This is a genomic window from Corynebacterium sp. CCUG 61414, from assembly GCF_024453945.1.
GTDB lineage: Bacteria > Actinomycetota > Actinomycetes > Mycobacteriales > Mycobacteriaceae > Corynebacterium > Corynebacterium pseudogenitalium.
The window spans coordinates 56103-106047 of sequence record NZ_JAGPYU010000006.1; the positions used below are offsets into that span (position 1 = coordinate 56103).

At 61.0% G+C, this 49945-nt stretch carries 49 protein-coding genes and 1 tRNA gene (1 of these 50 running past the window's edge); 22 read left to right on the plus strand and 28 right to left on the minus strand.

Annotated features, from left to right (window positions below; translation table 11 throughout):
• Positions 1–126, plus strand: partial view of a TetR/AcrR family transcriptional regulator gene (locus tag KBX14_RS06290; RefSeq protein ID WP_256042107.1) — the 3' portion only. The gene continues 498 nt to the left of window position 1, outside the view; only the last 126 of its 624 coding nucleotides appear in the window; the start codon falls outside the window, past its left edge; its stop codon occupies positions 124–126.
• A gap of 161 nt (positions 127–287) precedes the next feature.
• On the opposite strand, the gene KBX14_RS06295 is transcribed toward KBX14_RS06290, so the two are convergent.
• Positions 288–677, minus strand: a complete 390-nt coding sequence (locus KBX14_RS06295; protein ID WP_004601215.1) for a heavy metal-responsive transcriptional regulator — start codon at positions 675–677, stop codon at positions 288–290.
• 108 nt (positions 678–785) lie between these two features.
• Between KBX14_RS06295 and merA the strand changes: the two genes are divergently transcribed.
• The gene (gene merA / locus KBX14_RS06300) at positions 786–2210 is read left to right on the plus strand and encodes a mercury(II) reductase (RefSeq protein ID WP_256042108.1); all 1425 of its coding nucleotides are present in this window, start codon (positions 786–788) and stop codon (positions 2208–2210) included.
• A gap of 34 nt (positions 2211–2244) precedes the next feature.
• Positions 2245–2898, plus strand: a complete 654-nt coding sequence (merB, locus tag KBX14_RS06305; protein WP_070362923.1) for an organomercurial lyase MerB — start codon at positions 2245–2247, stop codon at positions 2896–2898.
• A gap of 210 nt (positions 2899–3108) precedes the next feature.
• Here merB and KBX14_RS06310 read toward each other — a convergent pair whose 3' ends face one another.
• A complete protein-coding gene (locus KBX14_RS06310; protein ID WP_256042109.1) occupies positions 3109–3270 on the minus strand; it encodes a hypothetical protein in 162 nt (53 codons plus the stop codon).
• An 8-nt stretch (positions 3271–3278) separates the two neighbouring features.
• On the opposite strand from KBX14_RS06310, the gene KBX14_RS06315 reads away from it, so the two are divergent.
• From KBX14_RS06315 to KBX14_RS06330, 4 genes are all read left to right on the plus strand, one after another.
• Positions 3279–3842: a mercury transporter gene (locus KBX14_RS06315; protein ID WP_070762601.1), complete on the plus strand. Its 564-nt coding sequence runs from the start codon at positions 3279–3281 to the stop codon at positions 3840–3842.
• The gene (locus tag KBX14_RS06320) at positions 3839–4795 is read left to right on the plus strand and encodes a cytochrome c biogenesis CcdA family protein (RefSeq protein ID WP_071572892.1); all 957 of its coding nucleotides are present in this window, start codon (positions 3839–3841) and stop codon (positions 4793–4795) included. The genes KBX14_RS06315 and KBX14_RS06320 overlap by 4 nt, the downstream gene beginning before the upstream one ends.
• Positions 4796–5355: 560 nt before the next feature.
• Positions 5356–6114 carry a relaxase/mobilization nuclease domain-containing protein gene (locus KBX14_RS06325; protein ID WP_256042110.1) on the plus strand — a complete coding sequence of 253 codons (759 nt, stop codon included), beginning with the start codon at positions 5356–5358 and terminating at the stop codon, positions 6112–6114.
• A gap of 209 nt (positions 6115–6323) precedes the next feature.
• Entirely contained in the window at positions 6324–7349 is a 1026-nt protein-coding gene (locus KBX14_RS06330) for a hypothetical protein (RefSeq protein ID WP_256042111.1), read from the plus strand.
• 169 nt (positions 7350–7518) lie between these two features.
• Here KBX14_RS06330 and KBX14_RS06335 read toward each other — a convergent pair whose 3' ends face one another.
• Positions 7519–9078 carry a SulP family inorganic anion transporter gene (locus tag KBX14_RS06335; protein ID WP_034664651.1) on the minus strand — a complete coding sequence of 520 codons (1560 nt, stop codon included), beginning with the start codon at positions 9076–9078 and terminating at the stop codon, positions 7519–7521.
• A 169-nt stretch (positions 9079–9247) separates the two neighbouring features.
• Between KBX14_RS06335 and KBX14_RS06340 the strand changes: the two genes are divergently transcribed.
• The 6 genes from KBX14_RS06340 to KBX14_RS06360 all read left to right on the plus strand — a co-directional run bounded on the left by KBX14_RS06340 (position 9248) and on the right by KBX14_RS06360 (position 13274).
• Entirely contained in the window at positions 9248–9652 is a 405-nt protein-coding gene (locus tag KBX14_RS06340; protein ID WP_256042112.1) for a MerR family transcriptional regulator, read from the plus strand.
• 664 nt (positions 9653–10316) lie between these two features.
• On the plus strand, positions 10317–11024 hold the full coding sequence (locus KBX14_RS11320) for a tyrosine-type recombinase/integrase (RefSeq protein ID WP_370687072.1): 708 nt from the start codon (positions 10317–10319) through the stop codon (positions 11022–11024).
• Positions 11025–11033: 9 nt separating this feature from the next.
• Positions 11034–11291 (plus strand): hypothetical protein, encoded by a 258-nt coding sequence (locus tag KBX14_RS06345; protein WP_256042113.1) that lies wholly within the window; start codon positions 11034–11036, stop codon positions 11289–11291.
• A gap of 11 nt (positions 11292–11302) precedes the next feature.
• Entirely contained in the window at positions 11303–11893 is a 591-nt protein-coding gene (locus KBX14_RS06350; protein WP_256042114.1) for a ParA family protein, read from the plus strand.
• Positions 11894–11896: 3 nt separating this feature from the next.
• Positions 11897–12121, plus strand: a complete 225-nt coding sequence (locus tag KBX14_RS06355) for a hypothetical protein (RefSeq protein ID WP_256042115.1) — start codon at positions 11897–11899, stop codon at positions 12119–12121.
• A 448-nt stretch (positions 12122–12569) separates the two neighbouring features.
• The gene (locus KBX14_RS06360; protein WP_256042116.1) at positions 12570–13274 is read left to right on the plus strand and encodes a hypothetical protein; all 705 of its coding nucleotides are present in this window, start codon (positions 12570–12572) and stop codon (positions 13272–13274) included.
• A 202-nt stretch (positions 13275–13476) separates the two neighbouring features.
• Here KBX14_RS06360 and KBX14_RS06365 read toward each other — a convergent pair whose 3' ends face one another.
• Positions 13477–13956, minus strand: a complete 480-nt coding sequence (locus KBX14_RS06365; protein ID WP_256042117.1) for a hypothetical protein — start codon at positions 13954–13956, stop codon at positions 13477–13479.
• A gap of 666 nt (positions 13957–14622) precedes the next feature.
• Here KBX14_RS06365 and KBX14_RS06370 point away from each other — a divergent pair.
• The gene (locus tag KBX14_RS06370) at positions 14623–15789 is read left to right on the plus strand and encodes a hypothetical protein (RefSeq protein WP_256042118.1); all 1167 of its coding nucleotides are present in this window, start codon (positions 14623–14625) and stop codon (positions 15787–15789) included.
• Positions 15790–16012: 223 nt separating this feature from the next.
• On the opposite strand, the gene KBX14_RS06375 is transcribed toward KBX14_RS06370, so the two are convergent.
• The 12 genes from KBX14_RS06375 to KBX14_RS06440 all read right to left on the minus strand — a co-directional run bounded on the left by KBX14_RS06375 (position 16013) and on the right by KBX14_RS06440 (position 27325).
• Positions 16013–16594, minus strand: a complete 582-nt coding sequence (locus KBX14_RS06375; protein WP_022862715.1) for an NADPH-dependent FMN reductase — start codon at positions 16592–16594, stop codon at positions 16013–16015.
• A 40-nt stretch (positions 16595–16634) separates the two neighbouring features.
• Positions 16635–16907, minus strand: a complete 273-nt coding sequence (locus KBX14_RS06380; protein ID WP_133065267.1) for a hypothetical protein — start codon at positions 16905–16907, stop codon at positions 16635–16637.
• Positions 16888–17913, minus strand: a complete 1026-nt coding sequence (gene nrdF, locus KBX14_RS06385; RefSeq protein WP_034666259.1) for a class 1b ribonucleoside-diphosphate reductase subunit beta — start codon at positions 17911–17913, stop codon at positions 16888–16890. The genes KBX14_RS06380 and nrdF overlap by 20 nt, the downstream gene beginning before the upstream one ends.
• A gap of 51 nt (positions 17914–17964) precedes the next feature.
• On the minus strand, positions 17965–20160 hold the full coding sequence (nrdE, locus tag KBX14_RS06390; RefSeq protein WP_070362917.1) for a class 1b ribonucleoside-diphosphate reductase subunit alpha: 2196 nt from the start codon (positions 20158–20160) through the stop codon (positions 17965–17967).
• 67 nt (positions 20161–20227) lie between these two features.
• A complete protein-coding gene (gene nrdI, locus KBX14_RS06395) occupies positions 20228–20677 on the minus strand; it encodes a class Ib ribonucleoside-diphosphate reductase assembly flavoprotein NrdI (protein ID WP_052093126.1) in 450 nt (149 codons plus the stop codon).
• A 116-nt stretch (positions 20678–20793) separates the two neighbouring features.
• On the minus strand, positions 20794–21474 hold the full coding sequence (locus tag KBX14_RS11220; RefSeq protein WP_022862719.1) for a metal-dependent transcriptional regulator: 681 nt from the start codon (positions 21472–21474) through the stop codon (positions 20794–20796).
• A 369-nt stretch (positions 21475–21843) separates the two neighbouring features.
• Positions 21844–22263, minus strand: coding sequence for a single-stranded DNA-binding protein (locus KBX14_RS06415; protein ID WP_070362918.1), 420 nt, complete (start codon positions 22261–22263; stop codon positions 21844–21846).
• An 85-nt stretch (positions 22264–22348) separates the two neighbouring features.
• Positions 22349–22492: a hypothetical protein gene (locus tag KBX14_RS06420; RefSeq protein WP_165482993.1), complete on the minus strand. Its 144-nt coding sequence runs from the start codon at positions 22490–22492 to the stop codon at positions 22349–22351.
• 165 nt (positions 22493–22657) lie between these two features.
• Positions 22658–23680 carry a DUF4192 domain-containing protein gene (locus KBX14_RS06425; RefSeq protein ID WP_256042119.1) on the minus strand — a complete coding sequence of 341 codons (1023 nt, stop codon included), beginning with the start codon at positions 23678–23680 and terminating at the stop codon, positions 22658–22660.
• Positions 23681–23850: 170 nt separating this feature from the next.
• Positions 23851–23970, minus strand: a complete 120-nt coding sequence (locus tag KBX14_RS06430) for a helix-turn-helix domain-containing protein (protein WP_083583987.1) — start codon at positions 23968–23970, stop codon at positions 23851–23853.
• 252 nt (positions 23971–24222) lie between these two features.
• Positions 24223–24296, minus strand: a tRNA-Met gene (locus tag KBX14_RS06435).
• A 134-nt stretch (positions 24297–24430) separates the two neighbouring features.
• On the minus strand, positions 24431–27325 hold the full coding sequence (locus KBX14_RS06440) for a UPF0182 family protein (protein ID WP_370687073.1): 2895 nt from the start codon (positions 27323–27325) through the stop codon (positions 24431–24433).
• Positions 27326–27500: 175 nt separating this feature from the next.
• On the opposite strand from KBX14_RS06440, the gene KBX14_RS06445 reads away from it, so the two are divergent.
• On the plus strand, positions 27501–27998 hold the full coding sequence (locus tag KBX14_RS06445) for a PPA1309 family protein (RefSeq protein ID WP_256042134.1): 498 nt from the start codon (positions 27501–27503) through the stop codon (positions 27996–27998).
• Positions 27999–28017: 19 nt separating this feature from the next.
• Positions 28018–28686 carry a hypothetical protein gene (locus KBX14_RS06450; protein ID WP_256042121.1) on the plus strand — a complete coding sequence of 223 codons (669 nt, stop codon included), beginning with the start codon at positions 28018–28020 and terminating at the stop codon, positions 28684–28686.
• On the opposite strand, the gene KBX14_RS06455 is transcribed toward KBX14_RS06450, so the two are convergent.
• Entirely contained in the window at positions 28683–29771 is a 1089-nt protein-coding gene (locus tag KBX14_RS06455; protein WP_256042135.1) for a PDZ domain-containing protein, read from the minus strand. The genes KBX14_RS06450 and KBX14_RS06455 overlap by 4 nt on opposite strands.
• Positions 29772–29864: 93 nt before the next feature.
• Between KBX14_RS06455 and KBX14_RS06460 the strand changes: the two genes are divergently transcribed.
• The gene (locus KBX14_RS06460) at positions 29865–31226 is read left to right on the plus strand and encodes a zinc-dependent metalloprotease (RefSeq protein WP_256042122.1); all 1362 of its coding nucleotides are present in this window, start codon (positions 29865–29867) and stop codon (positions 31224–31226) included.
• Here the strand turns inward: KBX14_RS06460 and KBX14_RS06465 are convergent.
• Positions 31223–31732 carry a M48 family metallopeptidase gene (locus KBX14_RS06465; protein ID WP_256042123.1) on the minus strand — a complete coding sequence of 170 codons (510 nt, stop codon included), beginning with the start codon at positions 31730–31732 and terminating at the stop codon, positions 31223–31225. The genes KBX14_RS06460 and KBX14_RS06465 overlap by 4 nt on opposite strands.
• Before the next feature lie 55 nt (positions 31733–31787).
• On the opposite strand from KBX14_RS06465, the gene KBX14_RS06470 reads away from it, so the two are divergent.
• Positions 31788–32627 (plus strand): hypothetical protein, encoded by an 840-nt coding sequence (locus KBX14_RS06470; protein ID WP_256042124.1) that lies wholly within the window; start codon positions 31788–31790, stop codon positions 32625–32627.
• A 13-nt stretch (positions 32628–32640) separates the two neighbouring features.
• Here KBX14_RS06470 and KBX14_RS06475 read toward each other — a convergent pair whose 3' ends face one another.
• From KBX14_RS06475 to KBX14_RS06510, 8 genes are read right to left on the minus strand one after another with little or no spacing between them, the layout of a single operon-like run.
• The gene (locus tag KBX14_RS06475; protein WP_256042125.1) at positions 32641–34689 is read right to left on the minus strand and encodes an ATP-dependent DNA helicase UvrD2; all 2049 of its coding nucleotides are present in this window, start codon (positions 34687–34689) and stop codon (positions 32641–32643) included.
• Positions 34690–35451, minus strand: coding sequence for an NAD(+) diphosphatase (locus tag KBX14_RS06480; RefSeq protein ID WP_256042126.1), 762 nt, complete (start codon positions 35449–35451; stop codon positions 34690–34692).
• A gap of 7 nt (positions 35452–35458) precedes the next feature.
• Positions 35459–36556, minus strand: a complete 1098-nt coding sequence (locus KBX14_RS06485; protein ID WP_176754828.1) for a TrkA family potassium uptake protein — start codon at positions 36554–36556, stop codon at positions 35459–35461.
• 10 nt (positions 36557–36566) lie between these two features.
• The gene (locus KBX14_RS06490) at positions 36567–39866 is read right to left on the minus strand and encodes an ATP-dependent helicase (protein ID WP_256042127.1); all 3300 of its coding nucleotides are present in this window, start codon (positions 39864–39866) and stop codon (positions 36567–36569) included.
• The gene (locus tag KBX14_RS06495) at positions 39859–42921 is read right to left on the minus strand and encodes an ATP-dependent DNA helicase (protein WP_256042128.1); all 3063 of its coding nucleotides are present in this window, start codon (positions 42919–42921) and stop codon (positions 39859–39861) included. Before KBX14_RS06495 ends, KBX14_RS06490 begins: the two co-directional genes overlap by 8 nt.
• A gap of 18 nt (positions 42922–42939) precedes the next feature.
• Complete coding sequence (locus KBX14_RS06500; protein WP_256042129.1) at positions 42940–43683, minus strand: hypothetical protein; 744 nt, start codon at positions 43681–43683, stop codon at positions 42940–42942.
• Positions 43684–43737: 54 nt separating this feature from the next.
• Complete coding sequence (locus KBX14_RS06505) at positions 43738–44688, minus strand: DUF3152 domain-containing protein (RefSeq protein ID WP_083329465.1); 951 nt, start codon at positions 44686–44688, stop codon at positions 43738–43740.
• Between the two features lie 20 nt (positions 44689–44708).
• Complete coding sequence (locus KBX14_RS06510; RefSeq protein WP_240492734.1) at positions 44709–44963, minus strand: DUF3107 domain-containing protein; 255 nt, start codon at positions 44961–44963, stop codon at positions 44709–44711.
• A gap of 58 nt (positions 44964–45021) precedes the next feature.
• Here KBX14_RS06510 and KBX14_RS06515 point away from each other — a divergent pair, with 58 nt between their 5' ends.
• Entirely contained in the window at positions 45022–46347 is a 1326-nt protein-coding gene (locus tag KBX14_RS06515) for a DEAD/DEAH box helicase (protein ID WP_256042130.1), read from the plus strand.
• Positions 46344–47555 (plus strand): hypothetical protein, encoded by a 1212-nt coding sequence (locus KBX14_RS06520; RefSeq protein ID WP_256042131.1) that lies wholly within the window; start codon positions 46344–46346, stop codon positions 47553–47555. The genes KBX14_RS06515 and KBX14_RS06520 overlap by 4 nt, the downstream gene beginning before the upstream one ends.
• A gap of 56 nt (positions 47556–47611) precedes the next feature.
• On the opposite strand, the gene KBX14_RS06525 is transcribed toward KBX14_RS06520, so the two are convergent.
• The gene (locus KBX14_RS06525) at positions 47612–48067 is read right to left on the minus strand and encodes a hypothetical protein (protein ID WP_256042132.1); all 456 of its coding nucleotides are present in this window, start codon (positions 48065–48067) and stop codon (positions 47612–47614) included.
• Between the two features lie 464 nt (positions 48068–48531).
• On the opposite strand from KBX14_RS06525, the gene KBX14_RS06530 reads away from it, so the two are divergent.
• Positions 48532–48795: a WhiB family transcriptional regulator gene (locus KBX14_RS06530; RefSeq protein WP_070362936.1), complete on the plus strand. Its 264-nt coding sequence runs from the start codon at positions 48532–48534 to the stop codon at positions 48793–48795.
• Between the two features lie 131 nt (positions 48796–48926).
• A complete protein-coding gene (locus KBX14_RS11325; protein WP_100227335.1) occupies positions 48927–49001 on the plus strand; it encodes a 50S ribosomal protein bL37 in 75 nt (24 codons plus the stop codon).
• A 431-nt stretch (positions 49002–49432) separates the two neighbouring features.
• Here KBX14_RS11325 and KBX14_RS06535 read toward each other — a convergent pair.
• On the minus strand, positions 49433–49945 hold a 513-nt coding region (locus KBX14_RS06535), incomplete at its 5' end, for a hypothetical protein (protein WP_256042133.1).

A 49945-nucleotide genomic window follows, 5' to 3' on the forward strand; every position in this document is an offset into this window, starting at 1 on the left:
TTCCACTTGCTGCACCGTCCGGTGGAGGACGATCCGCAGTGGGCCCTCGACATCATTCGCGCTGAATTAACAGCCATCCCCAAAAGTGTGTCCGGTCGGCGTGTCGTCGGACGGTCTTTTTGTTAGCGTCCGACCCAACCTTTTCTGATTCCTATGTGGACCTGGCCCCCGACTACTACGTCAGTCAATTTGTCGATTTTGCTGATGAGCTCTTCCTCAATTTTGTAGATCTGGCGGTATCTTTTTGCGAGAGCCTTTTGGCGGTCCAGGAGGTGTGCCCAATTGGATTACAAGTACCTACACACTTGATCGGTGCTGCACGTTTCAGGGTCCGGGTGTGCGGCGTCCTGTCTGAGGTCCGCGATAGTGTCGCGCAGCACGGAGAGCTGCGCGATCTGCTGCTCGATCTCAGCGAGGCGCACGTCAAGCAGGTCGCGCACGTGCTCGCAGGGCGCCTGGCCGCCGTCGCGGATGTCGAGGATCTGGCGGATCTGGGCGAGGGTCAGCCCGGCGGCCTGGCCCCGGTGGATGAACCCGACCCGACCCACGGCATCCTCGGCGTAGTCCCGATAGCCGGAGGCCAATCGCTCGGCCGGAGGGAGCAGCCCCGACTCCTCGTAGAACCGCAGGGTCTTGGTCGTGGTTCCGGTTGCTTCCGCAAGCTGTCCGATCCTCATGTTCGCCGATTCCCCTTCCAATGGCCACCACACTTGACCTTCCATTGTACTGGAAGGTTCACAATGGTTCCATAGGAACTTTTGAACCACAGGGAAGAGACATCTGGAATGACAAACGAAAAGTTCGATCTGGCGATTATTGGTTCCGGCGGCGGAGCGTTTGCGGCCGCGATCCGGGCCACCGAGCTGGGCAAGCACGTCGTGATGGTGGAGCGCGGCACCGTGGGCGGGACATGCGTGAACACGGGCTGCGTCCCGTCGAAGGCGCTCCTGGCTGCCGCGGAGGCCCGCCATGTGGCGTTGGATTCGGCCCGCTTCCCTGGGGTGGCGGCCTCGGCGGGCCCGGTGGACATGCCGGCCCTGATTCAGGGCAAGGCCGCGCTGGTTGAAAGCATGCGCACGGAGAAGTACGTCGATCTGGCCGCGGACTACGGGTGGACGATGATCTCGGGGGACGCGTCGTTCACCGGAACCCAGGACGCACCGCTGCTCCGGGTGATCTCCCCGGATGGTGCAGTGAGAACGATCGAGGCCGGGCACTACCTCGTGGCCACTGGCTCCGCACCCTACGTGCCCCCCGTTCCCGGACTGGCCGAGGCCGGGTACCTGACCTCGACGACGGCGATGGAACTGGACGAGGTGCCCGAATCAATGCTGATCCTGGGCGGAGGCTATGTTGCCCTGGAGATGGCACAGCTTTTCTCCCGGCTGGGCTCCCGGGTGACCATGCTGGTCCGTTCCCGGTTGGCCTCGCAGGAGGAACCGGAGGCGTCCAAGGCGTTAGCGGGGGTGTTCGCCGACGAGGGGATCCGGGTGGTCCGGCGGGCCATGGCCGACTCCGTGGCCTCCGGCCCGGACGGGGTCTCGGTGACGGCAAACGTGGCCGGGGGCGAGGAGGTGTTCCGCGCTTCCCACATCCTCGTGGCACTGGGCCGCCGCCCGGTGACCGAGGGACTGGACCTTGACGCCGTCGGGGTGAAGACCGGCGCATCCGGCGAGATCGTGGTCGATTCCCGCCTGGCCACGTCCAACCCGCGGGTTTGGGCCGCCGGGGACGCGACCGGCCATCGGGAGTTCGTTTACGTCGCAGCGGCCCACGGCGCCCTGGCCGTGGACAATGCGTTCACCGATGCCCTGGCCGAGGTCGACTACCGGCACCTGCCCCGGGTCACCTTCACCAGTCCCGCCATCGGGGCGGTCGGGATGACGGAAAAGGAAGCTGTCGCCGCCGGGATCAGCTGCGAGTGCCGGGTCCTCCCCCTGGAGTACGTGCCGCGAGCCGTGGTCAACCGCGACATCCGCGGCTTCATCAAGGTTGTCGCGGACCGCGACACCGGACGGATCCTGGGCCTCTCTGCGGTGGCCAAGGACGCCGGGGAAATCGCCGCCGCCGGCGTCTACATCCTCGAAGCGGGCATGACCACCGCGCAGGTCGCCGCCGCCTGGAGCCCCTACCTGACGATGGCCGAGGGCATCAGGATCGCCGCCAAGGCCTTCAACACCGACGTCTCCAAGCTCTCCTGCTGCGCCTGAGCTGCAGCCCCCACTACCGAAGCAAAGGAATGCCATGACCGCCACCGACCAGGCCCTCACCTATCTGTTGTCCCCCGCGCGCTCCGGAATAGACCCGGAATTGTTCGTGCCGCTGCTGCGGCTCCTGGCCGAGGGCGAGCCCGTCACGGTCGCCGAACTGGCCACCGCCAGTGGCCGGAGCGAAGACACGGTCCGGCAGGGACTGGCCGCCGTCCCGGACACCGAGTACGACGACGAGGGCCGCATCATCGGCCTGGCCCTGACGATGCGGCCCACCCCGCATCGCTTCACCCTGGCCGGGGAACAGCTCTACACCTGGTGCGCCCTGGACACTCTCTTCTTCCCGGCCCTGATCGGGAAGGCCGCAACCATTGAGTCGACCTCCCCGGGTAGCGGGACCCTCATCCGGGTGATGACGGGCGCGGACGGCACGGTGACCTCCGTACAGCCGGCCACCGCCGTCGTGTCCATCATCAGCCACCCGGGCACGGGGCCGGTGCGGTCATCGTTCTGCAACCAGGTCCACTACTTCGCCTCCCGCGAGGACGCCCAGCCGTGGTTGGATTCCCATCCCGACGGCGAAGTCCTGGACATCGAGGCGGCACACCGGGCCGGTGCCGCCATGGCCGCCGCCCTCCTCGCCGCGGCCGCCACGCGGGCCCCCGCGGCGCAGGACTCCTGCTGCTGAGCTTTAAAAGGACATGACATGACCCAGCACCCAGAACAGCCAGACACCGGCCATCAACCCGTCCGGCAGACCGGTCGCCCCGGGCGATACCACACACTGGCCGCAGGAATCGGCATAGCAGCGGCCATGATCCTGTGCTGCGCAGGACCCATCCTCATCGCCGCCGGAGCCCTCGGCGCGATCGCCGGATTCTTCTCAAATCCCCTCGTGTTACTCGCGGCCGCCACGGTGCTCCTGGCCGGGATCATCGCCGTCACCAGGCAGCGAAAACGCCGCAGGACCGACGACTGCTGCCCTCCCGCACCCCCCGAGCACCACCGCACCGACCACGGCACCGCCTGAGTCCCCATACCCATTTCTGGAAGGAACCACTAGACACCATGACATACCCGAGATCCCGCCGTTCTCTGTCCGTTCCCCGGCCCAGGCACCTCGCCTCCGCCCTGTTTCTGACAGCGGTCATGGCACTGACAACCGCCTGCGCCAGCTCACCGAGCGGCCCGTCGGCCGCGCCAGGCGGTTCGTCGCCCGACGCGGCCGGTGCCGTTGCTGTTACGGTCTCCGACATTGACGGCACTACCCGGACCATCCCGGACGGTAAGCCCGCAGCACTGTTCTTCTTCTCTGTCGGATGCGGTGAGTGTGTGGAAGGGGCCGATTCCCTGAACAAGGCCTCCACGGCCCTGGGAAGCTCGGCCGACTACCTCCTGGTGGACGTGGACCCCCGAGAACCGAAGGAGACCATCAACGGATTCCGCGATTACATCAAGGCCCCTGAGCTCCCTGCCGTCATCGACACCGGGGCCACACTGACCACCCGGTACAAGGTCACCTCCATAAGCACCCTGGTGGTGGTCGACGCGAAGGGTGACGTTACCTTCCGGGCCACCGACCCGTCTGCGGAAAAGATCCAAGAAGAACTCACCAAGGCCGGCGCCCAATGACAGCCCTGCTTGCCCTGGCCTTCGCCGCTGGAATGATTGCCCCGGTCAATCCCTGCGGTTTCGCCCTCCTGCCCGCCTGGATAGCCCAGACCATCGGGGACGCCCGGACGCGCCCGCTCGCGCTGCGTCTGGCCCACGGGCTCCGGGCCGGGCTCGCGCTCAGCTTCGGCTTCGCCGGGACCCTGGCAGCCTTCGGGCTGATCGTCAGCGCGGGCGCCAGGACCCTGATCAGCGCAGCGCCCTGGCTGGGAATGGCCACCGGGGTGATCCTTCTCCTGCTGGGCCTGGCCATGCTCACCGGACTCACACCACGGCTCCGTCTGCCGGCCTGGGCCACGAAACCCCGCACACAAGAAGCCGCAGGGGCAGGTCACAAAACCGGGCGCATGGTGGCCTTCGGGGTCGGATACGCCGCAGCATCCCTCGGCTGCACCCTCGGGGTGCTCCTGGCCGTGATCGCCCAAGCCCAGGCCGTCGCCAGCTACGCCGGGCTGCTCGCGGTCTTCGCCGCCTACGCCGCAGGCTCGGCCACTGTCCTGATGCTCGTTTCGGCAGGCACGGCCATCGCCGGGGCCGCCCTCGGGCGAAGAATCACCGGCCTGGCCAAGCACAGCAACCGCATCGCCGCCTTCATCCTCACCATAACCGGCGCCTACCTCAGCTGGTATTGGTATCCCGCCGCCACCGGCGGAACCGCGCAGGCCAACAGCCTCGCCGTATGGTCAGCCGCCGCCAGCGCCTGGATCAGCGACAACAGCACCCTGATCGCAGCCCTCGCCGCAGCCGTGGTGCTCGCATCGGCATTGGCCGCCCTCAACCGGCGCAGGAGACTGCGCATCAGACAGGGAACGCCGCCCACAGGCGAGGGCCCCGGGCAAAGCGGGGAACCCGACTGCTGCACACCAACTCCGGACAACAACTCGACCGAGGACCGGCCAGGCACGATCCCGTAGCTGGCCGAGGACTCCCAAAAAGCAAGGGGGAGAGGGAACCTTGCCCATCTTCTGGCAAACGAGGCGCCCGTCTATCAGGACAGGTTGGTACAGCGGCATCAGGCCGGAAGTCAATTCGTGCAGAGGACTTCGGGCAATCCGTCAGGAGCCCTCTGTGCCGCCCCATTACGAGATAAATAGGCAGACCCCCGAACTGCCGGCTCCCGTGGCGTTCCTTCGTTGCCGCCGTCCTCGCAATCAGTAAGCAATGCACCGAAAACCTGCGCCGCGTCGTTGGAGCGTCGCAGTTCCGTTTGGTGCAGGATTTTGCCCCCCAGTGCACCAGCTAGTGCACCAAATGGCGATCCGATCACAAAATGAAGAAGACCCCTACCAGCATCTGCACTGGTAGGGGTCTCATCTTAGTAGCGGGGGCAGGATTCGAACCTACGACCTCTGGGTTCTCACCCTCAAGTTCGAGCCACCTGCAGTTATTACCCTTTTACCTGCTGATTAGAGAGGTATAAGCATACTGGGCCTTACTGCGCCTTACCGCGGATTACCGACTCTTAAGTCCCGTTTTGAGTCCCACTTTCTTCACCGAGATTCAAGGCTCCCCGCATAGCGTCGACATCAGTCCAATCCGTGTAGTTGCGCGCGTTCACGTCGACGTCAAGCGCACTGACGAAGCAATTATTTATATCCAATCGTGGGCTAAAGACGAGCTGGATAAGGATAACCCGGCCGATGTAGCTCGGGCTAATGCGGCTGGCTCAGAGCTGGCGATGCGGCTGACGCAGGGCACGGGAGTTCCGTTTACCGTGGCTACGCACACCGACAGTAAAAGCGGCTGTGTCCACAACCATATCGTCTTTGCCAACCACGATACGCAGACAAAGAAGGCTGCACCTCGGGATATGCGCAACTGGTACAAGCTGCGCAATATCAACGACGAGCTGATGCGCGATTTGGGGATGCGTGTCCTGGAGCGAGAGCCGGAAATATCGCTGCTTCCTGCTGAGCGCAGGGCACGCAAGGAGGGCAAGTCCACAGACTCGACGGGCCTGGGCGTGGATGAGCTGACCGCAGCCACGTGGGCTGATTTTGCCCGCAAGCGCATGGATGAGCTGTGCGCGGATAAACAGGTGGCAGATGCTGACGACCCACTGGCGAAGGCAGTAGAGATTGCTGGCAAATACAACCTGTCTCTAAAAGTGCAGCCCAACTCAAAAACCGAGGGTGAGTCGCTAACCGTGGCCCTGGTCGACGACGACGGCGAGGATGCCTACTTCACGAACACCACGAAGGCCGGACGTACTCGAAAGCGTAAAAGCAGCTAAAGCTGGCTCAAAATTGGGCCGCAGCTACTCGCTAGAGGGTGTGACCGAACGCGTTAACGAGGCCCAATCAGCCCTTCTTGCGCGGCAGCTTGCAGCACTTCAAGCCAATTCAACCGATGACGACCTGGAGGCGAAATACGGCTCCAGCCTTCTCGATGACGAGGAGGAAGAAAACTATAACAACCAGGAGGTATTCAATCATGGTGTCAGTGACCGAGATGACGAAGCTAGCCCAAGCAGCGGCGAAAGGCAAGATGGACAGCGTCTTGAAGGTTCTCAGCCCACGCCTGGACAAGGCGGAGAAGGCTATCAAGACGCTGCAGGAGAAACTGAAGAGTCTGCCGGAGAATACAGGGGACATTCTCAGTTCTCTGCCCAGCGACTTCTCGACGAGGTTGACGCAAGCGGAAAGCGAATTAAGGAACGTAAAAAGCAATCTCGCCGCAAACAAGAACTACGTGAGCAGCAGTCACTTCCAAGTAACGATGATGGAAGTGCAGCAGATGATCACCGGGCTGATAAGGAACATCGAGGATCTGCCCAACGGCCTGGAGGGGGTAAAAGGGTACCTAATCGAGATAAGCGAGCAGATGTCGCGTCTGACAAGGATGCAACAGCTGGTACTCAAAGCAGCCGAAAGCCCCATCCATCTCGACAAGGATTCCAGCCAAGCAGTAGCCCAGAGCCTGAACGCTCAGATGACTTCGAGCCTGACTTCTAGCCTGGAACCGCTGGTAGAAGTAGCTGTATCTGAGGCAATGTCGAAAGAGTCCGAAAGCCTGCACAAGGCAGCAGAAGCATCTAAGAAGGCTCGCAGCGCCCTGCTCCAGGAGAAGGAGTCCAACGAAAAGCTGCTGGAGAAGATACGTGCAGAGCGCAAAAAGTACAACGACGACATGGAAAATTCGAACACGAACTTTATTAAGGCCTGCATGTCTGCCTCGTGGATTGCAGCCAGTGTTCTCTTCGTTGCTATCGCACTCGTTGCTGTCGGAGCCTTGGGGAACGGGCTGCTAAGTATGCTCGGCATACCCGACGGCGTGTCTGCCTTGTGGGGTCACGTCCAGGAGGCCAACGGCATCGGCCCAACACTGGGCTGGTTGGCGTTAACACTTATCGTCATAGGGGTTCTTATAGCGCTTATGACCTGGATGTTGTCCCAGGCTGCGCCGGGTATTGCTCACTTAGTCGAGGAATACCGTCGCAATCACCCGAGGAAAGAAACGAACCACTAACTAGAACACGTGCACCGTAAAAAGTAAAAATCCCCACAACACAGCGTAGCGGTTAACCGCTACGCTTCTTTTATGCTCTTCCTATGCCCCAACTTTGCAACAGCACCAATAAACTGGCGCCCCGGTTATAAGTTGGGGCGCCAAGTCGATGTGCTCGAGTCGGGGGATGTTAGTGGCCGGTGCCAAGCCGGCCAGACAGGCGGTTCAGCCGGTCCTGACTGGGACCGTCGAGCCCGATAATGGACACGGTTTTGCCTCTGTCCTGGAACTTCTGCGTAATCGCGTCAAAGGTCGCGACCGTGGAGGCATCCCAGATCTCCGCCTCAGTGAGATCAATAGTGATATGACGGGCAGAATCGGTGTAATCAAAGCGATAAACCAGGTCATTGCTTGATGCCCAAAACAACTGGCCATGCACCCGGTAGGTACGAGTATCAATCTCGCCATCGCCGTCGCCGTCGATCTCGGAGACCTTTTCAATGGAAGCGATATGTGCCATCCGACGGGCGAACATGATCATCGCGGTGACCACACCCAACACCACACCAATGGCCAGGTTGCTGGTGGCTAGGGTGGCAATAATCGTCACGGCCATAACAATGGTCTCAGAGACCGGCATGAGTTTAAGGGTGCGTGGATGCACCGAGTGCCAGTCGATGGTGCCGACCGAGACCATGATCATGATTGCCACCAGCGCAGCCATCGGGATCATGCCAACGATGTCGCCCAGTGCCAGGACCAGGACCAGCAGGAACACACCGGCTAACAGGGTGGATAGGCGGGTACGTGCCCCGGATTCGCGGACGTTGATCATGGTTTGACCGATCATCGCGCAGCCACCCATGCCGCCGAAGAAACCGGAGGCAATATTAGCCACCCCCTGTCCCCAGGATTCACGAGTTTTATCGGAATGAGTGTCGGTGATGTCATCGACGAGCTTGGCGGTCATCAACGATTCCATGAGACCGACCACGGCCATGGCCAGGGCATAAGGCGCGATGATCTGCAGGGTCTCCAACGTCCACGGCACGTTCGGAATAAACAGGGACGGTAAGGTCTCCGGCATCTTGCCCATGTCCGAGACCGTCGGGACAGTCAAACCGGCGGCAATGACCAAACCGGTGAGCACGATAATCGTGACCAGCGGGGCGGGGATCACACTGGTGAGCTTGGGGAAGAAAATCATGATCACCACACCCAAGCCGACGAGTGGGTAGACTATCCAAGGCACATCAATGAGGTGTTCGAGTTGGGCGGTGAAAATCATAATGCCCAGTGCATTGACGAAACCCAGCATCACCGATCGGGGGATAAAACGCTGAAGTTTCGCCACACCGAGGGCGCCGAGCACGATTTGTAGGACACCGCCCAACAGGACGGTGGCGATGAAATAATCCATCCCGTAACCACGCGCCACAGGAGCAATGACTAGGGCAATAGCCCCGGTGGCGCCGGTGATCATTGCCGGGCGGCCACCGGTAAAGGCGATCGCAATGGCCATGACTACCGAGGAAAACAGACCCATGGCTGGGTCAACACCGGCAAGGATGGAAAAGGCAATGGCCTCAGGGATCAGCGCCAGGGATACCGCCAGTCCGGCCAGAATCTCTATACGGATACGGGCGGGGGAAGAAAATGCGTAACGGAAGGATGCGATGATCCCGGTAGGGGCATCAGCGCCGTCTGGACTCAGGAGGGGGCGGGGGGCCGCCGTGCTAGTTTCAGTCATAGATGTCCAATCTTTGAGGGGATAGGTAACTGGGCGAACGCCCGAAAGGAATCCAACCCTCTAGTAACTTTAGGTTTGGTGATGGTGGTCATGGTAGCGGGAGTTTTACTCAACCGCCAACCCAGGCACAGGAACCCGTGGGCAACATCACCGTGAAGGAGAACAGGCAATGCAAAACAGTAATTTCAAGATCGGCGAGGTCGTTGACCGGACGGGGTTGTCGATTCCCACCTTGCGTTATTATGACAACGTCGGCCTGATTACCCCATCGGGGCGTAGCCCTGGTGGGTTCAGGCTTTATAGTGAGGCTGATGTACGTCGTGTTTTGTTGGTGCGACGGATGAAACCGCTGGGGTTTACTCTGGATCAGATGCGGGAGTTCCTGGAAGCTGCGGAGATTCTTCATAGTTCAGATGGCGGGCAGGAAAGTGATACCGCACAGCAGGCACGGAGTAATGCCAAGGCCACCCTTGCCGACATTCGTGAGGAGACGCGCACCCGCTACGAAAAGCTACGCAAGCAAATTGCCTACGCTGAGGAATTCCTCGATCTGGTCAACACCCTGGCACCCTAAACTGCCCCCATCCTTCGCAGGGAGAAAAAGACCATCGTATTGAATGCGCTCTGTCGAATCGCGTTCCAGATGAAGTGGACGAACGTCCGCGGCCTCTCCGGAGTGGATGGCGATAGTACAGAGGACTTCTGAAATCCGTGCAGACGACTCCTCAAAACGACACAGTCATCCAAGGTCACAAAATCGAAAATTGTCACTTAACCCCATCACTTCCAAACCGGCTTAAGTGACAAAATGCCATCGCTAAAGTCCCGATTTGAGTCCCAGGACGTGCGCCTTAAGAGAAATAACTAAAGCCCCTACCAGTGTTTCTCCTGGTAGGGGCTTGGAAGTTGGTAGCGGGGGCAGGATTCGAACCTACGACCTCTGGGTCTTTGTCCTCTCCCCTATTTCTCTGGTGGAATGTTCGCCGCTTTTGCTTTGGCAGCATGCCGTCATGCCGTCATGCCGTCATGCTGGCGCGACGGCTTGCTGGCGAGCTGGCAATGACGCTATGGAGCACGAAAGGGCAGGTAGACCCTTATACATGCTCATATCAGAACGAGAAACACTCGCCCATGTCCCTAAAGGATGGGACGAAGTATTGCGAGAATTCGAAATCTACCTTCGCGCTCTGGGGCGCAGAGAACGAACTATCGACACTCGGCTTCGCCACCTGCGGACCATGGCTCGCTATCTTGACGTCCCGCCCGAAGCAGTTACGGAAACGCATCTTGTTTCGTGGAGCGGCACACAAGACTGGAAACCGGAAACACGCAATGCGAACCATGCCAGCGCTCGCGTTTTCTTCCGGTGGCTGGCTGGCAAGACGGGACAGTCGAGCCCAGCTCGAGGGCTCACGGCGGTTAGGCGTCCTGTTCCCCCTCCACGCCCAGCACCGGAAGAAGCAATCGCGACCGCCATAGCGTGCGCTCCTCCGAGAACACAGCTCATTCTGAAACTTGCGGCCCAATTAGGGCTCCGAGCATCAGAAATAGCGCAGCTGCATACTCGCGATATCGAACAAGTGGGAGACGGATGGGCAAGCCTGACAGTTCATGGGAAAGGCGGAACTCAACGCTTGCTACCAATCCCGCCAAAACTTCATAGTGAGATCATGCGACAACAGCCTGATTTGGGCTGGGTGTTTCCAGGCAACGATAGTGGGCATCTTTCGCCCCGTTGGGTTGGAAAGCTCGCCAGTCGAGTGCTTCCGGATCAATGGACTCTGCACACCTTGAGGCACTGGTTTGCAACGGTTGCTTACAACCGGGGTGGACACGATCTTCTCTCAGTTCAAAAAGCTCTCGGACACGCCTCAATCACCACGACGCAGCGATACACCCAAACTGCGCTTGATCTACAAACCGTCATTACATCAACAACCTTTTAGGAGAACCCAATGCGTAACAGTCACCTCGCGAAAGCGGTCCTGGCCCTCCAGGAAGCGCGCTACATCGAAGTCGCCGACCGCGCTGAATACATCAATCTCGTTGAGGACATCGCAACCGAATGTGCCTACCACATGTCTGTTCTTGGCATCAGCTGGCAAGAGGTTGCAAGCAACGCCCGCTCAATCCTCGGATACGACCTTGAAAAAGCGCTAACCGGCGCAATCTCAGACGTACGCAATGCCTCAACAGGTAACCAGAACAACTAAGGAGAATTCCCATGACGCAAGTACTCACTATCGCCAGCCTTAAAGGCGGAACCGGAAAAACCACGAGCGCAATCCTGCTTGCAACTGCCCTAGTTCGCAGAGGCCACACCGTCACCGTCATCGACACCGACCCCCAAGGCTCCGCTACCGAGTGGGCCCAACGCGCCTCCGACGACGGCAACGATCTCGAGTTTCAGGTCACGGTGGGCAACGCACGCACAATTGCGCGGAGCATGCCCACCACCGACGTGGTCATCATCGACTGCCCGCCGGGAAACCCGCAAATCATCGACGCAGCAATCGACGCAGCAGACCACGTCATTATCCCGGTGCGCCCATCTGCGATCGAAGTCGATCGCATGTGGGAAACCCTCGACCTCGCCGACGGGGCAAAAGCAACGGTGCTGCTTACTTCGGTGATCCTTAGCGCGAAAGCTACCGAGGACCTCCGGGCTGTACTCAATGAGGAGCACGTCGGAGTCTTCCCTGGCAACATCCCGCAGCGCGAAGCAATCAAAAACTACTTTGGTGTCAGGCCAAAACAAGACCTCTTCGGCTACGACGCTGTTGCAGCCACGCTCATGAGTGAACAGGAGGGATAGCCCATGGCTGATATGCACAGACGCCCTAAGCGCGACGTGAAACCAACCACTGCCGCTGAAACCGAAATCAAGCCAGCCGACCGCGAGAAGAAGTTAACGATTCGCATCGACGAGCAAGCCAGAGAAGACTTCCGCCGGATCAGTTTCAACAAAGGAGTCTCGATGACGGAAATTCTCACCGAAGCAATCAATGACTACATAGAGAAAAATCGCAACTACTTGCGATAGGTCATGCGCTGGGAAACACTCTGACCAGCGCTGACTCAAACACATAGTGCTGGCATGCCGTAATGCCAGCATGACGGCGTGACGGCGTGACGGCATGACGGCTTAGCATTACCGAAAGCAGAAAGGAGTAAAACATGCACGCACTAAAAGGACCGTCCCTACTATGTGCGCGGCAGCTTCATGGAAACGGTACGACACGCCAGACAGCCAGCTTGACGCCGTGACGGCATGCCAGCATGCCGTCATGCTGGCGTGCTGGCATGCCGTACAGCCTGCGCAAACGGGTCTTTCGATACTGGAGCATTTGGTTAAGCTAAAGAAAATCTAAGTACCGACCCGGGAGCATGTATGGCACGTCGCAAGACTCGAGTGGACGACAATCAACTTGAGTTGTTCAGCTATCTCGATGAACAACTGACCACCACACCACAAGAAAAAGGAGACAATAATGACCACACCGCAGATTCAATTTCACGGTTACCCGAAGCGACTAGTGCCGGACATCCTGAGAGGAGTGGACTGGGATCTTCCCATGACCGATCGCGACAGCGACTCGATCTTCCTCATCGTGGAGTATCTGAAGATAACCGATCCGGAGAACGCGAACGAGCCGACCGCGTACAAGATTCTGAAACAGCTTCACAGCGAGCACGCCGAGATGGATCGCGGGGTATTCAACCGATTGCGCGAGACGCCGGGCATTCAGGAGGAGAAGGATCAGGCGTACTACCGGGTGATGTTTCAGCATCTTCAGTACCAAGTGGGACAGCTCGTGATCAAAGCCTTGGAAGCGACGGGAGGGGACGCGACGAGGTTGGTGGGAATGATGCGCTACCACAAACCAGCGATCACACCAGCAGAACTGAACGACGCAGTGATGAAAACTACCGTGGAGGAAGCACTGAAAACGTTGGGCAAGGACCACAGTCCGCAGCCAGTCGAGGAACTGTGGCGGCAGCTGAACCAACAGGTCGATCTGTTGTCGCGAACTCGGAGAGCACAACGTTTAGCGGGATGGGCAAAGGACATCCAGAGCCTTCCGGACAGCAGCGAGGAGATGAAACGAATCTTCCTGCAGGACCAGAACGAAGCCGCCTGGACGGTGATCGACCAACATCTGACAGAGCCGATCAACGCGCTGATCGAGCAGTAGGAAGAAGAGGATCCCTGGGCGGTGGACTGGGACAGTTAAGCGGGGTTATCGATACCACAACTCGTTCTGGCACACCGGTCCAGTTTGACCGGTCAAGCTTGGAACGGGTTGCGTCCTCGCCATGAGCGCGCGTCCAATCCAACATTGAGGCAATACGTCCCGCGCAACACGGGATACACGGTCTGTTCAATAGCATGTGCGCTCATGACTCTCCTGCTACAAACTGTTCAAGCGCATGTTTTACCTCAACAACATGGATACGACGAACCGCTTCCTCAACGACCTCGCCTACAACGCTCCTAACATCGCCCGTGCCCAGGAGAGCGTCGACAGCATCAATCTGTTCATCCGTCACTTCGTCATAGACGCCCGCAGGAACCTGGTAATACTTGGCCAACAAGTACCTAGAAAGGCCTTCTGTCAACGCATTCAATCGCTGAAACTGCGCTCCAAGGGTTTCCTCCCCCAAAAGCCGCACTGCTTGGTCAATCCCAAAGACCTGCCACCCGCTTGCATCCGCCCTGCTGGCATCTCCTCCCCATGTTGCCGCGCACTCGGCGATATGTGATACGAGCAATTCTTTGGTTCGGTGCTTAATCAGGCTCCATGCACGAGGCGACAGTCCGTTATGCGCCCTGCTCATTGACACAATGTGTTCATTAATCGTGGTTGTTTTCATCATGGCAATACTCCATCTGCGAATGCTTGTCTATATTTAGACGCTGGAGACCGCGTCTCGGTTCCCAACGCTATTGCTCGAAGATCGAATGTGGGCGTAAGGGACATTTTGTATGTAGATGTCTATCTGGTTTCCCGGGATGGCCTCGGCCAACAACCAGATATGGTTTTCAAAACAGTTCCATTTGCCCGTTTTGAGAAATCAACACCGAATGACGTCTGGTGTGTGGTATGGAGTCTGCGGGCAGCACAGGAACCCCAGCGAGATCAAGGACTCTAAGGAACTAGAACCAGCCGCCTGTGCGTTGGGCGGTCGCATATAGCCAGGGGGACGAGCAAAGCCCTTGACGTGCACAATTCTGGTCGCATAGAGGTATCGGGGGTTCCGGTCGACCTCATTGCGTCGACCAACCCAGGTCAGCGGTGATTTGGATGATTTTGGGGCTATTTTGCCGATTTTGCGCTGACCTGCGTTGGTAAACCGGAGTAGGTCGACCGGAAGAGGTCGACGGGAAGAGGTCGACCGGAAGAGGTCGACGGGCCGAAAGAATTCGATACCGGCATTGATCATCAGTGGAATCCCGGCTTAGGAGTGAGAAAAAGGTGGGCCGGACGGAGCTGAACACACACAAAATGTCCCTTATCGCGACACGCCGTGTTTACGCACAAAATGTCCCTTAAGCCGGAAACAGGAAAAGCCCCCTCCGAAGAGGGGGCTGATCCCGACAAGCTCCGCTGCCGGCCCGGCATCGCGTACAACACTGATGAGTCGGTGCGGTACATATCTGGCCCGAAGAAGGGCAAACAAATCTCCGGGAACCAGAAGTTCATCGACGCGCAGCGTGGACTTCGAGAGCACATGTACGCGTTGGGTTACCCGGTAGAGCTAGATGTGTCTGAACGTCACAATGAGTCGCTGAATCTTGACCGTTACGTCGAACAGCAGGACCGGGAGCGCGACCTTGCGAACCGTGAGGACGAGGTGGAACGGAAGCACAGCTCCGTACAGCGAGATGTCGATGCTGCAGCGAAAGACCGCAAGCAAGCTGCAGAAGAACTCGAACGGGCGCAGCAGGCCCGTGAAGAAGCCCAGCGTGTGCAGGAAAATGCTGAACAGCAGGCTCGCGAGGTTGCCGAGCGCGTACTCAAAGAAGCACGCGAGAAGGCCGAGCAGGACGCCGAAAAGATTCGTGATGATGCACAGAAGGATGCTGAACAGGAGTTGGGTCTTGCCGAGGCACGGGCGGAAGAGTTGCTGGACCGTGCCAAGGAGGTTGAGAGCGCCGCCGAAGCCAAGCTCAAGCGTGTAGAGCAGGAAGCTGAACAGCTCCGCAGCGAAGCACGCGAAAAGGCCGAGCAAGAAGCCGAGCAGATCCGCAGTGATGCACGCAAAGAAGCTGAGCAGACGCTGGGTCTCGCTGAAGCTCAGGCAGATGAGCTGCTTGACCTTGCCGAAGAATTCGGCAGTGAAGAACATGATGAGGCCACACGTGACGCTGCAGTAACGCGCGAGGAAGCAGAGCAGGAAGCGAAGATCATCATCGAGGAAGCAACGCAGTCGTTGCAGGAGATTTCGCATGTTGATCAGGACTTTTTGCGGGTCGAGATTGACAGCAACCCAGAGATGAAGCAACGGTACCGCGAGATCGTCATCGACCGTACTCAGGAGGAAAGCGCTGCAGTACTGCGTCGCGCGCTGCAGTACTGCGTCGCGCGCTGGAACGCATCGCTAAGCGCCGCCAGCAGGAGCAACAGCGCGACCACGACGGTGACAAGGAGTCCCCCGACGGCGGCAAGCCGTAGATGGGGGTCTCCCCTGCCCTGTATGGCCCTGTAGCGGCCTAACAGGATGTCGCCAGGGTCAGTGTCCAGCGACAGCGCTAAAACCGCTCTAATTCAGCGAAAATCGAAGAATTAGAGCGGTGTTTTTTGAAGCGTCCTGGGTTCAGATTCAGGTAACTCAAGGATGAGTGTGAATCCGGGGTTTGTGTCTTTGAGAAGGCCCTTTAGAAGCCTTCAAGTACTTCGTAGAGGGCGGTGGCTAGGGTTAGTCGCCGTCGCTAGCTGTGCTTGGCTGTTAATGTCATGTCGACCAACTGCAGGAAGCGTATAACGTAGTCTTTGACAAAGCCTGCGGTGCCTTCATTGAGATGGCCGGAGTCTTCGAAGAGGGTGGGGGATTGGCCAAGGAATACCTCGGGCTGACCAGGAAGCGGCATATCGAAGTAGGACAGGGCGAGCCGGAGGTTCTTCTGTGAACTGTAGCCGCCCATGCGGCCTACAGAGTGACTGATGATACCTGCGGGAAGGTTCTTCCAAGCCACATCCGAGTTGGGCTTGGAACCGATGTCCACTGCATTCTTGAGACAGGCAGGGATAGTACGGTTATTTTCCGGGGTAACAAAGAGGACGCCGCTCGAGTTCTTGATGGTGTCGCGGAAAGTGGTGTACTCAGCTGGAATGGGCTTGTCCGTGACCGAGGGGTCATCGTAGTCGAAGTCATAGAGCGGCAAGTCACGGATTTCAACGATGTCTGCCTGGTAGTTTTCAGGGATCATTGTGAGCACTTCGTGTGCAATCTTGCGCGCAAATGAGCCGCGGCGCAGGCTGCCGACGATAACACTAATGCGTGGGGTGGTCATAGGAAGTCCTTTCTTCTTAGTTGGGCGTAGGTACGTGCGATCAAGGGAGAAAAGGCTTGCAGCCAAAGGCAGGCGGTGGCCCGGCGGCGTGGGCGGCAGTAAGAAAGTTATCCACTTTGTCTTCTTCATGGCGGAAGTACAGTTCGATGAGTCCTAACAGTCCCCCGAGGACGGCCTCCCGTGCGGCGGACGTATCCAAAAGCCGCATGGCTGCTGGTTGGTTTCCTTCGCGGATGGCTTCAAACAGCGCGATGGTCTCAAGCCAGCTTCCTTGGTCTGGTCGTGGAAACGGTTTAGAAATCCCAGTCATCATCACTCGTTTCTTCAGCGGTGCCAATGACATAGGAGGAACCGGAGCCGGAGAAGAAGTCATGGTTTTCATCTGCTCCAGGTGCTAGGGCAGCGAGGATTTCCGGGTTCACTTCCGTTTCTTCAGGTGGGAAGTAGTCCGGGTAGCCCAAATTCATGAGCGCCTTATTGGCGTTATAGCGAACGAATACAGCTACATCATCCATGAGCCCCAACGGCTCATATAGCTCGCCGGAATAATCCAGCTCTAGGGCATAAAGCTCTTCGAGCAAGGAAATAGTGAAATCATGCATCTCCTGTTGCCGTTGTGGAGCAGACGTTTCCAGTCCGCGCTGGTACTTGTAGCCTGAGTAGTAACCGTGCACTGCCTTGTCACGCAGAATGAGGCGAATCATGTCTGCCGTATTTGTCAGGGTGGCGTGGACGGAAAAATGCAGGGGAAGATAGAAACCCGCGTAGAGAAGCAGCGAGGAAAGCAGCGTCGATGACACTTTGCGCTTGAGTGGATCGGGTCCAAAATAATGAGTGAGCACTTTTTTGGCGCGTGCCTGGAGAAGGTCATTATTCACCGCCCAGCGGTATGCCTCATCAATTTCTTTCGTACTGCTCAAAGTAGAAAACACTGAAGAGTAAGAACGGGCATGGACTGATTGCATGAAGGCGATGTTGGTATACACGGCCTCCTCGTGCTCGGTGCGGGCATCTTGGATCTGACAGATTTCGCCCACAGTGGCCTGGACGGTGTCCAGGGTGGTGAGTCCCGTGAACACCCGCATGGTGAGGTTGCGTTCCTCCGGTGTCATCCTCTGCCACGCCGGGAGATCGTTTGAAAGTGGAACCTTTTCTGGCAACCAAAAGTTGGCGGTGAGGCGGTTCCACACTTCAAGATCCTTCTCATCGCTCACCCGATTCCAATTGATGGCGCGGATGCGGGCTGAAGGGTCATGCCGGTAACTTGGCGGCGTAACTGAGATGCTGGTTAGCTCAGCAGTGTTTGATGTTGAAGACATAGCTTCTTTCTTTCTTGATGGATGGTTGTGAATGAAGGAAGGACCGTGTTCCTACAGAGCACAGGAAACGCAGCCTTCGACCTCGGTTCCCTGGAGTGCAGGTTGGCGTAAACGGATGTAGTACAAGGTCTTGATTCCGGCTTTCCAGGCATAGATTTGTGCCTTGTTGATGTCCCGCGTAGTGGTGTCAGCGGTGAAGAACAAAGTCAGGGAAAGCCCTTGGTCCACGTGTTGGGTGGCCATAGCGTAGGTGTCGATGATTTTTTTGTACCCCACGGTGTAGGAGTCATCGAAATACTCCAAGTTGTCGTTGGTCATTTCCGGTGCGGGGTAGTACACGCGCCCCAAGCGGCCTTCCTTGCGTATTTCAATCTTGGAGGCAATCGGGTGTATGGACGCGGTGGAGTCATTGATGTAGGAAATTGATCCAGTGGGTGGAACTGCCTGCAAGTAGGCGTTGTAGATGCCGTCTTGCATCACTTGGTTCTTGAGCCGTAGCCAATCCTCGCGTTGAGGAATCTGCACGCCAGCCTCATGGAATAGCTGTTTTACGTGGTCAGTGGCCGGCGCCCAGTCTTGGTCGATGTACTTGTCGAAGTAGACGCCAGTGGCATAGGTGGATTCTTCAAAGCCAGTGAATCGTTGACCTTTCTCAACCGCTAGCGCATGGGATGCACGGAGCGCATGATAGGTCACGGTCAGGAAATAGATATTTGTAAAGTCCAGTGCTTCGGCGCAGCCATAAGGAATACGCTTGGAAGCCAGGAAACCGTGGAGATTCATTTGGCCCAACCCGATGGCATGCATGGATGCATTACCGTGAGCGATGGAAGGAACAGCTTCGATATTTGTTAGGTCTGAGACCTTCGTGAGAGCGCGCACCGCGGTTTCAACAGTTTCCCCAAAGTCCGGTGATTCAAAAGCTTTAGCGATGTTGAGCGACCCTAGATTGCAGGAAATGTCCTGGCCAACGGTGGTGTAGTTACCTGAGGCGCCGTAGGTGGATGGCGTGTTGACCTGGAGGATCTCACTACACAGATTGGACATATTGATATGTCCTTTGAGGGGATTAGCGCGGTTGACCGTATCCTCAAAGAGTATGTAGGGGTATCCAGATTCAAACTGAAGCTCAGCCAGCGTGGTGAAAAACTCGCGGGCCTTGATAGTCGTATGAGAAATTCGCGGATTGGAAACCAGCTCGTCGTAATACTCGGTGATAGACATGTCAGACATGGCTACGCCGTACTCGCGAGCGATGTCATACGGGCTAAAAAGATGCATATCCTTGTTCTCTTTGGCCAGCTGGAAGGTTATATCTGGAATAACAACTCCCAGCGAAAGAGTCTTAATGCGGACTTTCTCATCGGCATTTTCCCGCTTGGTATCCAGGAAACGAAGAATATCTGGATGGTGCGCATGTAGGTAGACGGCTCCAGCGCCCTGTCGAGCGCCCAATTGGTTGGCATAGCTGAAGCTATCTTCCAGAATTTTCATGACTGGGACTACGCCGGAAGCTTGGTTCTCAATCCTTTTGATTGGGGCTCCGGATTCGCGCAGATTGCTCAGTAACAAGGCCACACCACCTCCGCGTTTTGAAAGCTGCAGTGCAGAGTTCACGCTGCGGCCAATGCTTTCCAAATTGTCTTCGATGCGAAGGAGGAAGCAGGAGACCATTTCGCCACGCTGGGCTTTTCCTGCGTTGAGAAAAGTAGGGGTGGCGGGCTGGAAGCGTCCGGTCATGATGTCATCCACCAGCTTCTCCGCAAGCTCTTCATCGCCCTGTGCAAGGTACAAAGCTGTGGTGGCGACGCGTTCTTCGTAGCCTTCCAGAAATCGCGAGCCATCAAAGGTTTTCAGTGCGTATGAAGTAAAGAACTTAAATGCGCCGAGGAAAGTGCGGAACTGATGCTTGGCTCGGTGGGCTCTGTCGTACATAGTGCACAGAAAATCGTCATCATAAAGCTCAAGGAATTCCCGCTCGTAGTATTCGTTATCAACCAACCACTCCAAGCGCTGCTTGGTGGATTCAAACTGATGCATGCGGGGAGTGACATGGTGCGCTAAAAAGTCTTGTGTTGCCTCAATGTCCTTGTCGAACTGGATTCTTCCCGAATCGTCGAATAGGTTCAGCTGCGCGTTGAGTGCATGGTAGCTCTTGCGCTTACCGACACCGCCGGCATCGTCTGCTGAAGCGGTGCGGGGCGTAGGGCCAATGGGCTGTGTGGGGGTGGCCTTAAGTGGCGGCATTGTGGTTTCCAATCTGTGTGTTGCGGATGTGGTCTTCATTTTGTGGGAAATCAATGGGGTGTAATTGTTAGTTGCTTTGCTGCTCCCAAAACTTGTGAAGGCCCTGCTTTACAGCGGCAACGTCCTTCTGCGTGCCGAGTAGCTCGAAGTGATACAGCTCTGGAACGTGGCACTTAGCGGAAATGATGCGGCCGGCGACGCAGTAAGCGCTTCCGAAGTTGGTATTGCCTGAGGTAATCACGCCCCGGATAAAGGAACGGTTGATTGGGTCATTGAGGAAGTCGATGACCTGTTTGGGGACTGCGCGTTTGAGCGAGCCACCGCCGTAGGTTGGAACGATGAGTACGTACGGGTGTGAAACCTGGATCATTCCGGTTTTCTTGGGCCGCAGTGGAATGCGCACTGCGGGTCTATCTAAGCGTTCGACGAATCTTTTTGTGTTTTCAGAAACGCTAGAAAAGTACACCAAATCTGGTGAGTCTGACATGACAATCCTGCTCATCCTGGCCTTAGCCATAAGTGGGATAGGTGATGATCGAAAAGATTAACTACGTACTACCGTAGTTGCAAACTACGCCGCACCGTAGTTTTTAAAAGGGCAGGTAGGGACAGGATTAATGAGAAAGGGAAAGACTACAGGCTGTGGTGTGCTACAAACACTGCGTCCGTAGCTGGGCGCCCAAGTACTACCCACTGAGTACTGTCGGCTACCTGTACTTCGAGCGATTCTGAAAAGGGCGTTCCTTCGCGCGTGGTAAGAACAGCCCCAATGACGATGCCTTGCTCTTTGAGGAAGGCCAGCAGTTGTGGGTCGGAATCAGAAATGCGTTCCACGGTCACCTGCGGTTGTGCGCCGCTGTCGGTGAGACGGTGCGCACTGGGGATAGTGACCTGTCCATCAACCGTAGGGATAGGGTCGCCGTGTGGATCCCTAGTGGGGTAATTGAGGAACTTATCCACGCGCTCTATGAGCATGTCAGACACCGCGTGTTCAAGATTTTCGGCTTCATCATGGACCTCGTCCCACGTATAATCCAATGCTTGAACCAAAAAAGACTCAAGCAATCGGTGGCGGCGCACCATGACCAATGCGTACTGCCTGCCAAGTTCGGTTAACTCCACAGAGCCATAGGGCGTGTGTGACACGAGCCCTTGCTTCGACATTTTGCGCACTGCATCGGAGACCGAGGAGAGCTTGAGTCCCAGCTGTTTCGCTATAAGTGTGGCGGTAACGGGCTCGGATGACCATTCCTTTAGCCCCCAGATAGCTTTCAAATAGTTCTGGGTACTGGTGGACAGCTCAGAAACAGACATGAGTAAATGTTAACCCAGCTTCCGTATGCGCCTTAGGCGCTGTGCCCCAACGCTCATAGCGAACAGAGGCCAAGTTTGAGAGGAATGCCGGTAAGGTGGGGCCAGTTAAAGCATTCTTCACTTGAAGGAGAACCACTAATGTCTGAGAAGATTTCAATGAACTTGAAGTGCGCCAGCGTAGTGCGTAATGGAATGGCTAGTACACAGTGCAGTAAAACAGCGCATGTAATGGCTCATGTAATGCACTGTGTAGAGACAGAGCGTCTGGAGCAGGAGTATCAGCGCTCCCGTACTGGACGGCGACGGCGTTATGCGTGGTCTGTGCTGAAAAAATAACCCCGCAGGTTTCCCTGCGGGGTGTTGTTGCAACTAGAACGGCACTTCTTCAGAGTCATTAGCAGCAGCGTTATCTGCGCTGTTCTCGCGGCGTGCTGCTCGTGCCTCAGACTCCTTCTTGGAGTCGATCAGCTGCACAGTGTCGATGCGCGCTACCAGCGGATAGTGCTTGTTGCCGTCCTTATCGGTGTAGTTGTCAGTCTTCAGCGAGTAGCTCACTGCAACGCGATCACCAGCGCCGATGCATCCGAAGACGCCGAGGTTCTTGGCGTCAGCCACGTAGCCAGTGAGTTCGACAATCTCTGATTCCACCTTGCCTGTGGACTTGTTCTTGAACGTATTACGTGCGTAGACGTTGAGCTTCACCGTCGCACCGCCGTTTGCGTGCTCAAAGATCTTCGGCTCGCGTGCTGCGTTGCCAACGATGGTGCCATTGTTAAACGGGTTGGACATTGTGATTTCTCCTTATATGAGTGAGTGTGTGATTGTCTTTCAATTGTGTGTTTGAGCAGCGGCTTTGCTGCTGCTGTAAGTGCTGTTACAGCACTGCCCAGGGCAGATGTGCCCCTGCTGCTTCCAGGTCGCGTAGCTCTTGTGCGGCACCCGGATCGGCGTCTTCGCCATCCATGCCGTCAGACATGAGGTAGAGCAGCTCTAGGTCTTCGTGGGTGTAGTGGTACATGGCGTGCCTCCGTGTCGTGGATTGATTCTCAATCCGTTCTTTGAGACAGCTCTGCTGTCTAGAGACCTCTCCCCTGCTCGGTGGAGATTTCCTTCTTCCCTGGTCACGGCGTGGGTAGAAAAGAAAAACCCCGCTACAGCAACTGCTGCAACGGGGTGTGAAGTACTAGTTTTCGAACAACTGCACGCGAGCCTGAGCACCGCCCTCGTGAACCACTTCTGCGAGACGACTGCCCTCGCCAATGTCGATTAACTTCGCCACCAGCGACGGGAACGTCTCTTTGCTGCTGATCTCGGTGGCCCTGTGTGCGGCAACGCCAGCCAGACCCGTCTGGCCGGTTGCCTGGGCCAGCACGGCGACAGTGGCCGTAAGCTGTGCCCTCATCCCAGGCCAGTGAGCCGGTACAGCGCGCATCACCTGCTCAGCGAACTTGAGACCTGCTTGTGGCTCCTCAAGCAGCGCAGCAAGCAATGGATCACGCAAGCGCGGTGTCGTGAAGCACTTCAGCGCAGATCGGATAGCACGCGCACTCGGCTGCGTCATCCCCGCCGCTGCCTGCTCGTACTCACGCTGCAGTACGTCTCGGAAGATGGGTGGAACATACGCCAGCGCGTCTTCGATGATGTCGGCGTGCTCGGTAGCGTCGATGCCGTGATCGGTGCTGTTCAACCGTGCCTCGATGTCGTCTTTGCTCGGCTCCGGCAGCTCGCCGGTGTGCTCTAGCATCTGCCGCAGCGCCGCCGATGCGGCGACCTCGCCGACAACGCCGTGGCGCGGCTCGTCGATGAGCGGATGCTGATACACGGACCACCACGCAGCCCCGGTGACGATCTCAGGCACCTGCACCACCCCGAGCAGCGGCGGTAGGTGCACTGCCCCGCTGGTGAGATACGTTGCCGTCTCCTCGAAGACCGGCTGCGCAATGTCATCGCTGATCATGTACGCGATAACAGCGTCGAGTTCGAGGTGGTGGACCCACGCTGCGAACCGCTCGCGGCTCTCGGTGAGCTTTGCAACAGCTTCGTCCAGGTCGAACCGCGCGACCGGGCCGAGGCGGACGGTGTCGACGCCCTCGTCGTCGACGAAGAACGCGAGGATCAGCGAGTTGTTCGGGTAAAACCCGAGGATGCCGGGGAGGTTCGCGAGAATCTCGCCGTGGGATGCAAGCGTGTGAGAATGGGTGGACATGGCAGTGCTCCTTTGCACGAATACGGGGTGTATGTGGTCAATCCCGTATTCGGCCCGGCTCTGCCGGTCGCAGGCGTATCCCAGCAGTGCAGCACTCATGTGTGCCGAGCGTCGCTAGCGCAGCCTGATGCCTTCTCGCCGGGTACGAGCGCTAGCGACGCAGCCTGTGCCTAAGCGTCGGCTTCGATGCGCTTGAGAGCGCGATAGATCGTCGGCCGCGAGACGTTGAGTGTCCTGGCTACTGCGCTGACGGACTTGCCGCCCTCAATAAGCTTTCTCCCGAACGCCACGGTTGAGCAGTCTCACCCCCGAGATAGGCAGACCCCCCGAACTGCCGGCTCCCGTGGCGTTCCTTCGTTGCCGCCGTCCTCGCAATCAGTAAGCAATGCCCCGAAAACCTGCGCCGCTTCGTTGGAGCGTCGCAGTTCCGTTTGGTGCAGGATTTTGCCCCCAGTGCACCAGCTAGTGCACCAAATGGCGATTCGATCACAAAATGAAGAAGACCCCTACCAGCATCTGCACTGGTAGGGGTCTCATCTTAGTAGCGGGGGCAGGATTCGAACCTACGACCTCTGGGTTATGAGCCCAGCGAGCTACCGAGCTGCTCCACCCCGCGTCGGGTGATGTTGAATTTTCACCTGCTGCCTTAACGGGCAACGAGTGATAACTATACGCACGACCCTTAAAAACACCAAATCCCCTGCGCACCTCACGGATTCGCAGGGGATTCAGGTGTTCACACGGGAAGGGCTACATGCTCTGGTATTCCTTCACCGCACGGTCGAGCTCATCGAGCGCCTTGCCGTACTCCTCGAAGGAGCCGTTGCGTGCGCCTTCCAGGTTGCGCAGCGCGTCGTTGATGTTGTTCAGGGCCTCGTCCTTGTTACCGGCAACTGCTGGTGCTGGGGTCTCGGCCTTCTCGCCATCGGCTGGTGCTTCCTTGGCAGGCTTCGTGTTGCCCTTATCGTCGACGATGTCGATGTCCTGGGCGGCCTCAGAGTGAATGCCAACCTGCTTCAGCGCCTGGGAGATCGTCGGGGCGTAGCCAACCTGGCCGCGGTAGAACACGAGCACGCGCAGCAGCTTCGGGAAGGCGGACGCCTGGTCCTTGCGCTGCGAGTAAATCGGCTCCACGTAGAGGATCTCTCCCCCACCAACCGGCAGGGTGAGCAGGTTACCGTTCTTCAGGTCGTTGGTGCCCTGCCACAGGGTGCGGTCGCGCGCCACCTGGTCGGAGGACATCAGTGCGTCCTGCGCCTGCTTCGGGCCCTGAGTCTGCGTGTTGGTTGGCAGCACGCGGACGGTGATCTGGCCGTAGTTCTCCGGGTCGGAGGACACGGACATGTGCGCGGACAGGAACTCACGGTTCAGGCCACGGAACGGCGTAATCAGTTGGAAGGAAGGCTGGTTGGTTGCCGGGTCGCCGGCGACAACGTAGTACGGAGGCTGGTTGAGCTCCTTGCGGCCTTCCGGCGCGGTCGGGTCGTTCGGCACGGACCAGAAGGCGTCGTTGTTGAAAAACACGCCTGGGTCGTTCACGTGGTAGCGAGCCAGCAGTTCACGCTGAACCTTGAACAGGTCCTCCGGGTAACGCAGGTGGTCGCGCAGCGAATCGGAGATGTCGCTCGCCGGGCGCACGGTGCCAGGGAACGCGCCCATCCACGCTTTGAGCACCGGGTCTTCTTCGTCGAACGCGTAGAGGTCCACCGTGCCGTCGTAGGCGTCAACAGTGGCCTTGACGGAGTTGCGGATGTAGCCAACGTTGTTGTTCAGCAGGCGCTGCGTAGTCCCGTCGGGGTTTAGCGCGTCCTGCGTCGTATCCGTCAGGGATTCGCGCGTTGCGTACGGCAGCTGGGACAGCGTGGTGTAGCCGTCCACGATCCACTTAATCTTGCCGTCGATCACGGCCGGGTAGGTCTTGGAATCCGTGGTCAGCCACGGCGCGACCTTCTCAACGCGCTCGCGTGGGTCGCGGTCGTAGAGAATCTTCGACTCTGAGCCAACGCGGTCGGACAGCAGGAACTTCAGCTCCTGGTACTTCGCGGAGTACGCGATGCGGTTGACCCAGTTGCCGATGTTGACGCCACCTTCGCCCTGGTAGGTGTAGGTGGAGCTGTCAGTGTCGTACTCGACCGGCCCCTGACCGTTATCACCGACGATGGCGTAGTCCAGGCCGTCGTTCGCGGAAGCGATCACCGGGCCGTAGTAGACGCGGGGCTCGTCGACCTGGATCCCCAGCTCGTCCGCCTGGTCCTTCTCAGCAGCAATCGCGTTGGACTGCAAGTCCGAGACGGTGAAGATCGGCAGGCCACCACGGGTGGAGCCGGCGTCCTGCGCGGCCTCGTCAACACGGTTCGCCTGCGCTGCAATGAAGCCGTTGCCGTGGGTGTACACGGTGTGGCGGTTGATCCAGTCACGCTGGTTTTCGCGCAGCGCGTTCGGGTCCATCTCGCGGGCCGCGACGACGAAGTCGCGCATCTTGCCCTCAACCTCGTAGCGGTCCATCGCCAGCTGGTCGGGGAAGCCGTAGAAGTTACGCAGCTGCTGGTTCTGGGTAAAGGTCGGGGAAATGATCTCCGGGTCCAGCAGGCGAATGTTGCTGATCGTCGCGGCATCGTCCGCGACCTTGTCGTTGGAGACCTTTTCCGCGCCCCAGTTGTCCTGGTACTTCACTTGCTCGTCCGTCAGGCCGAACGCGAAGCGGGTGGCTTCAATGTTGCGGGCGATGTACTCGGATTCCTTCGACTGGCGGTTCGGCTTGACCGAGAACTGCTCCAGCAGCGCCGGCCAAACGCCACCGACTACAAGCGAGGACACGAGCATCAGCACCGCGGCCATCACAGGAACTCGGAAGTCCTTATATACAACGGACGCGAAGAACGCCGCCGCGACAAGCACCGCGATGACCGTCAGGATCATCTTGGCCGGCAGCGAGGCGTTGACCGTGGTGTAGGACGCACCGGTGAAAATGTCGTTCTGCGAGTACAGGAGGGTGTAGCGCTCCAGCCAGTAGCTGACTGCCTTGAGCACCATCCACAGGCCGGCAGTCACAGCAAGCTGCACGCGAGCGGCCGTCGAAATGTGGCCCGGCACCCCGCTGACCTTGTTACCAATGCGGATGCCGCCCAGCAGGTAGTGGCCCACCGCGCCAACGATGAAGGCGACGAGCAGCAGGAGCGAGAGGCCGTCGATAACCGCGGTGATACCCGGCAGCGCGAAGGCGTAGAACCCGAGGTCCTTGCCAAACTGCGGATCATTCACGCCGAAGGATTCTCCGTTGAACCACAGCATGAACGTGCGCCACAGGCGCTGCCCTGCCAGACCAGAGAAGATCGCGACCACGACTGGGACCCACACCAAGAGCGTGCGAACGCCCTGCTGCAGGTTCACTTTGGTCCGCGTGTCGCCGACGACGGCTTCGAAGCTCAAGGCTTCCTTCGTGCGGCCCCGCCACGCACACCACGCGGCGAGATAGGTGATCAGCGCGCCAACGGCGGCGAAAATGACAAACAACACCACTCGCGCCACAATGACGCGGTTAAAGACCCCACGGAAATCAAGCTCCCCGAACCAAAGAAAATCGGTGTAGAGACCGATCAGGATCGGGATGCAAAACAGCAATACACCGAGGACACCAATGGTGATGGCAAGTCCGGAGTTCTGTTTCTTCGCGTGGGGCTGTGGTTGGCTGAGGCGGGTGGCCAAATCCTGCTCCTTCGAAATAGTCTTAGTACGCGTATTAAGGTTCTACCTTAAAAAGTGTAACGCCTGAACTGACAGAAGGGTTCCCGTGCTCAACCAACAAGCATTAAATAAGGCCATGTCCGAAGCCGTCGAGTTCGTGCACGCGGAAGGCTGGGATCAGGGCCCGACCCTCTTCGCACTCGTGCCCTCCTCCCTGCTTGTCGACGAGCTCGCCCAACTCGAGGTTGACGACGCCACTTCGCCGCTGACCCTCGTTGTCCAGGACAACCTGCCGGAAAACATTCGCCCCGGCTCGGAGGAGCTCGCGGAGTACGTGGCACGTATCGCCTGGCCACACGCGGTGGAGGGAGCCGTGCTGGCACAGGAGATCATGTTCCGGGACACCAGCAGCGACGACCCCTCGCCGCGCCCGGCGCGCCTCTTCTCCGGTGTGTTGCGCGAGGAGGGCATCGAGCAGACGCTGCTGCAGATGCGCCTAACCGAGGAGGAGCTGGAGGAGCGCGGCCTGTTCGCCCAGGATGATATTGAGCTTCGCGGTGGGCCTAACGTGGCGCCGAATGTTATTGCTGCGTTACGCTACGGTTTGGAACAAGACCCTGATGAGCTGTCCTAAGAGGTTAAAGGAGCACAACGTGGCTACATTTTCGAACGTTTGGCGTCGGCGCGTCGGTACGCCAGCGGTGCTGGCGATGGCGCTGGTGGTAGCCACCGCGTGCGGTGGCAAGGACGAGCCATCGGAGGAACCGACCACGACGGAGGCACCAGCCTCCTCCACCGTTGAAACCACGGAGTCGCCGTCGGAGTCTGAGTCTGAGTCCGCGAAGGCTACGACGGAGGGGACGTCGACAAGCACCACGAGCACCACAAAGAAGGACGATAACGGCGTTGCTGAGGTCGCCAAGCAGTTCTCGACGCTCGCTCCGCCCGAGTTCTTCGAAAAGCTAGACAGCTGCACCCCGACCGGGCTCCCGGACGCGTTCGATTGCAGCAGCTCCGAGATGGGCCAGTTCCAGTTCATGGAGTCCGAGTCCGTCGCCACCACGAGTACGCAGGTGCTCACCGAGCTGCGCTCGAGCGAGGTCGTGGAAGACACCGGCCGTTTCGTGGTCGGCTGGTCCACGGTTGGGTCCTCCGCCGTGGTGACCGTCATTGATAATGACAAGGGCCAGATTATGAAGCAGCTGCTCACCATGGACCGCGAAGGCCCGCGCGAGCACATCTACAAGCTCGGGCTGGCGAAGCGCCCAGAGGGCGCGACCTCCCCTGCGGAGGCAACCACCTCCACCGAGTCTGACTCCTAGCTGCAGCTGTTCACCGGCTGGCCGTGGGCGAACGCGTCCATGGCCTTCACGGCGTCATCAAGCGTTTTGACTGCCGCGACCTGCATCTCCCCGCTGTCTGTGCGCATCACTTCCGCGCAGTTGCCCTCGGGCGCGAGGAAAAGCTCGGCGCCTGCGTCGCGGGCACCGGCGATCTTGTGGGAGATGCCACCGATCGGGCCGACCTCCCCCGACTCATCAATCGTGCCGGTGCCGGCCACGAACTTCCCGCCGTTGAGCAGACCCGGCGACAGCTTATCGATCACCGCCAACGAGAACATCATCCCGGCACTCGGCCCGCCCACATCGTTGAGGTTGTAGGTCACCTGCACGCCGTCGGCCGGAGCGGACGTCATCAAGATCCCCAACATGGGCACCTTCTTATCCTCCGGATTCGTGCCGAGGGTGATCTCCTCCGTGTGCGGCGTGCCGTCACGCAGCACGTCGACGCTGAGCCGGTCGCCGGGGGCGTGCTCGCGCACGATGCGCTGCACCTCCCGCGGCTGTGAGACGTCCTTCCCCCCGACCTTCGTGATGATGTCTGCCGCCTGCAGCGCACCGTTCGCGGCGCTGCCCTCCATCACCTCGTGAACCACCACCGTGGTCGGACGGCCGAGGTAGTTCATCGCGGCGATCGTCGCCGCCGACTCCGAAGCAACGAATGCCTCCTGGTTGCGCTGCTTCATCTCCTCCCGGTTCGTATTCGGAGGCATGATCTGCTCCAGCGGCACAATCGTGTCATCCGTGGTGATCCAGCGGGTCAGCGCCTGCACCAGCGTCATATTGGTACGCACGGACACCGTGGTCATGTTGAGGTTGCCCTCCGTTTCGTCGGAGTCCGCGCCCTCAATCTCTACGACGGGCACGCCCTCAACATCGCCGAGCGTGTTAAACGTCGGCCCCGGCCCCTGCGCCGCGTACGGCACGGCCAGGGAGATATCGGTGCCAGGAATATGGTCGAGGCTCAGCGCCGCGGCCAGCACCGCTAGCGGAATGGCACCCCACACAATCGTGGCGAGGCGGCGGCTGCGCGGCTGTGCCTGTGCTTGTTCTTGCTCGGCGTTCATCACGCCCACAAATCTTAGATGTTCGCCCACAGCGTTGCGATTTTCCCGCTTGCAGCCGACACAACCTGCGCACACGACTGTAGGGTGGTGCCTATGAGTAATGGATTCGGATTTACCTTCCCCAACAACGACAACGACGGTGACAACGGTGACGACGAGCGTCGCAACCAGCAGAACAACCCGTTCGCCGCGTTCGGGTTCGGGGGCAACGTTGGCGGTGGCCAAGGTGGCTTGGGCGATATTTTGAACCAGTTCGGGCAGATGCTCTCCGGCATGGGCTCGACGATGAACGCCCGCACAGAGGGCGAGTCCGTGAACTTCGAAATGGCACTGCGCATGGCACGCCAGCACGTCGGCGACAAGGCTGCGGTCTCCGCGGGGGATCGCACCGCGGTTGAGGAGTCAGTACGCCTCGCCGACCTCTGGCTTGACGACGCCACTACGCTTCCTTCCGCGAACGCCCAGCCGCGCACGTGGAACGCGGACGACTGGCTGGTTGAAACCATGCCGATGTGGAAGCGCCTGGTCAACCCCGTTGCGGAGCAGATGAACCGCGCACAGCGAGACACCATGCCCGCCGAGGCCCGCGAGATGATGGGCCCGATGGTCGGCATGATGGAGCAAATGAACGCCATGAACTTCGGCGTCAAGCTCGGCCACGCCCTCGGCGACCTTGCCGAGCAAGCCCTGACCGGCTCCGACTTCGGCCTGCCCGTCGCACCAGCAGGGGTCACAGCCATTTTGCCGAAGAACGTCACCGCCGCCGCCAAGGGCCTCGAGATCCCCGGCCAGGAGGTCCTGGTCTACATCGTGGCCCGCGAGGCTGCCCGCCAGCGCCTGTTCAAGCACGTGCCGTGGCTCGTCGAGCGCCTGGTCTCCTCCGTTGAGGAGTACGCGGCAGGCCTAGAGATCGATACCTCGCAGCTGGAGGAAATGGCTCGCGGGTTGAACCTGGAAAGCGGCGACCCGCAAGCCATCCAGGAAGCACTCCAGCAGCTTGAGGGCGCGGACCTCTCCCCGCGCGTGACCTCCCGCAACGCCTCTGCCACCGCCCGCCTAGAGACGCTGCTCGCGCTCGTCGAGGGCTGGGTCGACGTTGTCACCGACGCTTCCCTCGCGGACCGCATCCCGTCGACGCCACAGCTCGCCGAAGCATGGGCGCGCCGACGCGCAACAGGTGGCTCCGCCGAGCGCGCATTTGCGAACGTCGTCGGCATCGAGCTGGGCGCCCCGAAGGTCCGCGAGGCCGCCGAGCTGTGGCGCCGCGTCGAAAACGCCGTGGGCCAGACCCGCCGCGACCAGGTCTGGGACCACCCAGACTTCCTGCCGACCCCTGAGCACCTGTCCAACCCGGCGGCGTTCATCGATACCCTGCTGGACGATTCCTCCGACGACAACTTCGACGAAGAACTCGCGCGCTTGGAAGAGGAGCTGCGCAAGAACGACGAGGATTAGCCTTCCCCGCCGAACCGTTGGTAGGCCTCAAGGTAGCCCTTCGCGCGTTCCGCGAGGGGTGCTTTGTCTGCCCACGCCCAGAACTTCGGGCCATGCCCCGGGATGAACGTGTGCGTCAGCTCGTGCACGATCACTGCGTCGAGGACGTAGCCCGGCACGTGCTGCAGCCTGTCACTAATCCGAATCGTGCCCGTTGACGGGGTGCAGCTTCCCCACCGCTTCGTCTGGTTCGACACCCACCGTATCGAGCCCACCTTCGCCCGCCCCTCAAGCACCTGCTCGTTGAGCGCCTCCGCGCGTGCTTGAAGGTCGGCGTCGCTGACGTGCTGGTGGCGAGTCTTCCTCCGGATCTTCCGCAGCATCTCGGCCACCGCCTCGCGCTCCTCGCGCTCGCTGAACCTGGCTGGGATGCGGACTTCCACGACGCCGTCGATAAGCCGGGCCTGCACAGTGCGCGTGCGCCGCGGCGAGCGAATCACCCGATACTCAAACTCCGACTCTTGCATGCCGAAGATTGTATGCTGTACAACCGACACAGCCACAGGGGCATCAGGGGGAAGCATGTGTAACCAGTCGGATACTGTCATTCAGCTGGCCATGGGGGTACAGGTACTCAGCAGGGGCCCGCACGCGCTGCAATTCGGGCTCGACGCCACACGCAGCGGCATCATCGAAGTCAGCAACGCCCGCGCAGTCGCCGCGGCCCTCGACGCGCTGTCTACGCCGCGGCCTCTGCCCGAGGTGGTTCGCCGGCTGGCGGTTTCCATGGACGCGGATGGCGCGCGAAGCCTCATCCAGGACCTCATCGCCTACCGCGTCCTCGTCGAAGTCTCCCGCCCCGCGGTACTGCTGATCGGCACCTCCACGCTGGCCAACACGCTGGCAGAAACACTACGCACCAGCGGCATCCACGTGCGCTCCCCCGAGCCCACCCAGCCACTCTCCCGCTTCCTTTTCGACGCCCCCTCGCCTCTCCCGCTCATCATCGTCGACCAGGCGCACCGCACCCGGACGCTCGCCGCGTACACCCGACACCGCACCGGCCCCGTGATTCCGGTCCTCCAGATCGACGCCCGCGTCCTCGTCGGCCCCTACGCCGTCGGTGTCGAGGGCCCATGCCTGATCTGCCGCGAGCACTACCTCCTCGAGCGCGACCCGCAATGGACGGCGATCGCCGCCGCGGCACCCGCGGGCGTGCGCAACCCGGACCCGGTCGTGGTCCAGGCAGGCGTGGCCGCCGCAGCAACCCTGGTCCGGCGCATCTGCCAGCTGCCGGACCCGCCGGGCGTATCCGCCCCGGAACCCCGCACCGGCGACACCCTGCTTGCGGACCCGTTCAACCGCACCCCGCTGAAAACGCTTCGCCTGCAGCCGCACCCAGACTGCCCGCTGTGCTTCTAGGTGTTTGTCGCGTCTAGCGGAACTCCGCCAGCGTCTCTAACACCTCAGCGCCGTAGCGCTCCACCTTCACCGGTCCCACCCCCGACACGGCGAGCAGACCCTGTTCGTCTTCCGGCATGGTCTCCGCGATGGCGAGCAGGGTGGCGTCGGAAAACACCATGTAGGCGGGCTGCTTCGCCGCGCGCGACGTCTTGAGCCGCCAGCGCTTCAGCGCCTGGTAGACGTCCTCGTCGATGTCGGCGTCGCAATCCTGGTGCCTGCCGAGCGCCTTGTCCGCCGGGGCGAACAGCACGTTGCCGCACACTCGGCAGCGGCGCGTCTGCTTCAGCCGCTGCGGGGTGTCCTCCGCCTCAAGCTCGGGCACCAAACCGTCCAGAAAGCGCGAACGCGACCGCGACTTCCTGCCGCCCTCCTGCCTGGCCAGCGCCCACGACAACTGCAGGTGTTCCCGGGCGCGCGTCACGCCGACGTAGAAGAGCCTGCGCTCCTCCTCGATGTTCTCGTCGCCCGCCTTAATCGCGTGCGAGATCGGCAGCGTGTTTTCCACCAGCCCCACGAGGAAGACCGCATCCCACTCCAGGCCCTTCGCCGCATGCAAGCTGGCGAGCGTGACCCCGTCAATCGCCGGTGGCTGCTTCGCCTCCGCGCGCTGGCGCAACGAACGCAGCACGTCCTCCAGACTCGACGCCTCCTTCGTATGCACGATCTCCTCGATCAGGTCAACGAGCGCGCGCAGACCCTGCCAGCGCTCCCGAGCCTGGGCACCCTCCGGCTCCGTCGGCGTCAACCCGAGCGGGGCGAACGCCGCCTTGGCCACCACCACCGGGTCATCCGGCAAGTCGTGGCGCCGGGTTGCCGCCACCAGTGTCTGCAGCGCCTCGCGGATCTCACCGCGCTGGAAGAAGCCCTCCCCGCCGCGCACCTGGTAGACGATGCCCGCGTCCGCAAGTGCGGCTTCAAACGCCGCCGACTGCGCGTTAATCCGGTACAGCACCGCGATCTCCTTGGCCGGCACCCCGGAATCGATCAGACGCTGCACCGCCGCGGCAACCTCGCGGGCCTCCGTCGGTTCATCGTCGTAGGCGTGGAACGTCGGCTGCGGACCGGACTCCCGCATACCGATCAGCTCAAGCCTGGTGCCCGCGGCCCTGCCCGTCGCGCGCGAGATCACCGCGTTAGCCAGCTCCGTGATTTCGGGCGTCGAGCGGTAGTCGCGCTGCAGCTTCACCACCGTGCCGTGCTCGTAGGTGCGCGAAAAGTTCAGCAGGTAATCCGGGGTCGCACCGGTAAAGGAGTAAATCGTCTGGTTCGCGTCCCCCACCACCGTCAGGTCATCGCGCTGCCCCAGCCAGCCCTCCAGCACGCGCTGCTGCAGCGGGGTCACGTCCTGGTACTCGTCAACCACGAAGGACTGGTACTGAGAGCGGAACTCCTCCGCCACCGCGGGCGCGTTCTCCAGGGCACCCGCGACGTGCAGGAGCAGGTCGTCGAAGTCGATGAGCATGCCTTCCGGGCTCGTCTTCGCCTCCTCGTACAGCCGGTAGACCTCCGCGACCTTCTTCGGATCCGTCGGCGGAGTCCGGTTCGTATCCGCGATGCGGTCCACGTAGTCCTGCGCGCCGATCACGCTCGCCTTCGCCCACTCGATCTCCCCCAGCAGGTCGCGGACCATCTCCTTATCCGACTCCAGCCCGGCTGCGCGAGCCGCCCGCCCCACCAGCGGGAACTTGTTGTCCAGCAGCCGCCACGGCAGATCCCCCGCAATCTGCGGCCAGAAGTAGCGCAGCTGCCGCATCGCCGCCGAGTGGAACGTGCGCGCCTGCACGCCGCCAATGCCCATCGTGCGCAGACGGTCGCGCATCTCCCCTGCCGCACGCTGCGTAAACGTCACCGCCAGCACACGGTTCGGGCTCACCGTGCCCTGGTCAATCATGTGCGCGATGCGGTACGTAATCGTGCGCGTCTTACCCGTCCCGGCGCCGGCCAGGATGCACACCGGGCCACGAGGAGCGGTCGCTGCAATCCGCTGATCCTCATCCAGCAAGCTCAGATCTACAGCCACTTACGTTCCTCTCCGTTCCTCGTTGAACTCTCCACGAGCCCATTGGTCAATCATCCGCCGCGCAATCGTCCCCGGCACCGCCAGCGTGACAGTGCCCAGCTCGTCGCGGCGCAGCCAGCGCAGCTGCGTCAGCTCCCCATCCAAGGGGCCCACAGCATCAACATCACTTGTCGACGCCACCATCCCCAACATCAGCGCACCCGACAGCGCCCACGGCTGCGACCCAACATAGCGCACCGCCCCGACACGACGCCCCGTTTCCTCCCACACCTCACGCGCGAAGGCGTCCTCGATGGTCTCACCGACGTCGATGTATCCCGCAATCAGCGTGAAGTAGCCCGGGCGGCGCGCATTCTCCCCCAGCAAAATCCGCTCCCCGTCCGTCGACTGCACCACCCCGATCACCGACGGGTCAATACGCGGAAACAGCGGTTTCCCGCTCGCACCACGCGCAACGATGCCCGCCTCGCCCCAGGCGACTTCGCTGCCGTCGCGCGGGTCGAAGCGCAGCTGGCGCTGGTTACGCAGCAGACCGAACCCGCGTGCAACCAGATACTCGCTTGCGTGGCTGCGGCAAGTGCCGAAGCGCTCGCCCAATGCCTCAAGCTGCGCCTCGCTCACCAGCACCGCCCACACATCGTCGCCGACGTGCACCGTGTTCTCGGCGTGGGGTTGGGCGGAGTGGGCGTCGAAAAGTGTGGGCGTGTCATCAGCTCCAAGCACAAACCTGCCGGCGGCATCGAAGGCAATGAACCGCTTCATAGGCCGCCTACTCCGTCGGGCGCGTGCGCTCAGTCAGCGGGGTCGGCTGCGTCATCTGCACGAACAGCAGGCGGTCGCCGGGCTCAACCGTCTCGGCCTCCGGGGCGTCGATGCGGTAGAGCTCGCCGGAGCGCACCACACCCAGCACAATGTCGGCGAGGTGACGCGGGTTCGCTCCGACCTCGTCGTCCGCGATCGGGCGCTCCGCAACCGCGAAGCCCTCGTCCGGGCTGAGCAGGTCCTCCATCATCTCCACCACAGGTGGCGTGACCGTCGCGATGCCCAACAGGCGGCCCGCCGTTTCGGAAGAGACCACCACCGAGTCCGCGCCCGACTGCATCAGCAAGTGCTGATTCTCACTCTCACGGACGCTGGCAACGATCATGGCGCTCGGCGCCAACTCACGGACAGACAGCGTGACCAACACCGCGGTATCGTCCGAGGACGGCGCCACCACAACTGAGCGCGCACGCGCCACACCAGCGACCTTCAGCACGCTCGAGCGAGTGCCGTTGCCGTGGACGGTGACCAGGCCGCGCTTCTCGGCGTTCGACAGCACCACGGCGTCATCATCAACAACAACGATGTTGCCCGGGGCGGTACCGCCCGCGAGCAGCGCATCCACCGCGGACCTGCCCTTCGTGCCGTAGCCGATAACGATGGTGTGATTGCGCACTGTTCTCCTCCATTGCTGAATCTGTAGCGTCTTGCGGGAATCCTCCGTCAACACCGACAACGTCGTACCGACCAAGAGCATCAGGAATGCCACACGGCACGGCGTGATGACCAAGATATTCATCAGGCGCGCGCTTTGCGTCACCGGCGTGATATCGCCGTAGCCGGTCGTTGAGAGCGAAACCGCCGAATAGTACAGGGCGTCGATAAAGGTCAGTGGCTCGGTGTACCCCTCTTTGTCGAAGTAGACCACCGTCGCCACGGCCAACACCAACATGGCCGCGTAGCCGAAGCGCCTTGCCATCAACGCCCATGGAGTGGTGCGTTCCGCCGACGGAATCCGAACGACATCCAGCAGGGTGTGCACCGGTATTTCCGACGGATCCGCATCCGCACGGAACCGGTCACTCCATGACAACGCAAACGGCAGTTTCACTCCGCTATCCTTCCTCGCTACTACGGCGTGAAACTGTACCGGAAGTTGCGCCGTTTGCTGCATCTTCCAACAACTTCGTCAGCTGCTGCGCATCCGGAAGCTCCGTCGCGGTGAAGTCCTTTCCATCGCGGACGTAGAAGAACACGGCCTTCACTGGGCGGCCGTCGTTGGCGATTCGCTTCCACGCCTCCGTGTACACGGCAAGCTGCAGCTTCGCTGCCTCCATCGCCGCACCCACCGGGCGGTTGCCGGTCTTCCAGTCCACCACGACCCAGCCGTCGCCGTCCGCAAAGACCGCGTCCATGCGGCCACGCACCACCGCCTTGCCGAGCGCCAGTTCAAACGGGCACTCCACGTGCGTCGGCGTCTTCGACGCCCAGTGGCTGTTCTCGAAGTTGGCTTTCAGCTTCTGCAGCGTCGACGGGTCCACCTCAAACTCGCCCATGCCCGGCAGCTCGTCCTCAGTGAGCAGCGGGTGCGCACCGTAGAAATCCTCGATCCACTCGTGGAATGCGGTGCCGCGCTTCGCGTACTGGTTCGGCTTGAACGGCACCGGGCGACGTGCCCGGCGCGCGAACTGTTCCACGTCCGCCTGCATGGCCACCACGTCTGAGGCGGTCAGCTCACCAGGCAGCATGACGGGCACGTCCGGCGACTGCGCCGCCTTGTGTTCCTCAATGAGCGCGGTGGCGTCGCGCTCCCACAGCTCGTAGAGCTCGCCGGCCGCGGGCGCGATTTCGGTCTCGAGCGCGTCCCTGACCAGCTCACTCGGGCGAGTGGCCTGACTACTGGCAGCGTGCGCCGCTTCGTAGGACTGCACAGGCCACGTGCCGACGGCCACCTCCGGCTGCTGTACCGTTTTCTCCGCATCCTCGTCCTCGACCTGCTCCGGCAGCTCGAGGCCCTCGAACGCCGCGAAGTGCTCGTACGGCCCGTTCGTATTCTTTTTGCCGCCCAGAGAGATGTTCGACCCGGTAAGCAACAGCCTGTTTTCCGTACGTGTGATAGCCACGTAGAACAGGCGCGCCTGCTCCTCAGCGAGGTCCTCGCCGATGTGCTTGCGCCACGCATTGGCAGCGTTCTTAAACTGCGTGCGGTGCTCTACCTCTGCGAACTCCTCGTAGATGTCCGGGTCACCGAACGTCTCAGGCTGCAGGAATGGGATCTGGGCGAGGAAGGTCTCAATCTTTGAGCTGTAGGTGTCCTTATCCGCGTGCAACACAGCGACAGTATCCCACTCCAGGCCCTTCGCCTTGTGCACCGTCAAGATCTGCACTCGGTCCCCGCGCACGGTGACGTTGCCCGGCGCAAGCCCGTCCTCCTGCTGCTTCGCCAACTCGAAGTAGTCCAGCAGCGCTTCCACGCTCGTGCCCGGGTACTCCTCGACGTAGTGCAGCAGCTGGTCCAAGTGCACCGTGCCTGCCGACGAGCGCCGCGCCAGCACCTCAACGCGAATACCGAAGACCTCGATGATGTCCGCGAACAAGTCACTGAGCCGCTTGCCCAGCGAATTGCGCCGCAGCTGTCGCAGCCGCGACGCCAGCAGCTGCAGGCGCTTGTAGCCTTCCTCGCTGTAGCGCTCTGGCTCGCCCAGGTCCGCCACCGCGTCCGCCAGGCCCGCGGGCTTCGCCGACTGCATCTTCAGCGCCTCCGCCTCGAGTGCAAGCTGCGTCAGCTCCTCGATGAGGCGCTCCTCCGGGTCCGCGGGCACTGGCCTGGCTGCTTCCTCCTCCGCGACCGGGCCGTCCGCGCGGGCTTGCAGGTTCTTGGCACGTGCGGCGAGCGCCTCCATATCCGCTAGCCCGAGCCCGACCGACGGCCCACCCAGCACGCGCAGTGCCGCCTCAGAATCCTCGGGGCGGACCAACATCGTGGCCACAGCCAACGTGTCCTGCACCTCCGGGGTATCCAGCAGGCCGCCGAGCCCCACGATCTCATACGGCACACCACGGGCCTCAAGCGCCTGGGCGATCGGCTGCGCATGCCTGTTCTTCCTGGTCAGCACCGCGGCCGAGAGCTTACCGCCCTGCTCAAACTGCTGCTGCAGCGCGTCGGCAACGAACTCAATTTCTTCCTCCTCCCGCTGGAAGAACTGCATCTCCACGTCGCCTGCCGCAGCGTCCTTGCGTGGCTCCAGAGGCGCGACGGCACGATCTTCCCCGCTGCCAAGGATCGCGGTGGAGACCTGGTTCGCCATCTCAAGCACCTTGCTCGGGTTACGCCAGGAGATGGTGAGCTGCTTCTTCTGCGCCGGCACACCGCCCGCGGCAGGGAAATCCTCCACGAATGCCGCGAGGTTTTCCGACGTCGCCCCGCGCCAGCCGTAGATTGCCTGCATCGGGTCGCCCACCGCAGTCACCGTCAACGTGGGGTCCTGGCCCTCGCCAAACAGGCTGCGCAGCAACACTCGTTGCGAATGCGAGGTGTCCTGGTACTCGTCGAGCATGACCACGCGGTACTTCTGCCGCTGCGCAGCACCGACGGACGCGTGCTGCTCCGCGAGCGTGGCCGCAATGTTCATTTGCTCGTTGAACGTGACCACACCACGCTCACGCAGCGCCGCGTTAAGCTCCTCAACCAGCGGCAACATCAACTGGCGCTGGCGCTGCTTGTTGCGCCACCCCGTCATGGTCTTGCAGAATTCGGTTTTGCTCCGCGGCGACTTCGGTAGCGATTCCGTCTCTTTCAGGAAGATCTCCGCGGCCTCGTAAATATCGTTTGGGTCTGCCAGGGCGTTGCCCATCGCCGTGGTGAGCTTCAGTAGGTCCTCCACCACTGTGCTCATCGCGGGGGCAGGGGCACCTTCCGCGATGAGTGGTTTGTTGTAATTGCTCACGACTTCGACGGCGATCGCATGCAGCTCAGCCTGCGTAATCAGGCGCGCGTCCGGCTCTACCGGGACGAGCAGCCCGTAGTCGCGAACGAGCTCGCCCGCGTACGAGTCGTACGTAGCAACAGTCGGCGCGATAACCTCCAGGCTTTCCGCCAGCGCGCCCGAAGGATCGAGCTCCCGTACGAGCTCCCGGTGACGAGCCAACGCCTGCAGCCGGTTCCGGATCCGCTGCCCCAGCTCGCGGGCCGCCTTGCGGGTAAACGTCAAGCCGAGGACTTCCTCCGGCCGCACATACCCGTTGGCGACGAGCCATACCACGCGGTCCGCCATCGTCTTCGTCTTGCCCGCGCCAGCACCGGCCACGACCAGCATCGGCCCCGGCTCGGCACCAATCACGTCGGCCTGCTGGCTACTAGGGGGAAATGCGTCCCCGAGCGCCTGGAAGAGTTCCTGGGGTGTGAAATCAGCCATTGTAAATCATCGTCCCTTCGATCTGGACCGGGCACAGCGCGCGCACAGCGCAGTAATCGCAGTGCTTGCCCGCCTGCGCTTCGAGTTGCGGCCCTGTTGTCTTGCCGGGCAGCGGTGCAATGAGTTCGGTGAAGTACTCGAGTTCTTCCTCTTCTTTGCGCGGTTGCTCGCGCGTGGTTGCGGCGTTCGTTCCGTGCTTCGAGTACACGAGCGCCGCCCCACCAACGTCCAGGCCCTCTTGCCCATCGGTGGACGTCACAACGCGAAGATCGTCGCCCTCACCGATGAGTTGCCCATGGCTCAGCGCAAGCTGGTACGCCATAAGCTGCTCGCACTCCTTCGCGCTATCTACGGAGAGCATCGTCGAGCCAGTCTTCAGGTCAACGATGTGCACGCTGCCGCTTTCTTCCTTATCCAGCCGGTCGGCTCGCCCGCGGATATGGACGTCTTCTGCGACCTGGACGGAGATCGGCACCTCCATGCCCACAACCTCGAACTTCTTCGCGCGATTTTCCCACCACTTGTTGGTTCGCTCCAGCATCGCCTCGAAGTCGCGGACTTGGGCCTCGGCCTGCCACGCGGGGGCGTCAACAATCGCGCGGTACGTGGCCAGCGTGTGCATCCGCGCCTGCTCTTCCGGCACGCCTCGGCCGAGCGCCTCGAAGTAGGCGTGCACGATCGATCCGATCACCATCGGCATCGAGCTATCAAAACCGAGAGTGCGCTCGAGCACCGAGCTCATCGGGCACTTCAACAGCGCCTCAATCCTCGACGGCGACAGTGAACGTTGCCCTTCAACGGGCTCATCCGTCGAAGGCTCCGTGGTGGTCCACCACTGCTCCGGGTCCGCGAGCGGCACCCCGGCCTCCACCAGCCGCGCAATCTGGCGCGCGGCCTGGCGCCGGTCTGCTTCCGTACTGTGTTCCTCGTCCGCGAGTGTGCGGCGTAGCTCCCCCAGGAAATCATCGCGGGATAGTACGCGCACAACCGTGGCCTCCGCACCGTCATCCCCAGCCGCGGCGTCCTCCGCGGACAGCGTCACCAGCTGCGGGGAAATGCCGGTTTCCTCGCAGAGCTCCTCAATGAACCGGGACGGCTCGATGACCTCCTCGCCGTCAGTCTGGTCGACGGCCGTGACCAGGACGCGCTCCGTCGCGCGGGTCAACGCCACGTGGAACAGGCGACGCTCCTCCTCGAGGCGCTCGCGCAAGTGCGACACCGGGGTGGCGGGATCCACGTCGTGGTCAACCAGGTCCACCAGATCCTGCTGGCCGAAAATCGAGCCGGTCTCGCCCAGGCTCGGCCACTCGAGGTCCTGCACACCGGCAACGACAACACGGCTAAACTGCCTGCCCACCGCGCCGTGCGCGGTCAACAGCGCCACTGCGTCCGGCGTGGCCGCTCGGCGATCGCGCACACCGGTGGGCAGTTCCTGCTCCAACATGCTGTTCACGAACAGCTCGAGCCCACCCTGGGTTTTACGCTCGGTGAAGTCACCGGCGGCGTCGAACAACGCCATGACCGCATCCAGATCCCGGTCAGCCTGCGAGCCCGTCGTGCCGCCCCGAAGCGCAACCGCAGTGAGGTGATCTGCCAAACCCGTGGCGTTCCACAGCGCCCACAACACCTCCTCGACGCTGCCGTCAGCGTCGTAGACCTCCCTGGCGGCATCCAACACCTGGCGGATGCGGTGCAGCATCTGCAGCTCACGGTCAGTGAGTACCTCGCCGAAATCCGGCAGCTCTGCCTTGGAAACAACAAGGTCACGCAGCGTTTCCTCCGCACGCGCCTCTGGTTTCCAACGCCGCAGGCCGCGCAACAGGCGGCGCAGCGTCACCGGGTCCGTACCACCGATGGGCCCAAGCAGCAGGTCACGCCACTGCTCAACCGTCAGCGGTGTGTACAGCGACTGCAACCCAAGCAGCAGCGAGGCAACAATACGTTGCTCGCTGAGCACCACATCCGTCGGATTCAGGGCGACCGGCACGCCCGCGTGCAACAGCGCGCGGCGGAATGGCTGAATCATCCCTGACGAACGCACAATGACCGCCATATCCCGAAACGCGACCTCCTCCTCGAGGTGCGCGCGACGAAGTGCGTCCGCCACCGCCGCGAGCTGCGCCGTCGGCGTCTGCGCTAGCGCCACCGAGACCTCCGGCGCACGCCGCGTCTGCCCCAAGTCAATCACCGTGTGCTCAAGGCCCCCCAGCGTGGCAAAGAACTCCGGGCTTGCCCCGCGGAACTGGTAGACGGACTGATCCAAGTCACCACCCACAACCCCGAGTGTGGCCCCCTGCAGCAGGCGCTGCACGAACTTTGCCGCCGCGGGCGAGAGATGCTGGGCGTCGTCCACAATCACGGTGTGCCACGTCCGTCCCAACGGCACGTCGAGCGCCCTGGCAATCAGCTCGGATGCCGAGTAACGCACCGTCCCGGTCAGCGCCATGACCTGCTGGTATTCCTCCAAAAAGTCGCCGGCCGCGCTCCAAATCCCCTGCCCGTAGCGGGCTCCGAGCACCTTGAGCTGCTCAGCGTCCAGCCCGCGCTCGATCGCGCGCAGCAAAAAGTCACGCAGCTGGCGCGCAAAGCCCACCATCGGCAATGCCGGGCGCAGCTCCGCAGGCCAGCTCCCCCGGCCATCCTCAACATGCCCCTGCAGCAATTGGCGGATGACCGCGTCCTGCTCCGCGCCAGAAATCAGGCGCAGCTGTTCCTGCTGCTCCCGCAGCACGGCAAACGCCAGGGAATGCACAGAGCGCACCATCGGGCCGTCGGCAACAAAGTCAGTATCAGCGAGCCGCTCCGAAATCTCCGCCCTGATCCGCGCGGCGGACTCCTTCGAATCCGTCAAGAACAAGACGCCCTCCGCGTCCGACTGCCGCTTCGCCGACGCCACAAACGTATCGATGAGAAAGCTGGTCACCCCCGAACCCGCCTGGCCGGTTACCTTCCATAACCCCTCGGTGGGAAGTGGCTGCGACCACGTTCTATCGTGCGCTTGGTGTTCGCGCGGGACTAAAAACGCGCGGGGTGTGGTGGACTGCTGGTCATTCATGCCCACCATTGTGGCATGTTAGCGGGACATAAGGAGCTCGGAAACCTCCGAAAATTTCGAACGCGCGTTCGCATTCTGGAACGTTCCGTCGTGCTGCGCCATCCGCATCCGGAAATCCAACGCGCGCCCCGCCAGGAACACAAGGTCCGGAATGTGGGACCAGCGCTCGACGATTCGCGGATCGACAGCCCCGGCGAGCAGGGCGTCGACAATTACGACGGCAGCCGAATACCCCCTCGGGCGAAGCCGCGCCGAAGGTACAAGATCCGTCAGCACGGGCGCGGCGTAGCCCGAAAACAGCGTGTGGGAGAGCACATCCACGTGCGCCACACACAGCCCCTCAGCACTGGCATCCTCGTGCCCCTTCCACGCGCCGCGATCCGCCTCTGCGATCACGTCAGAGCTATCGCGTTCGGGCAGCTCCTGCACCACCTCGGCCTGCTGCAGCGCGCGCTCCAGCGCAAGCGCCGCCGCCACGGCCTCATCCACGCGGGCCGCCGGCGCACCCGGCGAGAACTCGTTGGCCACGAAGCCAGCCACCACGAAGCGCCCGTCCGTCGCACGCACCGGACGCGCAACGTGCACCCCCTCAAGGTGGTCAGCGATGCGCTCACGCACCTTGCCCGACCACGCCGCCGTCGGCGCAGCCTGCGAAATCACAATGCGCCCAAATTTCTTCGCCTCACCCCAGGCAGCATCAGGTGTCGACGCCGCCTCCCCATCAACCTGAAACGCCGACAACACATGCTCGGGAATAGTCACAGCGCAGCTCGCCTTCCTCTCGTCGCCTGTTTATAACTACAACAACTACAGCACTTACAACACTGCCGGGCGCGGGTACGGCCACGGGTTCGACCTGCAGGTGTCCTGGTTATCCGGGTACACCTCTTCCTTATCAAAGGAGTACAGCTGCGCATTGTTCAAGCTCAGCGTCTGCTGCATCATCACCGGCGCCAGCACGCCATTTTCCGGGCACGGCTCGTGGTGCGCGAAGCCGAGCGCATGGCCAACCTCGTGATTGATCAGGTACTGGCGGTAGCGGCCCAGATCCCCCTCGTAGGGCGCAGCACCCCGGACCCAGCGGGCCTCGTTCAAAATGACCGTGTCCTCACCGGTCACGCGGGTGCGGCAGCTGGTCTCCATTTCAAGGTGCACGCCGCACAGCTCCCGCGTTGTCGCCGCGGACGCGAGCCGAATCTTCAGCGATGGCTCATCGGCCGCCGTGACGTGTTCAAACCGGAAGCGCGGGTCGTTGGTCCAGCCACGGGGGTCGCTCAAGGTGGCGTCGACAAGCGCGGCGACAGCCTCATTGCCCCCGTACAGTGCCGTGTCGAGCCCATGCTCCACCTCAACAACAAAGCGGACCGTGAGCTCATCCCCCTTGCCAGCCTGCATCCCAGGGTGGCCAACCTCGTAGAAGGTGCCCTCGCCAGTCTCCGTGAACGGACCTCCCGGCGGCAACTGCAGTACGTCCTGTTGGCCCTCCGGCAGCACACTCACCGTGCGCGAGGCTTCGTCACCGTCAGGCTGCTCGACCGCGCTGTCACCAGCGCTTCCCGCAAACACCTCCCCGTCGGGGTTTTGCAGCATGTTCACAATCACGAACACCGTCAGCACAGCCAACACCGGAATCGCGTAGGCGCGCCACCCGTACTCGCGGGCGAAGCGCACAAGCCGACCCTCCGCTTCCGGGTCTACCGCGGTGAACTCACCGTCGTCCTCAAAGTCCCAATCCTCGAAAACGTCGGTGTCGTGATTGTTCTTCATGGTCGTAAATGTAGCGGGTTTTAACGCATGAACCCAACGGAACGAGCCTGCGCAGAGCCAAGCTCAACGTACGCAATCTTCTCGGTGCGCACCAAGTACTTCTTACCCTTGTCATCCTCCAGCGTCACCGTCGGGGTCTGATCCTCAATCGCCTGCTTCACCGTATTGAGCACATTCTCGTGCCCCTCAGCAATCGCGATGGAGAGCTCACGTGCGGTGTCTGCAAGACCGATCTTGATATCCATATGTTCGTTTCCGTCCTTATCGTTGTTCATCTTTGCTCATCTTCACGGATGTCAATCCATTGTAACGGCCTACAGCTAAGATGAGGGCGTGTCCAAATCAGCTGCTAGAGAACAGTCACCCGATTTTCATGAGCTAGGGGTCGCCGCCGAACTCATCGATGCCCTCGAGGAGCTCGATATCCATCGCACATTTTCCATCCAGGAACTTGCGATCCCCCTCGCGCTCGACGGCCGCGACATCATCGGCCAAGCCCGCACGGGAATGGGCAAAACCTACGGCTTCGGCATCCCGTTGCTCGACCGAGTATTTGACGACGCCACCATCGCCGAACTCGACGGCACACCCCGCGCCCTCGTGGTCGTCCCCACCCGCGAGCTCGCCGTGCAGGTCGGCGACGACCTGGAGCGGGCAGCGAAGTACACCCCGGTGCGCGTCGCCACCATCTACGGCGGGCGGCCCTACCAGGAACAGATCGTCGCGCTGCACAAGGGCGTCGACGTCGTCGTGGGCACGCCCGGCCGCCTCATCGACCTCTACCACCAGGGCGAACTGCAGCTCAGCCACGTGGCGATCCTCGTCCTCGACGAAGCCGACGAGATGCTCGACATGGGCTTTTTGCCCGACATCGAAACGCTGTGGTCCGCCCTACCTGACCAACTGCAAACGATGCTGTTCTCCGCGACCATGCCCGGCCAGATCCTGCAGCTGGCGCGCTCCAAGATGAACACGCCGATCCACATCCGCGCCGAGCAAGGCGAGGAAGCCGCCTCCACCCACGAAAGCACCAACCAGGTCGTGTTCTACGCCCACCACATGGACAAACCCGAGGTGCTCGCGCGCGTCCTGCAGGCCAACGGCCGCGGCAAAACCATCATCTTTACCCGCACGAAGCGCTCCGCCGCGCGCGTCGCCGACGACCTCGGCCAGCGCGGCTTCTCCGTCGGCGCCGTCCACGGCGACCTTGGACAAGGTGCGCGCGAGGCCTCCCTGAACGCCTTCCGCGAAGGGGACGTCGAAATCCTTGTCGCCACCGATGTTGCAGCGCGCGGCATCGACGTCGACGACGTCACCCACGTGATCAACTACCAAGTCCCCGACGACCCAATGACCTACGTCCACCGCATCGGCCGCACCGGGCGCGCAGGCCACTCCGGCACCGCCGTGACCATGGCCGACCTCGACGAAACAGCGAAATGGGAAGCAATCAACGAGGAACTTTCCCTCGACAAGCCCCAGCCCCCAACGTGGTTTTCCACCTCCGAAGAGCTCTTCGAGGCCCTGGACATTCCGGACTCGGCTTTATCCACGGTGGGCAAACCGCGTAAAGTGCTCGGAGCACGCCCGCAACGCTCGGGCGAGAGAACACCCTCCACGAGACGTGGAACGAACCGCTCAGGAAGGAAACGGCGTTGAGTCAGCCCCTACGTCGCACCCGCAACGACTTGATCGCTACCGCAGTCATCACCGCGATCGCAATCATCCTCCTTGCCATCGCGTTTTTCACCGCACCGATCCGCAGCTCTCACCTGGAACCGGCGGCGGAGGAATATGAGAACGCGGGACGCCTCGCCGTCGTCCCCTCGAAGGTCGAGGAAGCCTTCCGCCTTCCGGACACCTCCCCCGGCGTCCAACCCGTGATCGCTGCAGGCATGATCATCACCTACAACGACGGCACCATCACCGCCACCACGCCGGCCGGCGACACCGCCTGGACCTACACACGCCCGAACGATCTATGCCTGCTCGGTCATGCGTGGGACAAGGTCGTCGCCGCATACCGCGACAATGCTGGCTGTGGGGACGTCGTCACGATTAACGCGCTCACCGGCGAGTACGCAGGCACACGCTCCGCCATCGCACCCGAGGTGATCACACGTGTGCAGTCCAACGACCGCGTCGGCTACGTCAGCTCCCACCGCGTCGAGCTGTGGCGCTCCGACATGGTCAAGACCGTCGAGTACGGCTACAACGAGGCCCCACAGGAGCCGGACATGCAGCCCGAGTCCTGCACCATCAACTCCGCGCTGACCCGCACCGACATTATGGCGACCACGGAGTACTGCGACGACGGCCCCAAGCTCAAGTTCCAGAACACCACTCCCGAGGACTCCCGTGAGCCCGAGATGTACGAAAGCGTCGACATCTCCGAGAACGCCTACCTCGTCGCGGTGTCCCAGGACGCGGCCGCGATCTACGACCCGGACAGCCACAAAGTCCGCACCTACGACAAGGACGGCAACGACCTCGCCGCCTCCGAAATCCCGCCACTGGACGGCCCGCAGAAGATCGACCAAATTGTCGACGTCCTCCCCGTCGCCGACCTGCCCCACCACATGACGTACCACGAAGGCGACACCCTGCTGCTCATGGAACCCTCCCGCCTGAGTGTTACCGGCGTGTTCCAGGGCGCGCTTGGCACCGGCTTCCCAGCCGGCGAGCGCCTGCTCTACGCCTCCGACACCGGCATCGCCGTCGCCAACTGGGACGACAACAAGGTGGAGAAGATCATCCCCGTCGATCGTGGCGGATACACCGGCCCCGTTTACATCGACTCCGCCGGCACCACGATCGTAGAAAAGCGCGGCGAGGAGATCGTCGTGCTCAACACGAACCTCTCCTAACGCCGCGCAGCACCCCGATCCCCCGCGCCCGTCGCCTGGTAGCTTTGGTAGCTCTGCTAGCGGCGGGCCTTTTTCAGTTCGTACATCGCCTCTTGGTAGGCCGCTGACGCCGGGTGGAACACCGTAATCAACACGAGCACCGCCGGCAGCGCCGTCGCCGCACTGAGTAGGTGCGCGCCCCCGAGGAACATATAAAACGCCACACCGAGCAGGATCGCCTCGATGAGCACGATCGCGCCCGAGCCCCTTGGCCGCCCCTGTAGCGTCGAGATAGCCACAAACGCAACAAAACCGAAGACGATGGCAAGGAACACCGCCGTGCCCAACGCCACGTAATGGCTTGCTTCCGCGCTCGATTCAATGCTGCTATCGCTAATGCCTTCAATCTGGGCGTAGATCAGCATGATGATGTAGCCGAGCATCGCCAAGCACTGCAGCAACACGACGACCGCCCCGAACCGCAGCATGCCCGGAACGCCAGTGTGGTCCAATGAGTTTTCTTTGCTGTTCACACAACGGAGTCTAATGATCAGGGCCAGATTCCGACACCAGTTGCGGTGCAGACGATTGCCGATTTGACCTTAGCGAACACATATGTCAGCTAATTATTTTCTTATATATGCAGCTCAAGAGCGTACAGCTCATTGGTTCCACGTTTTTGCCGTGCGTTATGAGCGGTAACCATGAATACAATTCTTATGATTCCAGTCACATTTTTGGCCAGAACCCTAGCGGAACGGCGAAATACATGCCATCATTTTCGAGTAGCAAAAATTACGGGCTGGTGTCACAGCCCTTAACCCTAAGTCACCACAGGGTTAACGCCAGGTCTGGAAGTGGAGTCCCGCACAATGCGGAGCACTCGCCCGGGCAATGGAATCAAACTTAGTTTGCAACACGCCCCAAAAGGGTTGTGAATGTGGTGCGCAAAAAATACATAGTCACGACACATTCTGAACTTGAAGGAGTACTTATTATGGATTGGCGCCACGAAGCCGTTTGCCGCGACGAGGACCCAGAACTCTTCTTCCCTGTCGGCAACTCCGGCCCTGCACTCGCTCAGATCGCCGAAGCCAAGCTTGTTTGCAACCGCTGCCCAGTCACTTCCCACTGCATGAAGTGGGCACTGGAGACCGGCCAAGACGCCGGCGTCTGGGGTGGCCTTTCTGAGGAAGAGCGTCGCGCACTGAAGCGCCGCAACAAGGCCCGCGCGCGCAACCGCGCACGCCTGTCGGCCTAAGCTCTACGGCTTTTGCCGGTGCCTCTCACAGAATTTCCTCGGGGGATTTCACCGCACTGCGGCAACAACGATAAACTGAATACTTCGTAACTAGGTTTGCACCTAATTCATCGCATTTTAAAGGAGGCACCATGAGCAAGCGTGGCCGTAAGCGTAAGGACCGTCGCAAGAAGAGCGCGAACCGCGGTAAGCGTCCAAACGCATAAGAACGCGAACACTCCCCATCGGCAAGGACCATGAGTCCACGCCGGTGGGGAGTTTTTCGTGCCATGAGCTCGTGTTGCTAGCTGCAGTAGTTGCCTGTGTGTTGGCTGGGCACCACATTCCTATCACGGGCACGCGCGACCAGGGGATTCCGATTGCCAGCCAGAGCAAAACCCGGAATCTGGTGCGCCGCCCTCACACCTCCCCACGCTCCTGAAAAATAGTTCCCACCCCCGGGAACTATCTCGTTCTTCAGCCCCACTCCGGTCGACCAACACCTATGTTTCCCCAGCTCACGACGAGTGACCATAAAGATCGTTCCCGGCACCACAGACCTGCAGGGAACAATCCCAACCCCCAACCACAACGAAAAGGGCCCATGCCACCAGGAACACTCCCGGTATCACAAGCCCCACGGCCCACTACCCTTTGTTTAGAAGTGCAGACCACCAGACATCGCAGCAGCAACACCACCACCAATTAACAGCAGCAGCACCACAATCGGAGCAACAATCGCCGCGATATTCGTCTCACCAGCAGGCGCACCACTTACATCACCAGCACTCGGTGCTGGACGCTGCGTGGTCAACTGCGAAGACTCATGCTTACCAGCCTTCGCCGTCGTCGTCGGCGCAGTCTGCGCATTGTGCTGCGGTTTACGCGGCGCACCAGCCATCGCATCACCATCAACATCAGCATCCATGACCGCGGCAACATCAAACCGGCCAGCAAACGCCTGCGAACCATCCTCATTGACCACACGCACATCCAACGGCAACGACGATGTCTTGACCACACCCACCGTCACCGGCAACTCCACCGTCGCCTCTCCTTGACCAGCAACCGTGACAACCTGCTCGGCCTTCCCAGACGGGTAGACAACCTCAACACGCATCCGGGCCGCATCCAACCCAGGATTTGCAACCTTCAAGCTCACCGTATTCTC

Bases quoted from the DNA above. Each gene is read 5' to 3' on its own strand.
- KBX14_RS06295 (WP_004601215.1), bottom strand. From the start codon at position 677: ATGAGGATCGGACAGCTTGCGGAAGCAACCGGAACCACGACCAAGACC.
- KBX14_RS06380 (WP_133065267.1), bottom strand. From the start codon at position 16,907: ATGATGACTGGGATTTCTAAACCGTTTCCACGACCAGACCAAGGAAGC.
- KBX14_RS06365 (WP_256042117.1), bottom strand. From the start codon at position 13,956: ATGATGAAAACAACCACGATTAATGAACACATTGTGTCAATGAGCAGG.
- KBX14_RS06505 (WP_083329465.1), bottom strand. From the start codon at position 44,688: ATGAAGAACAATCACGACACCGACGTTTTCGAGGATTGGGACTTTGAG.
- KBX14_RS06360 (WP_256042116.1), top strand. From the start codon at position 12,570: ATGACCACACCGCAGATTCAATTTCACGGTTACCCGAAGCGACTAGTG.
- KBX14_RS06340 (WP_256042112.1), top strand. From the start codon at position 9,248: ATGCAAAACAGTAATTTCAAGATCGGCGAGGTCGTTGACCGGACGGGG.
- KBX14_RS06530 (WP_070362936.1), top strand. From the start codon at position 48,532: ATGGATTGGCGCCACGAAGCCGTTTGCCGCGACGAGGACCCAGAACTC.
- KBX14_RS06460 (WP_256042122.1), top strand. From the start codon at position 29,865: ATGAGTAATGGATTCGGATTTACCTTCCCCAACAACGACAACGACGGT.
- KBX14_RS06465 (WP_256042123.1), bottom strand. From the start codon at position 31,732: ATGCAAGAGTCGGAGTTTGAGTATCGGGTGATTCGCTCGCCGCGGCGC.
- KBX14_RS06345 (WP_256042113.1), top strand. From the start codon at position 11,034: ATGCGTAACAGTCACCTCGCGAAAGCGGTCCTGGCCCTCCAGGAAGCG.
- KBX14_RS06415 (WP_070362918.1), bottom strand. From the start codon at position 22,263: ATGTCCAACCCGTTTAACAATGGCACCATCGTTGGCAACGCAGCACGC.
- merA (WP_256042108.1), top strand. From the start codon at position 786: ATGACAAACGAAAAGTTCGATCTGGCGATTATTGGTTCCGGCGGCGGA.
- KBX14_RS06350 (WP_256042114.1), top strand. From the start codon at position 11,303: ATGACGCAAGTACTCACTATCGCCAGCCTTAAAGGCGGAACCGGAAAA.
- KBX14_RS06480 (WP_256042126.1), bottom strand. From the start codon at position 35,451: ATGAAGCGGTTCATTGCCTTCGATGCCGCCGGCAGGTTTGTGCTTGGA.
- KBX14_RS11320 (WP_370687072.1), top strand. From the start codon at position 10,317: ATGGCTCGCTATCTTGACGTCCCGCCCGAAGCAGTTACGGAAACGCAT.
- KBX14_RS06315 (WP_070762601.1), top strand. From the start codon at position 3,279: ATGACATACCCGAGATCCCGCCGTTCTCTGTCCGTTCCCCGGCCCAGG.
- KBX14_RS06370 (WP_256042118.1), top strand. From the start codon at position 14,623: ATGTCCCTTAAGCCGGAAACAGGAAAAGCCCCCTCCGAAGAGGGGGCT.
- KBX14_RS06490 (WP_256042127.1), bottom strand. From the start codon at position 39,866: ATGGCTGATTTCACACCCCAGGAACTCTTCCAGGCGCTCGGGGACGCA.
- KBX14_RS06445 (WP_256042134.1), top strand. From the start codon at position 27,501: ATGTCCGAAGCCGTCGAGTTCGTGCACGCGGAAGGCTGGGATCAGGGC.
- nrdI (WP_052093126.1), bottom strand. From the start codon at position 20,677: ATGGCTAAGGCCAGGATGAGCAGGATTGTCATGTCAGACTCACCAGAT.
- KBX14_RS06335 (WP_034664651.1), bottom strand. From the start codon at position 9,078: ATGACTGAAACTAGCACGGCGGCCCCCCGCCCCCTCCTGAGTCCAGAC.
- KBX14_RS06455 (WP_256042135.1), bottom strand. From the start codon at position 29,771: ATGAACGCCGAGCAAGAACAAGCACAGGCACAGCCGCGCAGCCGCCGC.
- KBX14_RS06355 (WP_256042115.1), top strand. From the start codon at position 11,897: ATGGCTGATATGCACAGACGCCCTAAGCGCGACGTGAAACCAACCACT.
- nrdE (WP_070362917.1), bottom strand. From the start codon at position 20,160: ATGCCGCCACTTAAGGCCACCCCCACACAGCCCATTGGCCCTACGCCC.
- KBX14_RS06470 (WP_256042124.1), top strand. From the start codon at position 31,788: ATGTGTAACCAGTCGGATACTGTCATTCAGCTGGCCATGGGGGTACAG.
- KBX14_RS06425 (WP_256042119.1), bottom strand. From the start codon at position 23,680: ATGTCCACCCATTCTCACACGCTTGCATCCCACGGCGAGATTCTCGCG.
- nrdF (WP_034666259.1), bottom strand. From the start codon at position 17,913: ATGTCTTCAACATCAAACACTGCTGAGCTAACCAGCATCTCAGTTACG.
- KBX14_RS06320 (WP_071572892.1), top strand. From the start codon at position 3,839: ATGACAGCCCTGCTTGCCCTGGCCTTCGCCGCTGGAATGATTGCCCCG.
- KBX14_RS06510 (WP_240492734.1), bottom strand. From the start codon at position 44,963: ATGAACAACGATAAGGACGGAAACGAACATATGGATATCAAGATCGGT.
- KBX14_RS06495 (WP_256042128.1), bottom strand. From the start codon at position 42,921: ATGAATGACCAGCAGTCCACCACACCCCGCGCGTTTTTAGTCCCGCGC.
- KBX14_RS11220 (WP_022862719.1), bottom strand. From the start codon at position 21,474: ATGTCTGTTTCTGAGCTGTCCACCAGTACCCAGAACTATTTGAAAGCT.
- KBX14_RS06375 (WP_022862715.1), bottom strand. From the start codon at position 16,594: ATGACCACCCCACGCATTAGTGTTATCGTCGGCAGCCTGCGCCGCGGC.
- KBX14_RS06420 (WP_165482993.1), bottom strand. From the start codon at position 22,492: ATGTACCACTACACCCACGAAGACCTAGAGCTGCTCTACCTCATGTCT.
- merB (WP_070362923.1), top strand. From the start codon at position 2,245: ATGACCGCCACCGACCAGGCCCTCACCTATCTGTTGTCCCCCGCGCGC.